Raw genomic sequence first — 57,671 nt, 5'->3', positions numbered from 1 at the left:
ATCGGCGTATCCTTGAGAATGCCGACGAGGTAATTGCCCATGCCCGCCAGTGACGGTGGCATCGCCTGCGGAATGATGACGCGAAAATAGGTGCGTGCGGTCGAGAGGTTCAGGGATGTGGCGGCTTCCCACTGGCCCTTCGGCACACTGTCGAGACCACCGCGATAGACCTCGGAAAGATAGGCCGCGTAGTGCAATCCGATCGCGATCATGCCGGCTGTCCAGGGTGACAGCCTGAGCCCGAATTGCGGCCCGACATAGAAGACGAAGAAGATCTGCAAGACGAGCGGCGTCGAGCGGATGAACTCGACAATCTCGCGCACGAGCACGGTGAGAACGCGCGATGGCGTGCGTTGGGCCAGAGCAAAGACGAGCCCCAGCACCACCGCAATCGCATAGCCGAAACCGGCAGCCATCAGCGTATTGCCGGTGGCAACAAGAAGCCGGGGCAGGATGTCGAAGGTAAAATCCCAGCGCCAGTCAAGCATCGCTACGCCCTCCCCAGCTTGCGCTGCATGACCCGCTCCAACCAGCGCATGAAGGGCGTGATCATGAAGCGGGCGATGATGTAGTAGATGACGAGCGCCGTGCCGAAGGTTTCAGCGGACAGGAAGGTGGTGCCGTTGATCTGCTTGACCTGGAACATGAGATCGGCGACCGCGATCAGCGCAACGAGCGCCGTGCCCTTCAACAGCTCGATCAGGAGGTTGCCCCAGGACGGCAGCATGATCAGCAGGGCTTGCGGCAAGATCACCCGCACCATTCGCTTGGCCGGCGACATGTTGAGAGCGAGTGATGCTTCCCATTGCCCTTTGGGCACGGACAAGATGGCACCGCGCACGAGTTCCGCGCCATAGGCGCCAAGGTTCATGCCGACCGCGACGAAGCCAGCGGTAAACTTCTCAAGCGAAATGCCAAAGAGCGGCAGAACAAAGAAGATCCAGTAGAGCTGGACCAGAAGGGACGTTCCCCGGAAAATCTCGATATAGACGACCGCCACCCCGCGAACGAGGGCATTCGGTGCCATGCGCATTAGCCCGGCGGCAAGCGCGATGGCCATGGCAAGCAGCGCAGCAAGGACGGTCAGGACGATGGTGACCAGCGTGCCGCTGATGATCCGGTCGCCGTACTGGCTGAGGAATTCGAAGTAGGACATGCCGCTCGGCCTTTTCCGACAGCGCCACGAGGGCGGAGGCAGTCACCTGTTGCCAGGTTCAGCAAGGAGCGGCGGGCCGGCGACGCGGCCCGCGCAAGGTCGTGCTGTTATCGGTTGGCGCAGACCCATTCGGTGGTCTGATCGCCCGGCAACGATGCTTCGGCGTAGCCATATTCGGCAACGGCCGACATCATGCCTTCCGACCCGACATATTCCTTCAGCGCCGCGTTGAACTTGTCGAGGAATTCCTGGTCGGACTTGCGGAAACCGATGCCTGCCCAGTTGAAGGATTCTTCCGGCATCGCGGTCGGATCAGTTGCCTCAACTGTTCCGTTGGAACTGTCCGCAAGCTGCTTCATGGTGAAATAGGTGCCGGCTCCAGCGTCAGCGCGTCCTGCCCTGACCGCTGCAAGGATTTCCGTTGGTCCGGGCACCTGCATGATGCTAGCTTCCGGAACGCCAGCACCCTTGGCGGCTTCAATGTTCGAGTAACCCGCTCCGGTGACCATGATGGCGCTGGCTTCGTTCAGGCTCTCGTAATTGCCGATGTTCTTCGGATTTCCAGGTGCCACGATGAAACCGTCGCCCACCGTCGCGATTGGTTCGGAGAAGGCGATGTTCTCACAGCGGCTGGCAAGGATGTTCATGCCGCCGGTAACGATATCGAAGCGGTTGGCGTTGAGCCCGGGGATCAGCCCGCCCCACTCCGTCTGCACAGCCTCGATGTTCTCGTAGCCCATCTGCTTGAGAATGCCGATCGTCATCACGTTGACGAAACCTTTGGGGCTGCCGTCGTCACCCGGATAGGCAAACGGGATCTCGTTCGCGAAGCCGATCCGGATCGCTTCGCCCGCTTCCGCCTTTTCCAGCAAGGACTGCGCAAGGCTCGATCCGGCTGTCGCGCCCACGACCAAGACGGCCATGCTGGCCGCGGCAACGCTTTTGAAAAACTTGCTCTTCATGGCTCTCTCCTGTGTTCCACCGATGTGCTTTCTTCTTATGTTGTGCACAACATCATGTACTGCGCGGCCATGTCAACGGTTTTTCCGGTATTTTTGCTCGTCACGCATCGCGTGTTGCTTTCCTTCTCGCTAGATGTACACATTAGGTGAGTTTGCCTGAGAGCGCTTCCGGGAGGAGCATATGCCGGCCGTTGATCTGCCATTCACCAGAAACGAGTACACTCGCCGCCTGACCAAGGTCCGCAAGGCCATGGAAAAGCAGGGTCTCGACGTTCTTTTCGTCGAGGATCCGTCGAACATGGCGTGGCTGACCGGCTATGATGGCTGGTCGTTTTACGTGCATCAGGGCGTGCTGGTGTTCCATGATGCTGATCCGATCTGGTGGGGCCGCAGCCAGGATGCAAATGGCGCAGTACGCACGGTCTGGATGAGCGATGATCGCGTGTTCGGCTACGCGGACAATTACGTCCAGTCTACCGTACGCCACCCGATGCAAGACCTTGCCTCGATCCTGCGCGAGAAGGGTTACGCCAACAAGCGCATCGGCGTTGAGCTGGAAAATTACTACTTCTCAGCGAAAGCCTACCTCGTCCTGCGCGAAGAGCTTGCCGAGGCCGAACTGGTGGATGCGACGGCGCTCGTCAACTGGCAGCGCGGCGTCAAATCTGACGAAGAAATCGCCTTCATGCGCAAGGCTGCCAGGATTGTGGAGAACATGATCGATGGCGTCATGGAGCGCGTTGAGCCGGGCCGGCCAAAGAACGAGATTGTCGCGGAAATTTATGGCGATGCGATCCGGGGCGTGGATGGTGCGTGGGGAGACTACGCGTCCATCGTTCCGCTGCTGCCTTCCGGCACCGACGCAGCCGCGCCGCACCTGACCTGGGATGGCCGTCCCTTCCAAAAGGGCGAGGCAACCTTCTTCGAAATTGCTGGCTGCTATCGCCGCTATCACGTGCCGTTCTGCCGCACGCTTTTCCTTGGAAAGCCGCCGCAGGAGATGGTCGATGCCGAAAAGGCTCTGGTCGAAGGGCTGGAAGCCGGGCTAGACGCCGCACGGCCTGGGGGTCCTGCCGGTGAAGTCGCCAAGGCTCTGTTCGGCTCGCTCGAGCGCGCCGGCATCAAGAAGGACAGCCGCTGCGGCTATCCGATCGGCATTTCCTACCCGCCAGACTGGGGCGAGCGCACGATCTCGTTCCGCAAGGAAGAGGAGACCATTCTGGAGCCAGGCATGACCTTCCACTTCATGCCGGGGCTGTGGATGGAAGACTGGGGTCTGGAAATCACCGAGAGCATCCTGATCCGTGAAAGCGGCCCCGCAGAGTGCTTCTGCGATCGCCCGCGCAAGCTCTACATCAAGGATTGAGATCCCTTCATGGACATGCTCGCCCGCACCAGCCAGATCCTTGGCGATCTGATCGCCTTTCCGACGGTCTCATCCGACAGCAACCTTGAGCTGATCACCTATGCTGCGGACCTCTTGTCGGATGCAGGGGCAACGATCTCGCTCTCTCGCGACGAAACCGGCACCAAGGCAAATCTGTTCGCCACACTTGGCCCGGCGGGCGATGGCGGGATCGTCCTTTCCGGCCATTCGGATGTCGTGCCGGCAAATCCCGAGGAGTGGTCGAGCGATCCGTTTGAAATGACGCGGCGCGGTGATCGCCTTTATGGACGTGGCACCTGCGACATGAAGGGCTTCATCGCCGCTGCAATCGCGATGGCGCCGCGCTTTGCTGATGTGGATCTTGCCCGACCGCTCCACTTTGCCTTGACCTATGACGAGGAGGTTGGCTGCTTCGGCGCACGCGCCCTCGTCCAGGAACTGGAGCGGGCTGGCATTCGTCCTTCAGTTGCGATCATCGGCGAACCGACCGAGATGAGGGTGATCGAGGGACACAAGGGCTGCTACGAATACACCACCGAATTTTCCGGCATCGAGGGCCATGGCTCGCAGCCCGACAAGGGTGTCAACGCCATCGAATATGCAACGCGTTACATCTCGCGGATGCTCGAACTTGGCGAACAGATGAAGGCGCGCGCGCCGCAGGCAAGCCGTTTCGATCCACCCTGGACGACGCTTCAGGTCGGACGCATCGAAGGTGGCACCGCGCGCAACGTGATTGCCGGGAACTGTTCCGTCGAATGGGAAATGCGCCCCATCAACATCGACGACGCAAATTTCGTCAAACGCGATCTGGGAAATTATGCGGACAGCGTGCTTCTGCCCTTGATGCGCAGAGTCTCGTCGGATTGCGCGATCATCACCCGTACCGTTGGCGAGGTCGAGGGGCTTCAGGTGGTGGAGGCTTCGGAAGCACGTGAAATCGTCTTCGAACTTACAGGCTGTCGCCACGCCGATGTCGTGCCGTTCGGCACCGAAGCGGGCCTTTTTCAGACCGCCGGTATCTCGTCCATAATCTGCGGGCCGGGTTCAATTGCCCAGGCCCACAAACCGGATGAATTCATCGAGATCAGCCAGCTTGCTGCCTGCCTGGAAATGCTCGACAAGCTGGTGCTGAAGCTTGGTGATCAGGGGGCCTCTTTTGCTTGAGGGGGATATTGTGGCGCAGACTGTCGCAGAGGAACAAGCGCCGGCCGATGACAGCGCCCGAGGACGCTTTGCGCGCATCTATCAGGCGCTTCGCTCGCGTATCTGCCTTCTCGACTATCCACCCGGCAAACGTTTGCGAGAGGAGGACCTTGCGGAGGAATTCGGGGTGTCGCGCACGCCGGTGCGCCGGGTTCTCGTCAAGCTGGAAGCCGAGGGGCTGCTGCGTTCCGTCCACGGCGTCGGGACCATCGTTACCGATATCGATGCCGAGGAATTGGCGCAGGTCTACGAAATCCGCGTCGAACTGGCGGAACTGATCGGCAAGCTCTCGCCGGTTGAAGTCAATGAAGAGCTGATCGAGAAATTTCGCGACATACGCGCGCGTTGCGAGCAGCTGACAGAAGGCAGCGATGTCCGGCAATTCGCGTGGCTGAATATGGAGTTCTTCCATCTCTTCACCAGCCTGACGAGGAACGAGCCGCTGCGTGAACTCAGCGAGCGTCTCTACTATCAGACCAGCCGCATCTGGATGAAAACCGCATTGCAGATTCGGGACTATCAGGAGCTTCTCGACAACGAGTTCCGCACCTTTCAACGCGAGGTCGCCGATATTGCCGAGGCGGTGGAGCATGGCGATGTCGCGGCGGCGGCTTATGTCAGGCGCGTGCACATCGCGCTCAGCTATGCCCGCATTCGCCGCGCTTTTGCGGAAAATTCCTGAACAGCGCGAAAGCCCCGGTCACTGAAATGAGGGAAGAAGAAGGATCGAAAACACGCCTCATGAGTTGAGAGACGAATTTGCAGTTTGCCAGTCGGCGGGATTCGTGCGCTAATTTCCGCTCATGTGATCGGAGGATCGTATGTTCGAAGGCTTTGATGCCCTGCTTCTGGCTCGCATCCAGTTCGCATTCACCGTCTCCTTCCACTTCATCTTTCCCGCTCTCACGATCGGCCTGGCAAGTTATCTGGCGGTTCTGGAAGGTCTGTGGCTATGGACCGGAAAATCGGTCTACCTCGATCTCTTCCGCTACTGGATCAAGATATTCGCCATCAATTTTGGCATGGGCGTCGTCTCCGGTATCGTGCTTTCCTACCAGTTCGGCACCAACTGGTCGGTCTTCTCTGATCTTGCAGGGCCCATTGTCGGTCCCTTGATGGCTTATGAGGTGCTCACCGCTTTCTTCCTTGAGGCCGGCTTCCTCGGCATCATGCTTTTCGGGCTCAGCCGGGTCGGCAAGGGGTTGCACTTTGCGGCAACGCTCGCCGTCGCATTCGGTACGCTCCTTTCCTCATTCTGGATCATCGCCGCAAATTCCTGGATGCAGACGCCAGCCGGACATACCTTCAATGAGGTCGGGCAGTTTGTTCCGGAAGACTGGTGGGCGATCATCTTCACACCCTCCTTCCCCTATCGGCTCGTTCACACGGTGCTCGGCTCGTATCTCACCACCGCACTGGTGGTGGGAGCGGTGGCTGCGTGGCACCTCTTGCGCAAGCACAACACGCACGGCACGCGGGTCATGTTTACGATGGCGATGGGGATGATCGTCGTGACCGCGCCGATCCAAATCTTTGTCGGTGATCTGCACGGGCTCAACACGCTTGAGAATCAGCCGGTCAAGATCATGGCTATGGAGGGGCATTTCGACAGCCATCCCGACGGTGCTCCGCTTTACCTGTTCGGAATTCCTGACGAGGAGAACGCCACCCTTCGCTATCCGATTGCGATTCCAAATCTTGGCTCGCTCATTCTCAAGCACAGCCTCACGGCGCCGATGGATGGGCTCGAAACCGTTGCTCGGGAAGAGTGGCCGCCCGTTGCCATCATCTTCTGGTCTTTCCGCATCATGGTCGGGCTTGGAATGCTGATGCTGGCGCTGGGCGGGATTTCGCTGCTGGCCCATCTGCGAGGGCGACTTTACGACTGGCCCCTCCTGCACCGTTTCGCGATTGTGATGGGGCCAGCAGGGTTTGTTGCCGTCATCGCCGGTTGGGTGACGACGGAGGTCGGGCGACAGCCCTACACGATTTACGGCCTGTTGCGGACGGCAGATTCTGTCTCTCCGCTTGATGCGCCCGCTGTCGCTGCCTCGCTCATCGCCTTCATCATTGTCTATTTCGCGGTGTTCTCGGTCGGCATCTGGTACATTTTGCGACTGATGGCGCACGCGCCCATGCCGGCAGAGTCGGGCCTTGAGGGCGGCACGGCACCGATCCGGACGGCGGGCATTACACCCGCTGCAGCAGTCCGGCCTGATCTTGCCATCGGCTCTGATTCCAAGGGAGAATGAGATGGATCTACCAGTCTTGTGGGCCTTCATCCTCGCCTTTGCAGTCTTCGCCTATGTGGTGCTGGACGGGTTTGATCTTGGGGTCGGCATCTTGTTCCCAACCCTGGAGGCAGGCTCTCAGCGCAGCCAGGCGATGAATTCCGTGGCTCCGGTCTGGGACGGAAACGAGACTTGGCTGATCATGGGCGGAGGCGGACTCATGGCCGCCTTCCCGCTCGCCTATGCCATCATCATGCCCGCGCTTTACGCACCGATCATTGCAATGCTTCTGGCTCTGGTCTTTCGCGGGGTCGCGTTCGAATTTCGGTGGCGCGATCCTGCTCACGAATGGTTCTGGGACATGTCATTTGCGGGTGGATCACTGGTCGCCGCCTTCGCGCAAGGGGTGACGCTGGGCGCATTGCTCCAGGGTATCAATGTCGATGGGCGGGCCTATGGCGGCGGATGGTGGGACTGGCTCTCGCCATTCAGCCTTCTGACCGGCGTCAGCCTCGTCATCGGCTATGCGCTACTCGGCTCCACCTGGCTGATCATGAAGACTGAAGGAGCATTGCAGGACAAGGCGTTTTACTACGCGAAGACGTGTGGACTCGCGACGGTTGCGTGCGTGGCCGCGGTAAGCCTTGCAACGCCGTTCCTTGAAGAAGCCTTCTACGAGCGCTGGTTCGCCTGGCCAAACATCCTCTTCACTGCGCAGGTGCCCTTGCTGGTGACGATCGCCGCGGCAGCGTATTTCTACAGCCTCCACCGCCGCTGGGAGATCTTCCCATTCCTCCTGGCTCTCGGGCTGTTCGCGCTCAGCATGCTGGGGCTTGGGATCAGTGTGTTTCCCGACGTCATCCCCGGCCGGATCACCATTCATGAAGCCGCATCACCCGAATCCAGCCTGATATTCATGCTGGTAGGTGCGGGGATCCTTATCCCGATCATCCTTGCCTATACCGCCTACAGCTATTGGGTGTTTCGCGGAAAAGTCGGGCATGAAGGCTACCATTGAGCATGTCTGCACCTGGACCTGTCTGGCAGCGGCTTCTCTGGTTCGTCCTGTTGTGGGCGGGAGGCGTCGCTTGCGTTGCGACGGTCGGTTACATCATTCGCCTCTGGCTGATGTGACCGTTTAACTGCCCCACGCTTTTCAGCCGGCTCGTCCATACACAGCTTTGACGAGCCGCCCCTCTACTATCAATTGACATCCTCGCACCCTGACGCGCAATATCTAGCCGTTACGGTCTCTCGTGCCTTGGTGCGAGAGCTAAGAGGGAAGCCGGTGACCTGAAAGGGAACTCCGGCGCTGCCCCCGCAACTGTAAGCAGCGAGTTTCTGTCGATTTTGCCACTGGTGGGTTCACTGGGAAGGCTGGCAGAAACAATGACCTGTGAGCCAGGAGACCTGCCGTGACGCATTGTTTCGAACCTCGGGCGGGGTGTCCCGGTGGTGCGCAGCGGTTGGACAATTGCGTTCAGCCGGTGTTCCCACCCTTCCCCGTTCGTCAACGACACGGGGATATGATGTCGGCGACTGCAACCCACCGCACGGACGGAGCGAGCTTCGTTCCACTTGGAATTTCGTCAGAAGCAACCGCGGCTCCGGGCTATCAGCTTTTGCGCCGCAATGGTGCCGTCACGCCCTTTGACGCGCGCAAAATCAGCATCGCGCTGACCAAGGCCTTTCTGGCCGTGGAAGGGTCAACTGCCGCCGGTTCCCGCCGGGTACACGAGGCAGTCGAAGAACTGACCGGACAAGTCGTTTCGGCGCTTACCCGCCGCGTTGGCGAAGGCCGCCTGTTCCACATCGAAGACGTGCAGGATCAGGTGGAACTCGCGCTGATGCGCGGCGAACACCACAAGATTGCGCGGGCATACGTGCTTTATCGCGAGGAGCGTGCGCGTGAACGTACGGCGGAGAAGGAATTTGCAACCGCTCCGTCAGCCCCCGCATTGAAAATGACTTCGGAAGACGGAGAGCTTGTTGCGCTCGATGAAACGCGGCTGACGCGTATCGTTGAAGAAGCATGCAATGGGCTGGACGCGGTTTCGGCGTCGCCCATCCTGACAGAGACCCGCAGAAACCTCTACGATGGCATCACGCAGGACGAGCTGTCACTGGCACCGATCATGGCTGCGCGCACGCTGATCGAGCAGGAGCCGAACTATGCGTTCGTTGCCGCTCGTCTCCTGATGGACAAACTGCGCCGTGAGGCACTGAGCCTCGTTTCCGGTCGTGCCGAACAGGCGACGCAGTCGGAGATGGCATCGCGTTACGCCAGCTATTTTCCTCAGTTCATCGCGACCGGCATCAAGGCAGGCCTGATCGATTCGGAGCTGGAGCGCTTCGACCTGCAACGGATAAGCGCGGCTCTCAAGCCGGAGCGCGATCTCAATTTCCAGTATCTCGGCTTGCAGACCCTCTATGATCGCTACTTCCTGCATCGCGACGGCAAGCGGTTCGAGCTGCCGCAGGCATTCTTCATGCGGGTGGCGATGGGACTGGCTCTGCGCGAGATCGACCGCGAGAACCGCGCGATCGAGTTCTACAATCTTTTGTCCTCGTTCGATTTCATGGCCTCCACGCCGACACTGTTCAACTCGGGAACGACCCGGCCGCAGCTGTCATCCTGCTTCCTGACCACCATTGGCGATGATCTCGAGGCGATCTTCAAGGGCATCAAGGACAACGCGCTTCTGGCGAAATACTCCGGCGGCCTTGGCAATGACTGGACGCCGGTTCGCGGTCTTGGTGCGCATATCAAAGGCACCAATGGCGAGAGCCAGGGCGTGGTGCCGTTCCTGAAGGTCGCCAATGACACCGCGATTGCGGTCAATCAGGGTGGCAAGCGCAAGGGTGCGGTGTGCGCCTATCTCGAGACCTGGCACATCGACATCGAGGAATTCCTCGATCTTCGCAAGAACACCGGCGATGACCGGCGCCGCACCCATGACATGAACACGGCCAACTGGGTTCCGGACCTCTTCATGGAGCGGGTTTCAATGGACAGCGACTGGACGCTGTTCTCTCCAGATGAAACGCCTGATCTGCACGACCTCTACGGCGCGAAATTTCGCGCAGCTTACGAGGCCTATGAGGCCAAGGCCGAGCGTGGCGAGATGCGTGTGCACCGCACCGTTCGGGCACTCGATCTGTGGCGCAAGATGCTGACCATGCTGTTCGAGACCGGACATCCGTGGATTACCTTCAAGGATCCGTGCAACATCCGCTCGCCCCAAGGCCATGTCGGCGTCGTCCACTCGTCAAATCTGTGCACCGAGATCACGCTCAACACCTCGAAGGACGAGGTCGCGGTCTGCAATCTCGGTTCCGTCAATCTCGTCAATCATCTGGGCGAGAACGGTCTCGACTTCGACCGGCTTGCCGCGACGGTGAAAACCGCGATGCGGATGCTGGATAATGTCGTTGACATCAATTTCTACACCATCCCGGAAGCACGCGCGTCGAATTTGCGTCATCGCCCGGTCGGCCTTGGGCTCATGGGCTTCCAGGACGCGCTGCAGAAACTGCGGATCCCTTATGCCTCGGCAGCTGCGGTGGAATTTGCCGATCTGTCAATGGAAGCGATCAGCTACCACGCGATTTCAGCATCGGTAGATCTTGCCGCCGAGCGCGGTCGCTATGGCAGCTTTGATGGGTCGCTGTGGTCGCAGGGCATCCTGCCGATCGACTCGATCCGGCTGATGAAAGAGGCACGTCCAAGCGTCGACATGGATGAAAGCATGACGCTCGACTGGGAGGCGTTGCGCAGCCGCGTCATAACCGTTGGCATGCGCAACTCCAACACGATGGCGATTGCCCCAACCGCGACGATTTCCAACATCTGCGGCGTCTCGCAGTCAATCGAGCCCGCCTATCAGAACCTCTTCGTCAAATCGAACATGTCCGGCGACTTCACCGTGGTGAATGCCCAGCTGGTTCACGACCTGAAAGCTCGCGGTCTGTGGGATGAGGTGATGGTCTCGGACCTCAAATATTTTGATGGTTCTGTCGGCCAGATCGATCGCATTCCGGACGATTTGAAAGCGCTCTACGCAACCGCATTCGAACTGGAATCGAGCTGGCTGATCGAGGCCGCATCCCGTCGGCAGAAATGGATCGACCAATCGCAGTCACTCAATCTCTACATCGCCAACCCGAGCGGCAAGAAGCTCGATGAGCTGTACCGGCTGGCGTGGAACAAGGGCCTGAAGACCACCTACTATCTGCGCTCGCGCTCCGCGACGCATGTCGAAAAATCGACACTGAAAGGCACCGATGGCAAGCTGAATGCGGTGTCGGCGTCTGTTGCCGCGTCTTCGATCACGATTGATCAGAACGGCGCCTGGGCAAAGGCCTGTTCCATCGACGATCCGGATTGCGAGGCCTGCCAATAGGCCTGCCAAAAACGCACCTCACATCGAAATCTGGAGTAAGAACATGCTCGATTGGTCAGAAACCAAGCCGTCTTCACTGGCGGCTTCGACCGACAGCGGCGAAGCTGACGCCACCGGACTTGGTGAAATCGAACGCGGCGGTGCCCGCGTTTCGGTTGACGACAAGCGGATGATCAATGCCCGCGCGGACGTGAACCAGCTATTGCCCCTGAAATACCGCTGGGCCTGGGAAAAATATCTCGCCGGTTGCAACAATCACTGGATGCCGACCGAAGTGTCGATGCAGGCCGACATTGCCTTGTGGAAATCAAAGGACGGGCTGACCGAAGATGAACGCCGGATGCTCAAGCGCAATCTCGGCTTCTTCGCCGCTTCGGAATCTTTGGTCGCCAACAACATCGTTCTGGCGATCTATCGCCATCTGACGAACCCGGAATGCCGCCAATATTTGCTGCGCCAGGCATTCGAAGAAGCGATCCACACGCATACCTTCCAATATATCGTCGAAAGCCTCGCTCTGGACGAGGGCGAGTTGTTCAACATGTACCGGGAGGTGCCGTCGATCACCGACAAGGCGGCGTGGGCGTTGAAATACACCCAGAACCTCGACGACCCGGATTTCAAGACAGGCACGCCCGAGGCGGATCAGGCGTTCATGCGCGATCTGGTCGCGTTCTACGTCATCTTTGAAGGGATGTGGTTCTACACCGGCTTCGCTCAGATCCTCTCGCTTGGCCGCCGCAACAAGATGGTCGGCATCGCCGAACAGTACCAGTACATCTTGCGCGATGAATCGATCCACCTCAATTTCGGCATCGATGTCATCAACCAGATCAAGATCGAGAACCCTGACCTCTGGACCCCGGAATTTCAGGATGAAATTCGCGGCATGATCCTCGAAGCGGCGGAGCTTGAGGCGGCTTACGGGCGCGATACGATGCCGCGCGGCTTCCTTGGGCTCAATGCTGCGCTGTGCGAACAATATATGCACTTCATCGCCAATCGCCGCTGCGCGCAGCTTGGCCTGAAGCCGGTATTTGCAGATGTCGAGAACCCGTTCCCGTGGATGTCGGAAGCGATGGATTTGAAGAAGGAAAAGAACTTCTTCGAAACAAGGGTCATCGAATATCAGAGTGGCGGCGCGCTCAGCTGGGATTGAGTGGGCGCGAATTCAAGCAAAATACGGGGCGACCATCGCCGCCCCGTGCCTCGCAGATCAGTTAACGCATTTGAAGCTGGACGCCGCGTTGACGTCGCCCGACTGATATTGCGGCCAGGTCGGGTACTGGCAGAGTGGACGTGTGATCTCACCAGACTTCGACTGGTTGATCAGCTCCCCCGGCGCTTCGCCGGTCTCGACCCATGCTTCCAGCGCGCTGAAAAGGTCGGACTGGTTCGGCATGCCTTCCGGCCCTACCCCGCCATGGTTGATCGACGGAAAGATGTAGAAGCGAGAAAATTCGGCAACCTTATCTTCGCCGACAGTCTCGAGCACCCGCTTCCAATAGGCCGCGACCTCAGCCGGAGGGACTTCCGAAGCGCCGCCCGCGTAGAGGATGAGCTTTCCGTTCCTGGCGTGGAGCGGCGACAGATCAGGGTTGGTGGCGTCGAGGATGCTTGAGACTTCTACAATCCGGTCGCGCACGCTCTCGTCATTGGGGTCAAAGCCAAGCGACACCGCCTCGGCGTCCTGAGCGATCATGAAGCGATGGTAGCCGTCACCCAAACCGTAAACATAGCTGTCATTGCCACCCACATTTGGCGCAGGCGTTGAAGGCTGCGGGCGCGATCCGGCAAAGCTTCCCTGCCAGGCGACGTTACCCCACGGATAGCCGGAATGACCTGTCAGGCCGTTGGCGATCTCATATTCAAGCTCGACAGGGCGAGCGACATTGTTGACCGCATCGATCTGCGCCTGCGTCAGGCAGTTTTCCTGATTGTCCGCTTCGCACAGCAGGCTCGACAGATCCGGACTGCAGCCTTCGAAATTGGCGATCCAGCCATCTTCCACGCCATCCAGCGGGTCGCACTGTGCATAGACCTCCTTGGTAACGATCACGGCAAGCTCGGGCGACACCCAGCCTGCACCACCATCCTTGTAGAAGCCACCGGATGACTGCAGGTGCGCAAGTTTCAGGCCGGTCAGGTTGGAGACCGGATCACCGACCAGGATGCCATCGTAATCTTCAGGATGATCCGTGCCGCGACCATGGCTTCCTTGCCGCCCTGCGAGAAGCCCACAAAATGCCGGAGCTTCGGCGCAGCGCCATAACGCGTCTCAATGATCGACATTGCCGCAACATAGGTCTCGTTGACCGACTTGCGGGCATAGCGTTCGAATGCCTCTTTCTGCAGGGCAAACGAGGCCCGGCGAGGATCATCCTCCGGCCCGAAAGGCAGATCGTTCAGATCATGCCCGGAATCGCCTGAGAAAGTTGCGTAACCCTTGTGCGGGAATTCCTGTGCGGCTGCGTCTGTCTGCCAGCGGCCTCCGATCTGAGGCGGGATCACGCCATTAAAGCCGCCACCGCCGAACTGGATCGAATTGCCGTTCCAGTCTTCAGGCAACACAACGCGCATCTTGATCGGCCAGCCATCTTCCGACTTCTGCGGCACTTCGGCCATGACCTCGCAATGAGCCGGCATTGCTTCGGTGGCATCCACCTTGGCTGCGGAGACGATGCTCAGCCCCTCAATCGACGCGCTTGCCAGTTCATCGCAGGCAATACCAGCGGCAGCGGCAGGAAGGGCCGTAGAGACCAACAGGCCGCCCAATAACGAAATGTACCCAATCTTCATGCTGACTCTCCCAATTTCCGTCAGGCCCAACCTCCTGGAGCGCTGACGAACCCAGCTGATGCCGGATCAAATGGAAGCTATTGACTGGTGCCGCTGGGTCAATCGGCACGAGACGCAGACGCTAAATATTGGAAGTGGTCGCGCCGTAATCTAATGTTTCGCCAGCAGAAAGAAGCTCCGCAAAAGGCGACGGAAAAAGAACCCCAGCATTTCCGCCTGAGCTCTTTCCTCTCTGACTGCGGCGAGCTTGCATGATACCCGCAGTTACAATTTAATTCGTGGCCAGACCTGCTTCACTGCAATCGGCAGCAGTAATCGCGTCGAGGTCCAGTTCGCCACTCGCATTGTCCTGCGCGTTTTCGGCGGTCGCGCCCTCGGCTGCACCCTTATCGTCAGCAGCATCGTCCATCGCCTCGGTGTCAACGTCGGCAGCGTAATCGTCAGCTTCGATATCATCGGTTGCCGGACCGCCAGCATCGGCATCGGCCGCGCCTTCGTCCGCCTTTGACAGTGATGCGCAATGCTCTGTGACGCGTGGCAAATCCTGTTCGCTCACTTCCTGGCTACCGACCATCGTCTGAGCAAAAGCGCTGGAGCCCAGCGCTAGCGCGATGGCTGCAGCCAAGGCTGCAGGTTGAGAAGCATATTTCATGGACATGGCTTCCTCCTGATAGGTTTCTCGTGCTCAAGGCACGCGCCCCAACCTTCAAGACGGGGGCTTGTTCCGCTCAGTCAGGAGGTGATGTCGAGAAGCAAGATGCGCCCCTATTTTCCGCGCATGCGCCGCGACACATCGTCGGCAGCCGAAATCACAGCGGGTAGAAGCTGTTCGCGCAGTTCGTCCGTGAACCGAAAGCGAGGAACGGAGACGCCAAGAACCGCGATGGTCTCACCACGCAGCCCCTTCACCGGCGCGACGATGCCGTAGCCGCTATCGGCATATTGTTCCTGGCTCCCCTCGGAGAAACCGTTCTTGCGGATGTCCTCAATGGAGCTTCGCAACGCTTCAGGTTCCGTGATCGTGTGCGGAGCCAATGGCTCGAGCTGAACCCGCTTCAAATAGCTCTCGAACTCCACGTCCGAAAACCCTGCCAGAAGAAGCCGGCTGGCAGCGCCGGCATAGAGCGGCTTTTCTACGCCAAGCGCAACGACGCGGCGGATCGACTGCCGCCCGACGACCTGCTCCAGATCGACGCGAAAATCGCCGGAGGTGACGCTCAGCACCACGGTCTCATTGAACGCGCGGCACAGGTCGCGCATGACCGGACGGGCGACTTCGACGAGGCCGGCATTGCCGCGCGCATCCTCGGCCAGCGCCACCAGGCGATAGCCGAGACGATAGCGCCCACTGTCTTCGTCCTTGGTGACGAAGCCGTGGTGGCGCAAATTCATCAGAAGGCGCATGCAGGTGCTGACATGCAGACCGGTCAGCTTTGCCAGTTCGGTCTGCGTCAGGCTTGGGCCATAGCGCGAGAGCGCATCGAGGATCGACACGGCGCGGTCAAGCACGTTGACCTTGTACTGGCGCGCACCGCCTTCATCCTCATCAATCTCGCTGGCCATGGTTCCTCCCCAACTCTAATCGAGCGTGAGGATGATTTTACCCATGTGCGAGCCGCTTTCCATCCGCACATGCGCGGCAGTGGCTTCGGCAAGCGGGAAAACCTGATCGATGACCGGCTTGAACGATCCGGATTCAACCAGCGGCCAGACCTTCTCGCGAACTTCCGACACGAGGCGTGCCTTTTCCGCCAACGGACGGCTGCGCAGTGTTGACCCCGTCACCGTCAGCCCATTCATCATGACGCGGGCAATGTCGAGCTGGCCCATGCGTCCCTGATTGAAGGCAATGAAGACCAGCCGGCCCTTGGGTGCCATGGCGCGGATGTTGCCTTCAAGATACGGCCCGCCAATGATGTCGAGCACAACATTTGCGCCACCGTGACGTTCGCGCACGATTGAGGCGAACTCCTCGGTTTTATAGTTGATCGCGGTTTCGGCTCCGATCTGGCGGCAAAGTTCTGCCTTCCCTTCGCTGCCGCTGGTGGCTGCAACGCGCGCACCAAACGCCTTGGCCAGCTGGATCGCCGTGGTGCCGATGCCGCTGGTGCCGCCGTGCACGAGCAGGGTTTCGCCCTCACGCAGTCCCCCAATGTCGAAAACGTTCGCCCAAACCGTGACGATCGTCTCCATCAGGCCTGCGCCCTCAACGAAGCTCAGATGGTCGGGAAGCGGCAGAACCTGGCTTGCGGGGACATTGCAATATTGCGCATAGCCGCCGCCAGCTAGAAGCGCGACGACACGGTCGCCAACGGCGAAACCATCGACGCCTTCGCCGAGCGCTTCGATGGTACCGGACACTTCAAGACCCGGAATGTCCGATGCGCCCTTCGGCGGCGGGTAGACGCCGCGGCGCTGCGCAAGGTCCGCGCCGTTAAGGCCCGCGGCTGCAACTTTGATCAGAACCTCGCCAGCAGCAGCCTGCGGCACCGGGCGCTCGCAAAGGCGCAGAACTTCGGGGCCACCAGCTTCGCTGATCTCGATAGCTTGCATCATCGCCATCTTCATTCTCCTTGCCTGTCAGGTCAGGCCTTTACGCGTTGATCGATGAAGTCGCCAACCCTGGCGATCATCGCGTCATTGTCCCACAATCGGGCATCAACCATGCTGGCGCTGAGTTCAAGCACCGGAAGGCCAGCACGCTCCAGCATGTCGATGCAGGCACGGGTGCCATAGGATGACAGCCGATCGCCGATCGGTGTCAGCATGACGGCCCCAGAAGCGCGGAACTCTTCTGCCTGCTTCAAGATCCAGCCTGCCATCCATGGCGGCAGGTGCAATTGCTCGTTCATCGAGATCGAACGTGCGGCAAGCGCCCGCAGTGGATCGCCGTCAAAATATTTCCGGTAGCCGTCCGAGAAATAGTTCGAATACATTGACCAGACGAAGGTTGCGTTATGGCTCTCTTCAAAGGCTCGGTAGAAGCCGGTGTTGAACCACAGACCGGTGTTGAGCCACAAAAGACGGGTCTTCTCGCCAGGGCAGATGGCCTGCTTGTTGGCGACACGCGCTTCGATCTCGCCGGCATAGGCAGCCGTGTGATCGACCGACCATTGGGAACCACGGTTCCAGGTTGCGGCCATCACATTGGTGAGCTGGTCGGGCAGGCTGACCGGGCACTTTTCAGCCGAAGCAATCGCATCGCGGGCGCGGGCGACATTCTCGCCAGCCTGGTTGATGCGGTGCATCTCGCCTTCAAAATGGTCCATGTCGAAGCGGCGGCCGCAGGTGCGTTCTGCGACCTCGATCAGCGCCTTGATCTGCTCGACCTGATAGTCGAGGCGATGGCTTTCATAGAGCGTTTCCCAGTCGCACTGCGCCAGTTCCCACCAATTCGGGATCAGCTTCTTTTGTGCCGGAACGTCAAGGAAGAAGGTTTCGGTGTCGAAGGCCGCTGCCCATTTCGTCGAGATGCGCTGGGCGTAGTCACCGCGTAGCCGGTCAAGGATCAGCGCTGGCTTCGGCAGCCCGCCATAGGGTGCGCGCTCTGGATCATTGTCGAGCGTCGTCATCATGGGCAGGCTCAGATATCGCGGCAAGTCGCCGTGAAAGCCGAGTTTTTCCATGAGGTCGAAATAGTAGGGCGACTGGCGCTTGGCGGAGATGATCGACGAATACCAGGTGTTGGTCACCACCGGCACGTCCATCGTATGGAAAATCTCGTGTGGGCTGACCGCCGCCGCGATCACATAGGGCTCGCCCTGCTCCATCGAGCGGGTGCGGAAATCCTTGAACCAGTTCTTCTGCTTTTCCTTGGCGAGCGCTGTGGTTGCCAGCGGCTCATCAGCGACCGATTGAAAGACCATGTCAGTCATTGGCCGTTCCCCCTGCTCTGACCGGAAGCTGTGCGGCAAAATCTGAAATCGCCTTTTGGCATGCCTCGCTGCCGACCGGGCCGCGCAATACGATGCTCTTCAAATTGACGCGTTCAAGACGTGTTTTCTCGTCGGGATATTCCCAGCCGAGCGTGTCGTCATTTTCCTCAAAGAAGAAGGCGACGGCGCTGATTTGAGTTGGCTTGCCATCGACGCCAAGCTCAGGCTGCCGGCGCACAAACTGGCGCAAGCTTAATCCGTGAACGCGATAGCGTGCTTCGAGCGCTGCAATCGGGTCATCTTCGAGACTTGCATCGTGCTCGTAAATGGCTGCGCCCCAATCGTGATCTTCGATCGCGATGTCGACGCCATGGGCAGCGAATGCGTCGTAGACGGCTGCATTCTCCTGGGTCGAGCCGGAGAGAGCGATAGCCTTTGAAACGGCCTTCGGCTCGGCCTTCTGAAACTCGCCAATCAGCGCCTTGAACTCGGCGCGTGGCTCGTGCTGGCCAAAGGCGGAAAGCTTCAGGCGCTGGATTCCGGTGAGTTTTCCGGAGGTGCAAAGATCGCGAAATGCCCGGCGCGTTTCATTTGTCGCGGCAATTTCCAGCGTGATCGCTGCCTCATCCGGCAATGTGCCGGTGATTTCGCCAAGTCGCTCCGCGAAATCCGAAAGCACCTTACGGTTATAGCGAATGCTGTAGTCGTGCTGGGTTTGCAGGAGATCGAGAAGATATACCCTCGGCATCCTCTGCCCGATGTCGAGGCTGCGTGCATAGTCGATCAGATAGTAGAGCTGCAGCAGCCCCTCGGAGGTGCGCGGGATGACGAGAAGGTCAATCCACTCCAGATCGCCCTTGAGCATCCGGTCAAAAAGCTGACGCAGATAGGTTTCGCGCACCGGCTCCATCAGCGTGTCGGAAAGATCGGTTGCTCCGTAATCGACGCCGGGTGCGGATCCCTTGAGGCGAAACGGATAGGCACCAGAGGCCGCGATCAATTCGACCGGTACGGTTGCGCCAAGGAAGCCGACGACCTTGCAGCCATCCGCATGCATCTTGCGCGCGGTTCCTTCCGGGTTTTCCCAGGCAGCATCTAGCCGCTGCATTGCAGATTCGAGGCTCATGACAGTTGAGCTCCCGCGATCAGGCTCTCGAGCTTCTCACCTTCGAAGCCGAGCGAGCGCAGGACCTCTTCCGTGTGCTCCCCAAGGTCCGGCGACGTAACGGTCGATTGCGGCGTGTCCTCATTGGCAATGAAGCCGCCGTTCAGGACCTTCATTTCACGGCCCCAAGCCGGAACGTCGATCGACTGGAACGTCGGGCGGCCCTCAAAGTGCGGATGGGCGACGATGCCCTTGAGATCGCGAACGACTGCCGCCGGAACGCTCGCCTTGTTGAGCTCGACCTCCAGAACTTCGGCTTCCCATTCGGCGATCTTGGCCGAAACGACAGGGCGAAGCGTATCGGCATGCTCCCAGCGGCCTGACGCATCCTGATAGCGCGGGTCAGCGACAAGTTCTTCAACGCCCAGCACCTTGCACAGGGCTGCAAATTGCTTGTCGGTGTTGGCACCGATCGAGATCGGACGATCCTTGGTCGGGAACATGTCGGCGGTTGCCGACAGGCTGAACCCCTTGTTGCCAACGCGCTTTGGAACGTCGCCGGTCGCGTTGTATTTCAGGATCATCGCCGACATGAGCACCATCGAGGCATCCAGCATCGACACGTCAAGACGCTGGCCTTCGCCGGTCTGCGCGCGGCGCAGCAGAGCTGAGACGATCGCGAATGCGGCCATGTGACCGGAGAAGGTGTCGACCAGCGGGAAGCCGACCTTCATCGGCGGGTCCTGCTCGGTGCCCTGCAGCGACATCAGCCCGGACATCGCCTGCGCGATGTGATCATAGGCCGGGTTGTCGCGAAGGATGGATTCCTGCCCGTAGCCTGAGATCGAGCAGTAGATGATGTCCGGCTTGATCGCCTTGCAGGCCTCGTAGCCAAAGCCACGCGCCTGGAGAACACCTGGGCGAAAGTTTTCGACAATGACGTCCGCTTCGGCGACAAGCCGGCGCAACGCTTCAGCGCCAAGTTCCGTGGTCCAGTCGAGCGCAACGGATTTCTTGCCAGCATTGTAGCCGACAAAGTTCGGCGAGTTGCGGCCAAAGCGCGGGTCGTGGCCGTAATAGCGCATCACGTCGCCTTCACCCGGCCGCTCGATCTTGATGACATCCGCGCCAAGCAGCACCAGCTGCCGCGTGCAGAATGGCCCCGCCATAACGTGGGTCATATCGAGCACCTTCATGCCCTGCATCGCACCCGCCATGAATTTCCTCCAGCCTTCAATCGCCGATGTTGCAGTCGACGAATTATCACAATGTGATTTTTTATTGCATAACATGATACTTTCTGAGAAACATATGCAAGAGGAATTCGGATGAGCGGGCTCAAGGGCTCGATCGGGAGTGAGGGGCGATGACAGCTGCACCACGCGTATCTGTGCGCAATCTGACGAAGGTCTATCGGACCCGTCGTGGCTCGCACGTGGCGCTGGACAACGTTTCTCTGGATATTGATCCCGCCGAATTTGTCGTTCTTCTGGGGCCAAGCGGCTGCGGAAAGACGACGCTCCTGCGTTGCATCGCGGGTCTGGAAGAGCCTGATTCCGGCGAAATTCTCATCGACGGCAAGGTGGTGTTTTCATCCAGGGACGGCATCTATGTGCCGCCGGAAAAGCGCAACCTGTCGATGGTTTTCCAGTCCTATGCGCTGTGGCCGCACCTCAGCGTTCTGGAAAACGTCATCTATCCGATCCGCAATTCGGGAAAGTCGCAGCGTGAGGCTGCACCGCTCGCACAGGAAGCGCTGGAAAAGGTCGGCCTTGGCAAGTTTTCTGCCGCCTATCCCGGCCAGCTTTCCGGTGGCCAGCAGCAGCGCGTCGCCCTCGCCCGCGCGATTGTTTCCGGCGACGGCCTCGTTCTCTTCGACGAGCCGCTGTCAAACCTTGACGCCAAGGTGCGTGAACGGCTCCGCCTCGAATTGCTGTCGCTGCAGACGCAGATCGGCTTTGCCGCTGTCTACGTGACCCATGATCAGGTCGAAGCACTGGCACTTGCCGACCGCATTGCCGTCATGGATGTCGGCACGGTCGCGCAGATCGGGGCACCTGAACAAATCTATGATCATCCGGCATCGCGCTATGTTGCGGACTTCGTCGGCTCGGCCAATGAGCTTGAGGGCATTGTCCTCTCAGTAGGAGCCAAATTGCTGGTGAAGACTGCCTTTGGCGAGATCGAATCCGCCAACTTCCCCGCATCCATGTCCGTCGGCCAGAAAGTTGCCGTCATGATCCGCCCGGAGCACTGCAACGTTGCCGCTCTCGGCGAGAGCGAAAACCTCATAACGGGCCGCCTCACCCGCTCGCTTTATCTCGGCGCAGTTCGTCAGCACTTCCTTGAAACCGATGGCGGCGAGTTGCTGATTACGACGCAGGCACCCGTGACGGCAGATTCTGATGGCACGCTGACCGTGACCTGCGCCTCGCACCGCGTCCATGTCTTCGCGCAAGGTGCTTGAGATGAGCGTCAACCCGAAAGCCGGGACCGGCTTCAGCTGGTGGACCAGATCAGGTCTGACGCCCTTTTCACTCGCGCTCTGGCTGGTCCTCGCGCTCATCGCGCTCCTGATCATCTATCCGCTCGGTCTCGCGATCGTCTATGAGTACGACAACATCGTCGCGAGTTTCCATTCGCGCCTGGATGGGCCGCTATCGCGCACCGTACCGACTGTCATTCTCAACACGCTGATCGTCGTTTTCGGCGCAACCACGATCGCGCTTTTGATCGGCTCGTTTCTTGCCTGGATCAATGAGCGCAGCGATGCCAGCCTTGGCTTCATGGGGCAGCTTCTGCCGCTTTGCGCACTGATCGTGCCGCCCGTCGCCGGCGTGATTGGCTGGGCGGTTCTGCTCGACCCGCGCGCCGGACTTGCCAATTTCGCGCTGCGCAACGTCCTCGATGTCTTCGGGATCACCATGCGCACGGGGCCGTTCAATATCTATTCGATGTGGGGTCTGGTGATCATCACCAGCCTCTACACCGTGCCTTACGTCTTCCTCGTCGTCTCGGCAGCGCTTCAGCGTGTCGATCCGGCAATGGAAGAAGCCTCGCGCACGGGCGGCGCCGGCCCCCTCAAGACCATGATGCGCATCACCTTGCCGGCGATCCGTCCGGCGCTCGCCGCTTCGGTGCTGCTTGGCGTCATCTCCGGCCTCAGCCTCTTCTCGGTTCCGGCGGTCCTCGGCGCAGGCGCGCGGATTGACGTGATCTCGGTCTATATCTTCCGCCTGCTTCAGGCCTATCCGGCCCAGACTGGACCCGCGATCACCCTGTCGATCGGCCTCCTCGTCCTCGTTCAGGTCCTGCTGGTCGTGCAAAACATGGTCGCCCGCCCCGGCCGCAACGCTGCAATTTCGGGCAAGGGTTTCCGTGCGACGCCCGTGCGTCTCGGCAAATTGCGCTGGTTCGCCTATGCGCTGGCGGTCTTCTATCTGCTCGCGACCGCGGTGCTGCCGATCCTTGGCCTGCTTCTCGTTTCGCTGCAGCCGTTCTGGACGCCAGCTGTCAACTTCTCGACCCTGACGCTCGCGAATTTCAACTTCGTCCTGTTTGAAAACCGCCAGACGGTGAGCGCACTGATCAACAGCGTGACGCTCGGCTTCATTGTCGCCTCCTTCAACATGCTGGTGACCGGCACGTTTGCTCTGCACTTTGCCCGCAATGGCAAGGCGCGCAAGCTGGCCGATATCCTGACGGGATTGCCCGCAACAATCCCGCACACGGTGATTGGCGTTGCGTTTATCCTCGCCTTCAGCCGTGAGCCGCTGCGCATCTACGGTACGACGACGATCCTGCTGCTGGCCTATATCGTCATGACACTCAGCTATGCCGCGCGCGCTGCCGCCTCTGCCGCAGCCTCTATCGGTGGCGAATTGTCGGAAGCATCGCGTGTCGCCAAGGCGTCTGACCTGCGCACCCTGTTCAGGATTTCGCTGCCGCTGGCCATGCCTGGCCTCGTCGCCGGGTGGATCATGGTCTTCGTTCACACCGTTGGCGAAGTGACCGCCTCGGCGTTCCTGTCGGGCACGCACAATCCGGTCATTGGCCGCGTCCTGCTCGATTTGTGGAATTTCGGCAATTTCCCGCAAGTCGCCGCATTGGCGCTCGTGGTCACTGCGATTTCGACGTCGCTGGTCGGCCTCATGCTCTATGTCACCCGCCGCAGCCAGCGCGTGACGACGTCGTGAACCAGATTGGAATACCGCCTGCAAAGTTTAACGGGAGGAATGCAATGACTGAAACTGCAAAGATCAAATCACGCCTGACCATGCTGGTCTCGGCTGCCGCGCTGGCGTTGTCGGCTTCGCTGGTTGGAGCGCAGGCCGAGATACCGGCCGAACTCGTGGAAGCCGCGAAGGCAGACGGTTCGCTGACCGTCTACACCAATATTGACCCGGCGCTGATGGAGAAGCTCTCCTCGGCCTTCACCGCTGCCCACGGCATCAATGTCGACATCCAGCGTCAGTCCTCGTCCGCGCTCGCACAGCGCTTCATGGCCGAGAACGACACGGACAACACCATCGCTGACGTCTATTACTCGACCGACCGCGCCTTCCATGACGACCTCTTCGCCAAAGGTCTGTTCTCAAAGGTGGAAGACGTGCCGGGCTATGCGCAGTGGCCGGAAGAAGCCAAGTCCGAAGGCACAATCACCATCGGTTACAACCCCTACTCGCTGGTCTGGAACACCGATTTGGTGCCGGAAGGCCTGACGAGCTGGGAGCAGCTGAACGATCCGGAATTCGAGGGCCAGGTCATCCTGACCGACCCACGCTCAAGCGTGACCTCGAACCAGTTCTACAAGATGCTGCACGACCTTTACGGTGACGAGTTCCTGGAAAAGCTCGGCACCCACGCGACCTATTCGCCAAGCGCGGTTCCGGGCATTCAGCAGGTTGCTGCTGGCGCACAGGCGATCTACGCACCGGGCATCCACCAGGTCGTCACCGGCCTTGCCGCCAATGGCGCGCCGCTCGGCGAAAGCTTCCCGGAGCCGTCAATCTCCTCCAACAACGTCGCCAGCCTTGTCGCCAAGGCACCGCATGCCGACGCAGCCAAGCTTTTCGTCGCCTTCCTGATGACCAGGGAAGCGCAGACGATCAATAATTTCGATGGCTTCGCGCCGATCGAAGGCATCGAGAACACCCGCGAGATGCCGCAGATCGTCAACATCGAACCAGCTGACGCCATGGCGGCGTCCGAAAAGATCTATCAGTTGATGGGCCTACAGTAAGCTTCTCGCTTACGTACACTGATCGATCGATGCCGTGGCTCGCAAGAGCCGCGGCATTCGTTTTTTGGAGTATGGTTTCAGTTATTCAGACGGCTTGAGCGGACGATCGTAGGAAGGATCCGTGCGGTCGCGCGCTCCTTCGGGATAGCCGTTCGGTGTCAGGAAGATCGTTGCGTCGGCCTCGGCGCGCCAGTCGATATACAGCTTGCGAAGAGAAATGCGCCACACGCCATCGCGCTTTTCCAGCCGGTCCATATATCGCCCGCCGCCAAGAATGACCTGGGCAGGTTCACGACGGCGCAGCACATAGAGGCAGTAGGATTCGGCATGCGCCTCATCACCGTTGATTTCGCAATTATGCGTGGTGATGTTGTGGGTGTGCGCGGCGAAACCCTTGGCATGGAAGTCGTTGGCCCACTCGGCGAACGGGATCGGATTGCCCCGGAAGTGACCGTGCTCGTCGAGCGCATCCTCATGATAGACTTCCATCATCAGATCGACATCATGACGATCGATGGCCCGCGCATATTTGTTGACGCAGTCGAGGATCGCCTGCCTGTCCAGCAAATATTGAATCTCAGGAATGTCCGAACTCATCGGCCGCATTTGCTACTCTCCTCCACAATTATTCATCAGCATTCGTTCCGGCGATCAGCCGATGCAGCAGTCTCAGGAACGTTTCGAGCTCTTCTGCCCCTCCCAGCCGGTGCATCAGATCGCGCTCGTGTTTTGCCTGGATTGAGCCAGCCTTGGCCATCAGCTTCGTGCCGGCTTCGGTCAAAAACAAAGGACGTCCGCGCCTGTCTTTTGCGGAGACACGCCGCTCGGCCAGCCCACGCTGTTCAAGCCCGTCGACCAGCGTGACGAAATTGGTGCGCTTGATCGCGAGCATCTTCGCGGCGCGGGTCTGGTTGATCCCCGGATGGGTTTCCAGGACCTTCAGCACGGCAAATTGCGGCGGCTTCAGATCCAGTTTGTCGAACAGCCTGATCAGTTCGTTGAAAGTTTTCAGCTGCGCGCGGCGAAGCTGAAAACCGACGATACGGTCGAGCGGGTTAACCTCGCCCGCCGCCTTCCTCGACTTCTCGGCCGAAGGAGGGCGTTCATCCGAAGTCGTCATCGGGCACCTCCAATCATCGGATGAACATCAGGCTGAGCTGGGGCACCATGATGGTGATCAACAGCACCATCAACATCAGCGCCACAAAAGGGAGGACAGCGCGGCTGACCGTCAGGAAAGTCTGACGGAACACGCTCGTCGCCACGATGACGCTGAGTGCGACGGGCGGCATCACATAACCGATCTGGAGATTGACAATCACCATGATCGCGAAATGGACCGGGTCGTACCCGTAGGCGAGGCCCAGCGGTGCAAGCAATGGTGCGAGGATGATGATCGCGGACGATTCATCCATCAGCGCGCCTGCCACCAGCAGCATGAGGTTGACCATGATCAACATCTGCCAGTCAGCGGTGAAGGTTTCCTGCGTCCAGGCAACCAATGCCTGAGGAACGCCCTCATATTGGAGGATGACGTTGAGGCTGCCCGCAAACGCAACGAGCGGCATCAGGGTGCCAAGCAGCTTCACAGTATCGAGGCCCAGCCGGAACACATCCTTCGCGCCGAGATTGCGAAAGAGCACCACCTCGATCAGCAGGGCATAGAGGAGCGAGACAGCGGCTGCCTCGGTAACCGTGAAAATACCGGAATAGATACCGCCCATGAGGATGACCGGCATCAAAAGCGCGGTAATTCCATGTTTGAGCGCCGCCCAAACCTCGGCAATGTCGAAGGGGCTGGTTTCGGCACTGCGGTTGCAGATCACCGAATAGACGCAGAGCACCAGCACCATCAGGAGGCCCGGCCCCCAGCCCGCCATGAACATGTTGGTGACCGAAACATCAGTCGACAGTCCATAGAGGATCATCAGGATGCTGGGCGGAATGATAACCCCGAGCGTTCCCCCAGTGCAGAGCAGGCCAAGTGTGAACCGCACGCTGTATCCACTCTGGATGAGGGCAGGATACATCAGCGTGCCCACGGCCATCATCGTCACGATCGCCGAGCCGGAGATTGAAGAGAACACCGCCATGGCGAGGATGGTCGCGATCGCCAGACCACCACGAAATGGAGAGGTGAGCGCTTTCATCAGCCGGACCAGCCGCGCGGAAATCGAACCGCTCGACATGATCACCCCGGCGAAGATGAACATCGGGATCGAGAGCAGAAGTTCGCGATCGAGCGTGAACCACAGGTCCTGGACCAGATATTCGACCGAACTGTTGCGGGCGATATAGCTGTGAACGAGACCGATGATGACCGCCAGGGTCAGGATCACGTTCTGGCGGAAGAAGGTCAGGAGAAGAAAAATCGGGATCAGCAGCATGCCGCTCATTGGACGATCTCCTCGTCTTGAGCCGCAATCATCGGAAACATGAAATAGGCAAAGTAGCGGACGGCACCGGAGATAAACATCCAGGGCATGAACAGCTGCATCGGCCATACAACCACCTGCAGCGACGGATCGGTTTCGCCAAGTTCTGCGGTCTGGCGGACGTAGAAGATCGCCCAATATGCGAAAAACACGCAGATCGAGAACGAGATCAGGTGCCCGATCCGCTGGACGAGAGGGCGGAACGCTGCGGGTGCTGCGTTGTCGAGGAAGCTGATCCGCAGATGCGACCCGTGCGAAATGCACACGCAAAAACCGACCAGAGCGCTGGCAGCTGTTGCGTAGACCGCAACGCGGAAAGATCCGAACAATCCGACCTTGAAGAACTCGCGGGCGAAAATGTCCGCCAGAAGGGCGGCGGCGGAGATGAAAAGTGCCGTGACCGCGACGATGCTCTCAAATTTCGTCAAGCCACGCAAAAATGCGGCGGTGGCGTTCATGCTCAGTGACCTTCTGCAGGCAGCAAAGCGCGGATATTCTTCAGGCGACCGACGGCGCGCCGATATGGCAACGGCCAGCTGTTCTGGGTGGACAGGGTGTCTGCTGCGTGATGCGCCCAGTTGGGATCATCAAGAAGCGCGCGACCCAGAAAAACGAGAGCCGCGTCGCCGGAGCTGATAATGTTCTCGGCTTGGGCAGGATCGACGATCATCCCCACGGCGCCGGTCGGCAAACCGGTTTCAGCGCCGATCCGGCGGGCAAATTCAACCTGATAATTCAGGCCCGTTGTCACCTTTTCCCAATCGACGAGACCGCTGCTCGAGCAATCGATCAGATCTGCACCGTCTTCAGCAAACCACCGCGCGACGGTGATCGCCTCGTCGATCTCGAAGCCGCCATCGGCCCAATCGCTGCAGCTCAGGCGAACAATGATCGGAAGATGATCCGGCCACGCAGATCGGACGGCGCGCACGATCCGGCGCGGAAAGCGGGCTCGGTTTTCGAGGGACCCGCCATATTCATCCCCGCGCTGGTTCGTCAGCGGAGACAAAAATGAATGGAGAAGGTACCCGTGGGCGAAATGCAGGTTGATCGCGTCGAACCCGGCGCGCAGCGCAAGGCGAGCCGCATTGGCAAACGCTGCCTCAACCGCCTCAAGGTCTTCCGCGTTCATCTCCCTCGGCATGGCGTAATCGCCGAAGGGAATTGCACTTGGCGCCAGTAGCTCCCATCCGCCTTCGTCGGAGCGCAATGCACGACCTCCCTCTTCCCAAGGGCGCGTGCGGGCTCCCTTTCGACCGGAGTGTGCAAGCTGGACGGCAGAGACTGAGCCCTGACTGCGGATGAAATCGGTTACCGGGCGCAAGGCATCCGCCTGCGCATCATTCCATAGACCGACGCAGCCGAGGGTCAGGCGCCCAGCCGGCTCGACCGCCGTTGCCTCTACAGTAATGAGCCCGGTGCCCCCGATTGCCCGCGCGCCGAGATGCGCCATGTGCCACGCGCTCGCGACACCATCAAGCGCCATGTACTGGCACATCGGCGACATGGCGATGCGGTTCGGCAAGACAACCGACCGCAGGGTGAGCGGCGAGAAAAGGGAATTGGCCACCCAGATGCTCCTGGTTTGATGTATCTTAAGAGAAGGCGGAGGCGCAGAGGCCTCCGCAGGAACAGCTGCGTCAGCGCGCAGCGTATTCCTTCTTTCCGGCTTCGATAGCTTCGTAGAGCTTACGCGCGCCGGGCGACATTTCTTCTACGAGCTTGCCGATATTCGGGACCACAAGATCAGCCCAGGCCTTACGCTGTGCATCATCCAGCTTGTAGAGAGTACCGCCATTGTCGGTGAAGCTGGTTGCACGGGCGTCATTGTCCGCAAAGAAGCGTTCCGAGGTCGAGAATGCTCCCGGCATTGCCTCGAGAACCGCCTTCTGATCCTCTTCGCTCAGCTTGCTCCAGCTACGCTTGTTGACGAAGTAGATCCACGGGCTGTGGGTGTGGTCGGTGTAAACGAAATGCTTTGCGGTTGCTGCAGCCGGTGTGGTCGCAAAATAGGCGATCGGCAATTCGCCCGCGACAACGAGGCCCTGCTCCAACGCCGACCAGGTGTCCGGAAGCGGAAGCTGGATTGCCATTGACCCGAGCGAATCCCAAAACAGGCGACTGCTGGCGCTGGCCGAAACGCGAATGCGCTTTTCCTTCAGCGTCGCCGGATCGGAGCAGTCAAAGGTGCAGAACACGCCATTGAAGCCCGCCTCCTGAACGCTCAGCACGACCAGGCCGCTGGAAGCGAACGTCTCATTCAGCTGCGGGATGACGTGGTTCTCGTAAACGTACTGACGCTGCTCGGCGTCGTCCCACAGATAGGGAACGTTGAGAACCGAGATATCAGGGAATGCCGCCGCGAGGCCGAGCGGGGTCGATCCGCCCATGTTCAACCGGCCGCGGATGACCTGCTGGATCATCTCCTGCTCGTTGCCGATGAACTGGATCTCAACATTTTCGACGGCGTCGGTCGCGCCGAGAAGCGCCGCAACGGTCTCCTCATCAAAGGTTGCGCCGATATCGGGTGCACGCTTGGCCGATCCCATGGACCACACTTCCTGCGCAAAGGCAGGCACGGTCAAAGTTGAGGCCAGTGCGACACCAAATGCCAGCTTTTGGAGCTGCTTCAGAAAATTCATAAATCCCTCCCACGCACAATATGCGTATGGTTCATAATAATCCGGCGATGACATATTGTGTCAAGCGCGGCCGTGCGTCAGCCGAGGGCTGATACGCTGCAATTCTGCCGGGTGCACCAGACGCGAATCGATACAACCTGCTGAAACAGCACGAATTTTCGGCAGTAGCAGAAGCAGCTAGAATCAACACCAAACAGATTTTCCCCGCGTACCGCACAGCGGTACGCTCTCCATTTCCGGGTTGGTGAACATGTTTATCGATGTCAGTTAGATGCCGCGCCTTGCGCAAGTGAGAGGAGAAAACACAATGAGAATGCGGCTTACGACATTCTTTGCAGCTGCTTTGGCTACTGCCAGCAGCGTGGCTATGGTGAGCGCCCAGGAAGCGCAACGCCCCAACGTTTTGCTGATCCTGGCTGACGACCTTGGCTATTCGGATATCGGCGCTTATGGCGGCGAGATCAGCACCCCGAACATGGATGCCCTGGCCGCCGACGGCATGATGTTTACCAACTTCTACACCCAGGCTTCATGTGCACCGACGCGCGCGATGCTGATGTCGGGCCTGGACAACCATCTGGTGGGGGTAGGTCAGCAGTCCCCGATTCCGATCCACGTCGAGATGCGGCCTGGCTACGAAGCCAAGCTCAATCATCGCATCGCGACGATGCCGGAACTTCTGCAGGACGCCGGCTATCGGACCATCATGGCAGGCAAATGGCATCTGGGATCGGAGCCATCGCGCCAGCCGCACAAACGCGGCTTTGACGAATCTTTGGCAATCCTTGAAGCTGGTTCCGCGCACTTCAACCAGAAGCAGATGGGCGTCCTTCAGGGCTACGGCTTCACCTTCCTCGAGAATGGCAAGCCTGTCGAACTCCCAGAAGATTTCTATACGACCACCTATTTCACTGATTATCTGATCAACACCATCGGCGAAGGTGGTGAAGAGCCTTTCTTCGCCTATGCCGCGTATACGTCGCCACACTGGCCGGTCCAGGCACCGGACAGCTTCCTTGAAGCCCAGCGCGGCAATTATGATGCAGGCTATGACGTCATCGCCAATCAAAGGCTTGATCGCCAGCGCGAACTGGGGCTCGCCCCGCAGTCAGATGAGCCCCGGCGCTTCATGGATGGCCATCGCCCATGGGACACGCTGACGGATGAAAAAAAGGCATTCTCCGCAAGGAAGATGGAAGCCTATGCGGCGATGGTTGCCAATCTCGACCATGAGATCGGCAGGCTCATCGACCATCTGAAGTCGACCGACCAGTATGACAACACCTTCATCATGGTCCTGTCGGACAATGGCGCCGAAGGTGTTGCTCGAGGCCGCCCCGATTGGATCGCCGCTCAGAATTTCGACAACAGCCTCGAGAATGTCGGACGCAAGAACTCCTTCATCGAGATGGGACCGGAATGGGCGCAGGTCAGCTCCACTCCGTTCCGGTCGGTGAAGTACACCGCATTCGAGGGCGGCAATCACGTGCCAGCCATCGCCCATTTCCCGAAGAACATTGCGCCAGGCCGTACTGACGCCATTGCAACGGTCCGGGATCTTCTGCCGACCTTCCTGGAACTTGCCGGCACCGGACATCCTGGCATCAAGTTCAAGGAGCGGGACATTTTCCCGATCTCCGGAAGCTCGATGGTGCCGCATCTCTTCGGGGAAGATGACACCATCCATGATGATGACGCTGCATTTGGCTGGGAGCTGAACCTTTTCTCTTCGTTGCGCAAGGGCGACTGGAAGCTGGCATTTGTGCCGGCAGTCTCCGATCAGTTCCAACTCTTCGACCTCAGCAGCCCCGAGGGCGAGTGGAAGGACAGGATGGAGGAAAACCCTGACAAGGCGCGCGAGATGATGCGTCTGTGGAAGGCATTCGTTAAGAGCAACAACGTCGAAGTCGACGACCAGCTGCGACCTGCCTCGGCAAGACGATAGGAGAAACGGGGCGGGCTTTTGCTCGCCCCCTAATTCATCATGCTCATAAGACCACAACCCTTCACTGATCGACGCCAAGAATATTTGGACCAATCCGCGCCGATTGGAGAGGCCCTCGCCGGGATGGTCTGGATCCCCGGCGGCGAGTTCAATATGGGGTGTGAACACTTTTATCCCGAAGAAAAGCCGGTCCGCACCGCGTCGGTCAAAGGCTTCTGGATGGACGAGACGCCGGTAACAAACCGGCAATTTGCCCAGTTCGTCAAGGAAACCGGCTATGTCACGGCAGCCGAGGCTGCTGAAGTACCCACCACGGCTGTGTTTCGGAAGCTGCGCGGCGAAGTCTCGCTCGATGATCCCCGCGCATGGTGGAGCCTCGAAAAAGCCAGCTGGCGTCATCCTCGCGGGATCAAAAGCGACATTACTCGCCTGGCGCTGCATCCGGTCGTGCAAATCACCTATGAAGATGCACTTGCATTCTGTGCATGGTCGAACACGCAGCTGCCAACCGAAGAAGAGTGGGAGTTTGCCGCTCGCGGCGGCCTTGATGGTGCGATCTTTGCATGGGGGAACCGCGAACGCGATGCAAAGAACCGTCCGCTGGCAAACACATGGCAAGGACACTTCCCGACGCTCAATAGCCGGGAAGACGGGTATGAATACACATCGCCCGTCAAAGCATTCCCCGCCAACGGCTACGGACTTTTCGACATTGTTGGCAATGTGTGGGAGCTGACCTCAACCATTGAGGGTGGCGCTGGTTGCTGCGGTCTTTCCAACTCAACCGAAACGAAGGTGGTGCTCAAGGGCGGATCTCATCTCTGCGCCCCCAATTATTGCTTTCGCTATCGCCCGGCAGCGCGCTCGTCCCAGACCATTGATTTTGCCACATCGCATATCGGATTTCGGCGGATATTCCGGCCAAAATGATGGCCTAGACGTCGTCGGCAATTCGCTGTCCCAACCGGGACGCGGCATCTTGCAGGGTCGAGAGCCATTTTTCTGCAAAGTCGGGGATTGCAGCAAACCGCGTATCCCAGACCACGTTGAGGCAGGCCGCAATGCCGGCCGACGTAAGGACGGGTACGGCCATCGCCATATTCGAGTTACCGGGCCGGGTAATCGCGCTGTGGTAACCACGAATCCTGGTCGCGTGGCCCTCGGCGCGGACGGTCTCGACGAGTTCCCGGCAATAGTCCTCATTATGCGCGGGCCTGTCATATCCCGATGCCGAGCGACGCAACCGCTCGATCATCTGCGCACGCTCCTCATCGGAACAGAGCCCGAGCCAGCATCGCCCGACCGCCGATGCGAGCACCGGCACTCTATGTCCGACAGAGACGACTTCGAAATTCAGATTATCCCGCGTGGTCTCGATCAGTTCCATCATGCCGCGGTCATAGACGAAAACATCGATTGGCCAGCCGATCAGCTTCGTCAGAGCAGGCAGCAATTCGAGAGCGCGATCCGCAAGCAGCATCTTGCGCTGAGCGGCCGCATTACGCCCGGCGCGCCAGCACAACCACCAGGTCCCATCGCCGCGCCGCCGGATGAACCCATGTTCGGCCAGCGTGTTTAGAATGCGCACCAGGCTCGATTTTGAAAAGCCCGTCGCTCGATGAAGATTTGCGAGACTAACTCCACCGCCCTTTTCCAGTAGTGACAGTACTTCGAGCCCCCGTCCAAGACTCGAAATCGTTTCTGACGCTTTCTGAGGCTGCAATTTGAGACTCTTCCTGCCGCGGGAATCCTATAGCGGGCCCATAGCTGGGCACATCGACCCTTCCCTTAAGGCATGCCATGTCAGTGAGCAAATTCTGACGGTTAGCGGCTGAGCAATGAGATGATGACCCGGTACGGAAGAAAAGCCCCGCCTCTGTTTGCGACAGACCTTACGTCACATCGAGCGGTTCAACAGTCTTTAGGAATGATACGACCACTGAAGGTACGTCAGCGGAATCCAGGCGGTAAATTCCGCAGTTCCGGATCAGGGCGCGCTTGTCGGTATCCCTTCCCCGGTAGCGCCACATGGTGCGGGTCGCATAAGGGCGGTTATCGCAGCGCCATGACAGTCCCATGGTGAGCCCACGCAGATATTCGCGTTGGTGCACTTCAAACGGCAACAGTACCGTCTGGCCGAATGTAGGCATCTGACCGCTCGTCAACTCCGTTATGAAGATGCGCTGACGCTGGATCCCCGCCAGCCCCACATATCGCGAACGCTGGCGAACACCGCTCTCGCCATCAATTATGCGCTCTCGCGAGGTGGCGATGACCTGATCGCCTTGCACCCGCAGATGCGCACATGAGCATACCACCCATCCCGGCCACGAAAGGGACATGTGCCAGGTCTGGTAAAAGCCCAGATACGGCGTGAGAGCATGCAGATCGCCCGGAAACGCGCCCTCAAGCGGTGTGCTGACGATCCGCGACTGTTTTCTTCCCTCCAGCTTGCGCCGGAACACTGTTGCCGGAAGATCGAAGTCCGCAGGTGCCAGGTCGAAACCGTTGGCTATCCTCAACCGGTTGTTTGCCGAGGGCTGCGTCTCGCCATTGATGTAGCGATTGAACTGCTGCCGGTTAATGCCGATCTCGCGGCAAAGCTGGGATATTGATCGGCGCGTGGCGCAGGCGAGCTTCAGATTTTCCTGGAAACTGGATCTGTCGTGTTTCATCCGCCATAGCGTAAAGATGCTTAAATTCGCGTCAAGAAGCGAAATTGCGCCAATATCGGATAAGGTCCTTACTACCTCGCAAAACAATCCGAGGAGGCAAATCCGATGAGCAGATTTTCTGATCCATTTTCCGTAACCAGGCGTGGCTTCCTGTATGGCAGCGCCCTAGTTGGAGCAACGGCTGCGACTGGCCTCCTCAGCGCATCACCAGCACGCGCGCAGACACCGGTGCATGGTGGAACATTGCGAATGGGACTTGCGGGCGGCGCTTCGGCGGACACGCTGGACCCGGCGCTCGCCTCGGCCAGCGTCATGTTCACGATTTGCCATTGCTGGGGCGATACGCTTGTCGAATCCGATCCCGAAACGGGCGAACCACTGCCATCCCTTGCGGAATCGTGGACACCTTCGGCGGACGCGACCGAATGGACTTTCAAGATTCGCCAGGACGTCAGTTTCCATAATGGCAAGCCGATGACGATCGCCGACGTGGTCGCCACTTTGCGCCGCCATGCCGACGAAGGCTCTCAGTCGGGTGCTCTCGGGCTCTTTTCGGGTGTCTCCGCGATTGAAGATCGAGGCGGCGACCTTGTGATTACGCTGAAGGAGGCCAATGCCGACCTTCCGCTGGTCCTCACCGACTACCACCTCCAGATCCAGCCCGATGGCGGCACCGGCGACCCCAATGCCGCGATTGGCACTGGCCCCTACAAGCTGGTGGCGTTCGAGCCAGGCATTCGCGCGGCATTTGAACGGAATGCGGATGACTGGCGCGACGACCGTGGTTTCGTCGACAGCGTCGAGATCATCGTCATGAATGACACGACAGCGCGCATGAGTGCCCTCAGCGCGGGTCAGGTCGATTTTATCAATCTGGTGGATCCCAAGGTTGTCCCGCTTCTGTCGCGCGGCAATGTCGAGATCCTGCAAACTTCGGGCAAGGGCTTCTACTCCTTCCTGATGCACTGCGACACGGCGCCATTCGACAACAACGACCTGCGTATGGCCCTGAAATACGCGATCGATCGCGAGGCCATCCTCACACAGGTGCTCGGCGGTTTCGGCACCATCGGCAACGACTATCCGGTCAACGCCAACTACGCACTTGCTCCCACCGAGATCGAGCAGCGCGTCTTTGATCCGGACAAGGCTGCATTCCACTTCAAGAAATCGGGACATGACGGACCGATCCTCCTTCGAACGTCGGACGCAGCCTTCCCGGGCGCGGTAGATGCAGCACAATTGTTCCAGCAGAGCGCGGCCCAGGCTGGCATTCAGCTCGAGGTGCGGCGCGAGCCTGCAGATGGCTACTGGTCCGAAGTGTGGAACAAGCAGCCATTTTGCGCATCTTACTGGGGCGGACGTCCAACCCAGGATTCCCGCTATTCGACGTCCTACGTCTCCAACGCGGAATGGAACGACACGAGGTTCATGCGGCCCGATTTCGACCGGATGGCGGTCGAGGCGCGCGGAGAACTTGATGAGGAAAAGCGCCGCGCCCTTTATCGCGACATGGCGCTGATGATCCACAATGAAGGTGGGCTGATCCTGCCGGTGTTCAACGACTATGTGAACGCCGGTTCGCGCAGGCTCAAGGGCTACGTGCACGACATCGGCAACGACATCTCCAACGGACGTATCGCCAGCAGGGTGTGGCTCGAAGGCTGATCCGGTCGCCAGATACCCCCTCATTTTCAGGGCAAGGCGTTCCCCTTGCCCTGACCAATCATCAGGCTTTCGACGGATTCCATGACAAGCACAACCTTCCACGTCATCGAGAACGAATGGATCACCCTCAAGGATGGAACGCGCCTGGCCGCGCGTATCTGGATGCCGGACAATGCGCCCGCCGTTCCTGCTCCTGCCGTTCTGGAGATACTCCCCTATCGCAAGCGAAACGGAACCGCGCCGCGCGATGAATCCACCTATCCAATATTCGCGGCAGCAGGAATCGTCGGCGTGCGCGTCGATATTCGTGGCTGCGGCGAGTCGGAGGGAGTTATCGACGGGGAGTACACCCCGCGCGAGCTTTCCGACGCGGTTGAGGTCATCGAATGGATCGCCGCCCAGCCATGGTCGAATGGCAGCGTCGGCATGATGGGAATTTCCTGGGGCGGGTTCAATTCTCTGCAGGTCGCTGCACTCAAGCCTCCCGCCCTCAAGGCGGTCATTTCCATCGCCTCGACGGTCGATCGCTACAATGACGACATCCACTACAAGAATGGGGCGCATCTATCGGCGCAGTTTACCTGGGCTGCCACGATGAGCATCTACCAGACCCGTGCCCCGGACCCGGAAATTGTCGGGGACCGCTGGAAAAGCATGTGGCTGGAGCGACTGGAACAAGAGCCCTTCTTCCTCGAGGATTGGCTCAGGCACCAACGCCGCGACGAGTTTTGGCAGCACGGTTCGATCTGCGAGGATTTCGAGGGCTTTCCGATCCCTGCCCTGGTCATTGCAGGCTGGGCGGACGGCTATCGCAACACACCGCTGAAAGCGGTTGAAGGCATGCCGGGCAAGGCCAGGGCGCTGATTGGCCCCTGGATCCACAAATATCCGCATTTCGCCTATCCGAAACCTCGCGCTGATTTCCATCAGGAAGCAATTGCCTGGTGGAAGCAATGGCTGTGCGGCGAAGAAACCGGCGCAAAGGATGTGCCGGAAATGCGCGCCTTCATCCTTGATGGACCGCGTCCGTCACGCTGGCGCGAGACCGATCCGGGTTTCTGGGTAGCCAAGGAACGCTGGACATCTCCTGAAACGCAAAACCTTCGCCTCAGCGCCTCCGGCCATCTTGAGACCGCGCCCGGCCAAAAGGCGTCCGGCACCGCGATATTGCGCTCGCCACTCGACACGGGAACCGCTGCCGGAGAGTGGTTTACGCTCAAGCCTGACACGGAGATGCCGGGCGATCAGAGACTGGATGATGCCGGATCCGTGACCTTCGACAGCGAGATTTTGTCCGAAGAATGCACGTTGCTCGGCCAGCCACGGCTGAAGCTGCGCCTTTCCAGCGATGCACCGGTCGCGAACCTGATCGCGCGTCTGGTGGACGTCCATCCGGACGGCTGCGGAACCCGCGTCAGCCTCGGTGTCCTCAACCTGGCCCACAGGGCGGGAAATGCAGATCCTGTCCCCATGGAAACCGGCAAGATGACCGAGGTGGAACTCGATCTGGACGCCTGCGGCTATCGCTTCAATCCCGGTCACCGCATCCGCCTGTCTCTGTCGAACGCCTATTGGCCGACAATCGTGCCGCCGCCCGCCGACGCCACATTCGCAATCGACACGGGCTCAATCGAAATTGCGTTGCCGCTTCTTGGCGACCATCAGAAAATCGATATCCCGGAGCCAAGCAATCCAGATCCTCTGCCGCACTATGACGTGCTGGAAGAAGGAACGGCCGCGCGCAGCCTCGAGCGGGATCTTCAGAACGGCGTAACCCGCTATCGCGTCAGCGACGATACCGGCCTGAGCCGTCACCCGGAAAATGGACTGATCTCTCGCGATACGACCGAAATCGAGTGGTCCATCGACGCAGATGATCCATTGTCCGTGAAAGGGCAGATCATCTCGACATGCCTCACCGCCCGCGAAGGCTGGGAGACCCTGACGCGCAGCACGATGACGCTCTCATGCACCGCCGATGACTGGCTGATGTCCGAGCGTATAGAGGCCTTCCACGACGGAGACCCGGTGTTCGACCGCACCCGTACCGCCCAGATTGCGCGGGATCACACCTAGCAGGACGCGTCGTGCGGCCCTGCCCTGCGGGGCCGCACGACCCTTCACTTTCAAGCGTCATTTACCGCTGACGGGCAGACCTTTTTCAGGCCGCCGAATAATGTTTATCCACCGTTCCTTTTCGGACATTCTAGCACTCGTTGACGGGCCATGGGGCGGCGGATAGTTTGCCGGCGAATTTACGCCCGGCCGCCTGACATCGGCTCGAACCTTGGGAGGTAAGATTGAAGTTTCCCTTTACCCAGATTATCGCCGCATCTTTTGCAACCCTGATGGCCGCAAGTTCGGCTCACGCGCTGGTCGTCTACACCAGCGTGGACGAGGAGAACGCGACCAAGATCCTTGACGCGTTCAAGGCCGATACCGGCGTTGATGTGCAGATGGTTTTCCTGTCGTCCGGCCCGGCGCTGTCGCGCATCGAGGCAGAGGCGAACCGCCCGCAGGCCGACGTCTGGTTCGGTGCGCCGAGCGAAAACCACATCCTCGCCAAGGAACGTAACCTGACGCAGCCTTACGTTTCGGCAAGCGCGGGTGACCTCGCCGACAATATGAAGGACGCGGACGGCTATTGGCACGCCATCTACACCAACCCGCTGGCAGTCGGCGTTCGCACCGACATCCTCGAGAGCCGCGGCGCGCCGATCCCGTCTTCCTGGGAAGATCTGACCAACGAGGCCTATCGCGGCCTGATCCAGATGCCGTCGCCGCAATCGTCGGGCACCGCCTATGCCGTCATCCTGACGCTCAACGAGCTTTGGGGTGAAGACAAGGCGTACGAGTACATGAAGGCGCTCAACCCGAACGTCCAGACCTACACCCAGAGCGGCACCGCGCCGTCGGGAGCACTCGGCGTTGGCGAAACGCCGATCGCGCTGCAGTTCTCGCCGGGCTTCCTCAAGCTTGTCGATGAAGGCTTCCCTGTTCAGGTGATGTTCCCGAGCGAGGGCGTCGGCTACGAAGTTGCGGCCATGTCGATCCTGAAGGATGCGGCAAATCTCGACGACGCCAAGAAGCTGGTCGACTGGATGACTTCGGCCTCCGGCCAGGCCAAGCTTTCCGAGAACAAGACCTACTTCCTGCCGATCCGTTCGGACGTGTCGGCTGGCGAGGGCATTCCGACGCTCGCCGACATCAAGCTCGTGCCGTACGACGCCAGTTTCGCGTCGGAAAACCGTCAGCGTCTCGTCGACCGTTGGGTCGATGAAGTGCTTGGCCAGTAAACAAGGCGAGTATTGATCGTGCTGACGAACGCCAGGTCGCAGCTCCGGATTCTGGCGCGGGATCCTATTCTTCTCGCGCTGGTCGGGGTCATCTTCGCAGCAATCCTCGTGTTCGTCGTCTATCCGCTGGCGATGGTGTTCATCACCAGCTTCCAGGACCGCGGCCAGTGGACACTGGACCATTACGGATTGCTGGCGGAGCGCCGCCTTTACAAGAACGCTCTGGCCAACAGCTTGTCCGTTGGCGCGATGGTCGGATTTCTCGGCGTCGTGATCGGCTATATTGCGGCATTCGTCCTGACGCGGCTCGACGTGCCGTTCAAGAAACTGCTGCATCTAATCACGATCCTGCCGATCATCTCCCCGCCCTTTGTCTCTGCGGTGTCGATCCTTTTCCTGTTCGGCTTCAACGGGCTGATCACCAAGCAGATGCTGGGCCTGCAGGATTTCAGCATTTACGGCTTCCATGGCGTAGTGTGGTCGCAGGTCTTTACCTTCGCGCCAATCGCCTACCTTTCCCTGCGCGGTGTCCTTGCTTCAATCTCTCCGACGCTTGAGGACGCGGCGCTCAATATTGGCGCGACAAGGTGGCAGACGTTCTGGAAGGTGACCTTCCCGCTCACCCTGCCCGGCATTGCCAGCGCTTTCCTTATCGTCTTCATCGAGTCGCTCGCCGATTTCGGCAACCCGCTTGTCCTTGCAGGCGCTGCATTCCCGATGCTTGCGCCGCAGGCCTATCTGGAAATCACAGGCTCGTTCAATCTTCCGCGCGGCGCGATGCTCGCGGTCATCCTGATCATCCCCTCGATCACCGCATTTGCGATCCAACGCTACTGGCTGGCCAAGCGCCAATATGTGACCGTCACCGGCAAACCGACCGCTTCGACCTCGAAGATCGTCAGCGATCCGGTCAAATGGCTGCTCTATGCCTTTGTGCTGCTTTTCGCCCTGATCGTCGTGATGTTCTACGCTGTCATCATCGTCGGCGCATTCACCCAAGTCTGGGGCTTCGACTATACGCCGACGCTGGCGCACTTCGCCTATGTCTTCAATGTCGGCTTCAAGACGGTCATCGACACGCTGATCATCGCGATCATCACCACCCCGATCAGCGGCATTCTCGGCATGCTCATCGCGTATCTGGTGGTGCGCAAGACATTCCCGGGCAAAAGCGCGATGGAGTTCGGCTCGATCCTGTCTTACGCGGTGCCGGGTACGGTCGTCGGTATCGGCTACATTCTCGCCTTCAACGATTACCCAATCGTCCTGACGGGCACGCTGACGATCCTCGTCCTCTGCTTCGTCTTCCGCTATGTCCCGGTTGGCATCCAGTCGGGCATCGCGGTGCTGCGACAGATCGATCCCTCGATTGAGGAAGCGGCGCAAAATCTTGGTGCAAGCTCGCTGACGACGTTCCGGAAGGTGACGCTGCCGCTTATTGCACCTGCGTTCTTCTCCGGCCTCGTCTACGCGTTTGTGCGGGCAATGACCGCAATCAGCGCAGCGATCTTCCTCGTCTCGGCCAACTGGAACCTGATGACGGTGCAGATTCTGAACCAGGTCGGATCGGGACGTCTTGGTGTGGCCGCCGCATATTCGATCCTCGTGATCCTGATCGTCCTCGTGGCAATCGGCGTCATCAACGCCTTCGTCAATCGAATGACGCGACATACAAACATGGTGAGGTTCTGATGGCTGAGGCTGTCGTCATCCGGGGATTGAACAAGCAGTTCTCAAGCCCTGATTCACCGGACCGGACCGTCCATGCGGTGCGCGACGTCAATCTGACGGTGGAACCGGGTCAGCTGGTAACGCTGCTTGGGCCATCGGGCTGCGGCAAGACCACGTTGCTGCGCATGATCGCAGGCTTTGAAGAACCGACCTCGGGCGACATCATGTTCGGCGATCGCCGGATGAACGATGTAGCGCCGAACCGGCGTGATGCTGCGATGGTGTTCCAGTCCTACGCCATTTTCCCGCACCTTTCCGTCTACGAAAACGTCGTCTTCGGGCTGCGCTTGAAGTCGCTGCCGGCAGCCGACCTTAAGGCGAAGGCGGATCGCATTCTGGAAATCACCGGGCTGACCGCGATGCAGAACCGCTCGCCGAACCAGCTTTCGGGCGGCCAGCAGCAGCGCGTCGCGCTTGCCCGCGCAATCGTCATGGAGCCGAAGGTGCTTCTGTTCGACGAGCCGCTTTCGAACCTCGACGCCAAGCTGCGCGAGACAATGCGCGTCGAGATCCGCGAATTGCAGCAGCGTCTCGGCATCACTGCGCTTTACGTGACCCACGATCAGATCGAGGCCATGAGCATCTCCGACCGCATCGTCGTGATGAACGGTGGCGTCGTTGAGCAGGTCGGCGCGCCGTGGGAAGTCTATGCTCGGCCCGCAACCCGGTTCGTTGCAGATTTCATCGGCAAGGCAAATTTCGTTCCCGGCAAGGTGGTCGATGGCGGCGTCGAGATTGCGGGGCAGAAATTCTCGCTCGCCCACCCGACCGATCAGCCGAACGGCTCTGATGTCGAACTCGTATTGCGCCCTGAGGCCGTAGCCTTGTCTGCGGATAGCGGTGTGTTCGCCGCGACCGTCAAGCGAGCGATGTTCCTCGGCAATGTGGCGGAATATCTGCTTGAGGTGGATGGCATTGGCGAATGGCTCGTCGATGTCTCCAACCCCGGCGAGGTCGGCCTGCACGAGCGCGGCTCGCGCATATTCGTTTCGCCCTCACAAGCCTCGCTTCACGTCCTTCCGTAAAGCGGCAGTCCGAACATTTCTCCTCTTTCCGCGTTCGGTGGTTGCGGCTGAAAGAGGAGAAGTCCGATGCCTGCAAAATCCAAGGCACAGCAGAAGGCGGAAGGTGCCGCCCTCGCGGCCAAACGTGGCGACGCCAAAAAGAGCGACCTCAAGGGCGCATCACGCGAAATGTACGAGTCGATGAGCGAAAAGCAGCTCGACGAATTCGCCTCGACCAAACGCAAGGGCAAGCCGGAGCACGTCTCAAAAGACAAGTGATGTCGGTCATCAGGCATGATGGGCGACCCAGAGGATCGCCCATCGAATACGCTACTTCTTCTTCAACGCGGCAGCGAGAGCCGCACCAAGCGCGCCCTGGCTTCCTCCGCTGTCACGGTCTCGGCTGCCTTTGCCCCCCTTGCCCTGAGACGAGAAGTTCTGGCGCGAATTAGCCGGTCCACGGTCATTTGATCGCGCAGGCGTGCCTGCACCGCCATCCTTTCGCATCGTAAGGCCGATGCGTTTGCGCTTGATATCGACCTCGGTGACGGTGACCTTGACGACATCGCCTGCCTTCACGACTTCATGCGGATCCTTGATGAAGCGGTCCGCCAGCTGGGAGACGTGGACGAGGCCGTCCTGATGGACGCCGACATCAACGAATGCGCCGAAGGCTGCGACGTTGGTGACCGTCCCTTCAAGCACCATTCCAGGCTTCAGATCCTTGATGTCGTCAATACCGTCGGCGAAGGTTGCGGTCTTGAACGCAGGGCGCGGGTCGCGGCCCGGCTTTTCAAGCTCCGAAATGATGTCCTTCACCGTCGGCAGACCGAAACGGTCATCGACGAAGATTCGAGGGTCTAGCGCCTTGATCGCGGCGGGATCGTTCATCAGCGCCCGGACATCGCGGCCACATGCGCTGACGATCTTGCGAGCAACGCCATAGGCTTCCGGGTGAACTGCCGAAGCATCGAGCGGCTCATCGCCATCACGAATGCGCAGGAAGCCCGCGCTTTGCTCAAAGGTCCTCTGGCCAAGCCGTGTCACCTTGAGCAACTCCTTGCGGCTCTTGAAAGGACCGTTCGCGTTGCGGTGTGCCACGATGGCCTCGGCAAGCGACGCGCCGAGTCCCGAAACGCGCGCCAGAAGCGACGCGGAGGCGGTGTTGAGATCAACTCCAACCGCGTTCACCGCATCTTCAACCACCGCATCGAGCGAGCGCGCCAGTCGATACTGGTCGACATCGTGCTGGTACTGGCCAACACCGATCGACTTCGGTTCGATCTTGACGAGTTCCGCCAGTGGGTCCTGCAGACGGCGCGCGATCGAGACGGCACCGCGGAGCGACACGTCGAGGTCAGGGAATTCCGCAGCCGCCGTTTCCGACGCCGAATAGACTGATGCGCCAGCCTCGGAGACGATGACCTTCAAAGGCTTGGGTGCAGGCATGTCCGAAAGCATGTCGGCGACAAGCTTTTCCGTCTCGCGGCTGCCAGTGCCGTTGCCAATCGCGATCAATTCGACGTCGTGCTTCCTGATCAGCGAAGCAAGCTCCGCCTGGGTTCCGCGAAGATCATTTCTTGGCGGGAACGGGTAGACCGTCGTCGTCGCAAGCACTTTGCCGGTGCCGTCGACCACCGCGACCTTGACGCCCGTGCGGATGCCGGGATCAAGCCCCATGGTGGGCCGCGAACCTGCGGGTGCCGCGAGGAGCAGATCCTTCAAATTGCGGGCAAAGACGTTGATCGCTTCCTCATCCGCCCGCTCTCTCATGTCGCGCATGAGGTCGAGGGAGAGAGAAAGCGAAAGCTTGACGCGCCAGGTCCAGCCCGCGACCTCCAGAAGCCAGGCATCGCCGGGCAGCGAAGATCCGATCTGGTAAGCGTCGGCAATCAGGCGAACAACGGGCTTGATTGGACCGATATCAGCGGCGTCGATCTCGATGTCCAACGCCAGAATGTCTTCGTTGCGCCCGCGTAGCATTGCCAGGGCACGATGGCTCGGCACGTTTGCCCAGCGCTCGACATGATCGAAATAATCGGAGAACTTGGCGCCCGCCTCCTGCTTGCCGTCAATGACGCGCGAGCGAAGATAAGCGTGTTCCTTCATATAGTTGCGAAGCTTGCCTATCAGCTCCGCATTTTCCGAAATGCGCTCGGCGATAATATCGCGTGCGCCTTCAAGGGCGCTCTTGATGTCGGCAACTTCATCCGTGACGTAAGCGGCCGCAAGCTCGCCAGGCAGGGATGCGCGATCAGCGAGGATTGCTTCAGCCAGCGGCAGAAGTCCGCGCTCAATGGCGATCTGCGCCTTGGTGCGCCGCTTCGGTTTATAGGGAAGGTAGATGTCCTCAAGGTCAGCCTTGGTCTCAGCGGCGGCAATCGTCGCTTCCAGTTCGGGGGTCAGCTTTCCCTGTTCGCGGATCGAATTGACGATGGTGGTGCGGCGAGCTTCCAGTTCACGAAGATAGATCAGCCGTTCGGACAGAAGCCGCAGCTGGGTATCATCGAGACCGCCGGTGACTTCCTTGCGGTAGCGCGCGATGAAGGGAACCGTTGCGCCTTCATCCAGCAGCCCGATTGCGGCCTCAGCCTGTTGAGGACGGGACCCGATCTCTTGCGAGATGCGGGCGGCGAGCTGTTTGATGTCTGTAGCCATAACTCACACGGAATCAAAAGAACGGGGCACCATAACGGCAGCGAATGCAGATTTCTAACGATTGTCGGCTGTGGCAGCGAGCGCCAAAGGTCGCAATCAACAGGCCTGTTTAACCCCTTGAAAGTGCGGAAAAAATCTCCACATTAGAGACATGTGCATGAAAACGTTCATCAGGATCTCGAGGCTCGCAGGCGAAGCACGTTCTTCAGCCCGGGGCGTCGTTTCCGAACCTGAACGCCGCACATAGTCCGAACGCTCCGGGCACAGCTTCATAAAAATGCGGTTCAACAATGCGATGCTTCTCGGCATCCGAAGATTGGAGCGTGCCCATGTATTTTCATCGCCATCGTGCGGTGTGTCCTTCTTGCAATCGAACCCTGCCCAGGGCGGCTGCGCGTTGCCCCTGGTGTAAGCTGCCGGGCGTTGTCCCTTCCCGCGATGGCGAAGGAGAACAGCGATGACTCACTTTAGCAATCTGGCTGAGGATTGGGATCGTGAACCGGTCTCCGGCGAGGTCGCGCGCCAGTATGGCGTGCTTCCCTGGCGCATTTCCAATGAAGGGCATCTGCAGATCCTGCTCATCACCTCGATGACCAGCAGGCGCTGGATCGTCCCGAAGGGCTGGCCTGAAAAGGGCCAGGCGCCGTTCATGTCAGCCGCCATCGAAGCATTCGAGGAAGCTGGCGTCATCGGGGATATCGGCCCGCAGATCCTGACCGAGTACCGATATTTCAAGGAACTGAAGGACGGTTCGGATCTGCCATGCCTCGTTTCCCTGTTCGGATTCCAGGTTCGCGGAACCCTGACCCATTGGAAGGATGCCGGCAAACGCAAGCGCCGCTGGTTCAACGTCAGTGAAGCGGCAAAAATGGTTTCCGAGCCGGAACTTGCTGAATATTTTGAAGCTCTGGTCGATGATCCCGAGCGCCTGACGAAACATCCAAGGGAACGGATCCTGCCGGTATCCTGACGAATGACGATGACATTTCGGTGTGGCGATCAAGAAAACATTGATCGCTGCTTCGATGGTGCTATAAGGCGCGCCTGCTGATGATGCACCTTCATCTACTGGTTGGAGAGGACGCCATGATGTGCGACGCCCTCTTCCAATTGGGGATGGGTCCAGTCGTTCTGGAAGCCACCCAAACGGAAGAACCTATGAGCATGCCGCTCCGTCGAGCGTGCGATGCCAGTCTCCGTGATACCGATGCCGGTATAACGCTGCCTTTGCGCGCGTCTTTTCCGCAAAAATCAACTTACCGTCCAAGAGGTAACAGCGCGAAAGCGCTCCTTACTTCGGCATAGACGATGCAGGTCAACCTCCTGAGGGGTTGGCTTTCCCGCATTTCGCACCATGTCAGCGGTGGAACGAACCGCCTGACGCCCCTTTTTTCTCCGCCCTTCGGCTACTGCCGCGCAAAAACCAGCAGGTTACTCATGTCCGCCACACGCGAACCGCGCACGCCCTATTATCTGATCGACAAGTCCAGACTTCTGGCCAACATGCAGAAGATTGATCGCGTCCGCGAACAGTCCGGCGCAAAGGCCTTGCTGGCGCTGAAGTGCTTTGCAACCTGGTCCGTGTTCGACCTGATGCGCGAGCATATGGACGGAACCACCTCATCCTCGCTCAACGAGGTTCGGCTTGGCCGGCAGCGCTTTGGCGGCGAGACGCATGCTTATTCAGTGGCATGGGCCGACCACGAGATCGATGAGGCGGTTTCCTATGCCGACAAGATCATCTTCAACTCGATCCAGCAGCTTGAGCGCTTTTCCGGCAATGCGTCGGGTATCGTTCGCGGCCTGCGCCTGAACCCTGGGATATCCTCATCTTCGTTCGACCTTGCCGACCCGGCGCGCCCCTTCTCGCGTCTTGGTGAGTGGGATCAGGAGAAAGTTCTGCCGGTGATGGACAAGATCACGGGCTTCATGATCCATAACAATTGCGAAAACAGCGACTTCGGCCTGTTTGATCGCATGCTTGCGCAGATCGAGGAGCGGTTCGGCGAATTGCTCAAGCGCGCCGAGTGGGTCAGCCTTGGCGGCGGCATCCATTTCACCGGCGACGACTATCCGATCGACGAGTTCTGCGCCCGCCTCAAGGCGTTTTCGAACAAGTTCGACGTACAGGTCTATCTGGAACCGGGCGAAGCCTCGATCACCAAGTCGACCACACTGGAAGTGACGGTCCTCGACACGCTCTTCAACGGCAAGCATCTGGCCGTGGTCGATTCATCGATCGAGGCGCATATGCTCGACCTTCTGATCTACCGCGAAGACGCGAAGATCGAGCCGGATCAGGGCGATCACGAAATCATGGTCTGCGGCAAGTCGTGCCTTGCCGGCGACGTCTTCGGCACCTTCCGCTTCCCGCAGCCGCTGAAGGTGGGCGACCGCATCTCCGTTCAGGATGCGGCCGGTTACACGATGGTCAAGAAGAACTGGTTCAATGGCGTGGCAATGCCCGCAATCGCTATTCGCGAGCTGGACGGATCGATCCGCACCGTTCGTGAATTTGGCTACGACGATTACGAGTCGAGCCTCTCCTGAGAGTTACCTATCCCCTCCCCCTCTTGCATGGAGACTACCCACGGAATGAAAAAGAACGTCCTCATCATCGGCGCCGGAGGCGTGGCGCAGGTCGTCGCGCATAAATGTGCGCAAAACAACGATGTGCTTGGCGATATCCATATCGCTTCGCGCACGCTGGCCAAGTGCGAGGCCATCATCGCTTCCGTCAAAGAGAAAAACGCTCTGAAGACTGACGGCAAGCTGGAAGCCCATGCGCTCGACGCGATGGATGTGGACGCGACAAAGGCGCTGATCGAAAAGACCGGCGCTCAGATCGTCATCAATGTCGGTTCTGCATTCCTGAACATGTCGGTCATGTCGGCTTGCATCGAAACCGGCGCAGCCTACATCGACACCGCGATCCACGAAGATCCGATGAAGATCTGCGAGACGCCGCCATGGTACGCGAACTACGAGTGGAAGCGCCGCGAAGAGGCCGAGAAGGCTGGCGCGACCGTGATCCTCGGTGCGGGCTTCGACCCCGGCGTCGTCAATGCCTATGCCAAGCTCGCCTATGACGAGTATTTCGACAAGATCGATTCCATCGACATCGTCGATATCAATGCTGGCAACCACGGCCGCTACTTTGCGACCAATTTCGACCCGGAGATCAACTTCCGCGAGTTCACCGGCCAGGTCTGGTCATGGCAGAACAATGAGTGGATCTCGAACAAGATGTTCGAGATCGGCAAGGAGTGGGACCTGCCTGTCGTCGGCAAGCAGAAAGCCTACATGACCGGCCACGACGAGGTTCATTCGCTGTCGCAGATCCTCGGCGTTCCGAACGTCCGCTTCTGGATGGGTTTTGGCGACCACTACATCAACGTCTTCACCGTTCTGAAGAACCTTGGCCTGCTTTCCGAGCAGCCGGTGAAGACCGCAGAAGGCGTGGAAGTGGTGCCGCTCAAGGTCGTCAAGGCAGTGCTCCCGGATCCGGGCTCGCTCGCACCGAACTACACCGGCAAGACCTGCATCGGTGACTTCGTCAAAGGCACCAAGGATGGCAAGGAGCGCGAAGTCTTCATCTACAACGTGGCCGACCACAAGGAAGCCTACGAAGAAGTCGGCTCGCAGGGCATTTCCTACACCGCCGGCGTACCGGCCGTGGCTGCAGCCATGCTGGTCGCGACGGGCGAGTGGGATGTGAAGAAGATGGCAAACGTCGAAGAGCTGCCGGCGCAGCCATTCCTCGGCCTTCTCAACAAGATCGGTCTTCCGACCCGGATCAAGGACGAGAACGGCGACCGCGCCCTCGAGTTCTGATTGCAGAACGGCCCGGTGAATTTCACCGGGCCGTTTCTTTGTGGGATCGGGTAACTCGCGAAATCAGTCGTCCCGTTCGCGGGAAAGAATCTCGCCGGATGTGCGATCGACCTTGGCTTCATAGCGCACGCCATCCTGGCCCAGAAGCTCCACCTCATAGCGGCCGTCGTCACGCTCGACCTCCAGCACGGTGTAGCCCTGTGCTTCAAGGCGGTTGTTGAGTTCACCGATGTTGAGCCAGTTCCCGGCCTTCGCGCTGTCTGCAAATGCTGCCCCTGCTGCCAGACCGAGGAAGATTGCAGCGGACGATGCGATTGCGGCGATTTTCATGACGTGTTCCTTTCAGTTCATGGCGGCGGGCTGTCCTCGCTGCCTGAAACCGGTTTTGGCACATCGCCTCTGACAGCATCCTGACGCCGTCTGTCAGCTTCCTGTCAGCTTCGATCTGCTATGGAGAGGGGATGATCAGGAGTTCGCTCATAGCATTCGCGCTTCTTGCGGCGCTCGCACCCGCCATGGCCGATGATGACCATGACCGCGCACGCAGAGCGCTGGAACGTGGCCAGATATTGCCGCTCAGCCGGATCATCGAGATTGCGAGAAAAGACACGCCCGGCAAGATCATCGACGTCGAACTTGATGATGACGATGATCGATTTGTCTATGAAATAGAGCTGCTGGATTCGCGCGGTCGCGTTATCGAGATGAAGCTCGACGCCGCGAATGGCCGGGTTCTGGAGCGTGAGATCGACGACTGATGCGTATACTTGCAGTTGAGGACGATCCGCGGCTCCTCGCGGATCTGGTGGCGGCGCTGAGTTCCGCCGGTTTTCTCGTTGAAGAAGCGCGAGATGGGGAAGAAGCCTGGTTTCTTGGCGATACCGAAGATTACGCACTGATCATGCTCGACCTCGGGCTTCCGAAGATGGATGGGCTGTCGGTCCTCAAGCGCTGGCGCGCTGCTGGCCGCGAAATGCCGGTCATCGTCCTTTCCGCCCGTGGCACCTGGCAGGAACGTGTCGAGGGCATCGATGCGGGCGCAGACGACTATCTGCCAAAGCCCTTCCGGATGGAGGAAGTCGTCGCGCGGGTGCGCGCACTCGTTCGGCGTTCTGCAGGCAAGAGCGGATCGATCCATGAAATCGGATCGCTGTCCATCGACATGAACCGCATGAGCGTTTCGCTGAACGGAGTGCCGGTGACGCTGACCGGGCTGGAATATCGCGCCCTTGCCTATCTGGCGCTCAATCAGGAACGCGCCGTCTCCACCAGCGAACTGCGCGAGCACCTTTACGGCGACGATGATGCGAGGGAAGCCAATGCCGTCGAGGCTTTGATCGCACGGCTGCGCCGCAAGATCGGTTCGGAGAAGATCACCACGCGGCGCGGCTTTGGCTACGCGATCAATTGTGGCGCAGAGCGGTGAGGGGTTCCTCGCTTCGCTTCCGGCTCGCAGCGCTTGGCGCGCTGGCCGTCATCCTCTCGCTTACGGCTGCAGGCTACGTCCTCGTTCATCTGTTCTCCATCCATGTCGAGCGCCAGGCACTGGCGGAGATGGAGTTTCAGCTTGAGCAGGTCATTGCTGCAATACAGGAACAAGAGGACGGTTTTCACTTTGCCGCCCAACCGCTGAATGATCCGCGTTTCGCCAGACCCTATGGCGGCCGATACTGGCAGGTGGATGCGAACAACCAGACATTGAGGTCGCGCTCGCTGTGGGACTACGAGCTGCCCCGCACCGATCTGCAGCCGGGATCGATCCAGACCACAAATTTGCCGGGGCCTGACGGAGAGCAGCTGCTCGCCCTTCGCCGTCATGTGCAGTTTCCATCTGGCGCGAAGGCCGTCGTCAGCACGGCGATGAACGCCACAGAACTTTCGCAGGCCCGACGCGAGTTCAGCCAGGATCTTTATCCCTACATCATCCTTCTCGGCGCGTTTTTGATCGTCGGGCAGCTCTTCCAGCTGACATACGGGCTGCGACCCCTTCGCCGCATCGGCTCCCACATTGCCGCGCTTCGATCTGGTGATGAGAAGCGGATGGGCGACGACTGGCCGCAAGAGATGAAACCGCTTGCACGCGAGATTGACGGGCTGCTCGAGGCGCGCGAAGCAGCAATCGAAAAGGCGCGCTTTCGCGCCGCCGACCTCGCCCATGGCTTGAAAACACCGCTTCAGGCGCTGATGGGCGAGGCAAGCCGTTTGCGCCAGCGCGGTGAAGACGATCCCGCCAATGCAATCGAAGGCGTGACCGAGGCGATGCAGGCGCATGTCGAACGTGAGCTTGCGCGGGCTCGCGCCGCCCTGTCGCCGGGACACGCAAGGGCTGAAATCGCTGACGTTGTCGACCGGGTTCTCGGGGTGCTGAAGCGCACGCCGCGCGGCAAAGAGATCGATTGGCATCTGGATGTTCCCGATCACCTGTCCGCAGCGCTCGACCCTGCCGACCTTGCCGAGGCGGTCGGTGCCCTTGCCGAGAACGCCATGCGCCATGCGGTCTCTGCTGTCACCATTCGCGCGGGCGACGCGGATGAGTTCGTTGAACTCCACATCATCGATGATGGCGAGGGCCCGGCGAACAAGGATCTCGTTGATCTTGCCCAGCGCGGCATGCGCCTTGATCAGAGCAGCAACGGCACCGGATTTGGCTTGTCCATCGCAAAGGACATTGCCGAGGCAGCGGGAGGTTGGCTGACCATGTCACCGCGAGATCCAGGCGTTTGCTTCACCCTTTCGCTGCCAACAAAACTCATCTGAGCAAGCCGGGAACGAAGTCCGGCCCACACGCATTTGGTTGGAAATGACCAATCAAACAGTGTTACCCGCACCGCCTGTGTTGTCTCCAACCGGAACGGCTTTTTTTCTGGACCTCGATGGAACACTGGCGGAAATTGTTGCCGATCCGCTTGAAGCTCGTGTCGCACCAGAGACGCTAGAGGCTCTTGCGCGTCTACAGGAAGCGACGCAGGGCGCACTCGCCGTTGTTTCCGGCCGCAGCCTCGTGCAGTTGGAAACGATGCTCCATCCTCTTCACCTTCCGCTTGCAGGTGTCCATGGGTTCGAGCGCCGGGAAAGCGACGGCTATGTTCGCAGGGCCGAGGTGGATTCCGACCTGCTTGCCGATCTTGTCACTGACGTCGTCGATTTCACCTCCCGGCAGCGCGGCCTGCTTACCGAAGCGAAGTCCGGCTCTGTCGCGCTTCATTATCGCAAGCGGCCCGAGCTTGAAACAACATGCCGAGCCTTCGCCGCCACGCTCGCCAATCGGGATCGCCGCATCCGGCTCATGCCCGGCAAGATGGTGATCGAGCTTACCCTTGGCAGTCTGACCAAGGGCGATGCAATTGCCGAGTTCATGACGCTGCGGCCTTTTGCAGGACGGGTGCCACTCTTTATCGGCGACGATGTGACCGATGAGGCGGGCTTCGACGTCGTCAACAGCATGCTTGGCGTTTCGGTGAAGGTCGGCCCCGGCCTCACGCACGCGAATTATCGCCTGGAGGGGGTTCGCGACGTCACCCGATATATCCAGATGGTCCTCAAAAGCTGAGCGGGGGAACAGGCACGCTTCGAGTTGGTTGGCATGCTGTTGGGCGCACTGCGCAAGGAAGCATTCTTCTCGAGAGCCGAAAAACCATGAGCAGACTTGTTATCGTTTCAAATCGCGTTGCTGACCTCAAGACGGGTACGCAGTCGGGCGGATTGGCAGTGGCACTTGCCGATGCGCTGAAAGAAAGAGGCGGTATCTGGTTCGGTTGGGATGGTGCCGATGACGGCGTCACCGGCGCGGCCCCGCAGGTCGAGACAATCGGCAACGTCGTCAGGATCGCCGCTCCCCTTTCCGCCGAAGACCTTGCCAATTACTATCTCGGCTACGCCAACAGCGTTCTATGGCCGATGTTTCACTATCGGCTGGATCTCGTTGATTATCGCCCTGAATTCTCCGAAAGCTATTGGCGCGTCAACGAAACCTTCGCGCGCCAGCTCAACGGCTTCTTGCGGCCCGACGATATTGTCTGGATCCATGATTACCATCTCATCCCGCTTGCGAGCTGCCTGAGAACAATGGGCTGTAAGCAGAAGATCGGCTTCTTTCTGCACATCCCCTTTCCGCCCAGCGATCTGTTCTCGGCCGCGCCCGAACATACGCGTCTGGTCGAGGCCTTGCTGCAGTTCGACCTCATCGGGTTCCAGACCCAGACCGACGTAAACAATCTCAAGCACTACCTCACTGAAAGCACCGGCGCCGTGCAGCACGGTGACAATGAGTTTGTTGTCGACGGCCGCTCAGTCCTGATCGATCGATTCCCGATCGGCATAGACGCGGCTTCCTTCGCCGAGATGGCGACGGACTCGAATGATGAAGTCGAGATGGATCTCATGCGGCTCAAGGTTCTGGGGCGGCGGCAGATCATTGGCGTTGATCGGCTTGATTATTCCAAAGGGCTGCCAGAGCGGTTCAAGGCCTTTGGCCGCCTGGTCGAACAGCATCCGGAACTGTCGAAAAAGGTCAGTTTCCTTCAGGTCGCGTCGCCTACCCGAGAAGCGGTCGATGCCTATGCAGACATTCGCACCGAACTTGAAACCCTTGCCGGCTCCATCAATGGCAAGTTCGCCGATTTCAACTGGACACCGTTGCGCTACATCAACCGCGCCGTTGCGCGCGAAATTCTCGCACCGCTGTTTCGCGGCAGCCAGGTCGGCTTCGTAACGCCGTTGCGCGATGGAATGAACCTTGTCGCCAAGGAGTACATCGCTGCGCAAAGGCCGAACGATCCAGGCGTCCTCGTCCTGTCGCAATTTGCCGGAGCCGCCGAGGAACTGACTGAAGCGCTGATCGTCAATCCCTACGACATCGATGAAATGGCGAGGCAGCTGCATCGTGCACTGGTGATGCCGCTGGAGGAACGGCGCGAGCGACATTCAGCGCTGCGCCGGAAGGTTTTCCAGGACGATGCCAGATCATGGCTGAACAATTTCATGGCGGTCCTTGAGCAAGCAGGAGGCGGATCGAACGACGAGCCGGCACGCTCTTCGGATGAGATCGCCCCTCGATCTCAACGGGCCGGGACGCCCTAAAGCACGTCTTCCCAACGTCGCGACAGATGCATGGCGGCGTAGATGAGCCCCACCATCGAATAGGTCTGCGGGAAATTTCCCCACAATTCGCCGCTCTCCACATGCAGCCCTTCTGAAAGCAGGCCCAGGTGATTGCGGTGGGCGAGAACGTCTTCAAAGACGACACGGGCGTCGTCATAGCGTCCTGCACGCGAAAGCGCGTCGATCAGCCAGAAGGTGCACGCGGTGAAGGCCGTTTCCGGTTCGCCGAAATCGTCTGCGGTTCGGTAGCGGTAGAGGTGATTGCCGAACCGAAGATGGTTCTCGCAGGCAGACAAGGTGCTGAGGAAGCGCTTGTCATCGGCGGGGAGGAAGCCAAGTTCAGCGATCATCAGCAGGCTAGCATCAAGATCTGAGCCGCCAAAGGCGGACACAAAGCTCTTCAGTTCCTCATTCCATGCGCTACTCACGATGCCGGCGTGAATGTGATCTGCGTGCGTTCGCCAGAATGCGGCGCGCTCGGGCAACCCAAGTCTGGCACCGATCTTCGCCAGCCGGTCGCAAGCCGCCCAGCACATCAGCGCCGAGTGGGTGTGTATTGCTCCTCGCGTGCGAAACTCCCAGATCCCGGCATCGGGCTGGTCCCAGCGTTCCACCGCCTGCCTGCCCAGCAATTCCAGTCGTTCATAGAGCGCAGGGCCACCCATGGTAGGCAGGCGTTCATCGAAGAAGCACTGGGTGATGGCCAGGATGACGGAGCCGTAGCCGTCATTTTGCACCTGCGTATATGCCGCATTGCCGCGACGCACCGGCCCGAAACCGCGATAGCCTGCAAGCGAGCCAACGATCACCTCATCAACTCGCCGCTCAAGCCCGAGACCGAACAAGGGCTGCAAGTACCCATCCTGTGAACTTGCCGCGATGTTTGAGACATAGGAGAGGTAATCCTCCATCGTCTTGGTTGCGCCCAACAGATTGAGCGCCTTCACGGTGAAATAGGAATCTCTGAGCCAGCAGAAGCGATAATCCCAGGTGCGCCCGCTCGAGCCATATTCGGGAATCGACGTCGTCAGCGCCGCAACAATACCGCCCGTCTCCTCATGTGAGCACAGCTTGAGGGTTATTGCCGAGCGGATCACCACCTCCTGATAATCGATCGGGACGGAGAGGTAGCGGACCCATTCGGACCAATAATCCCGCGTCTGCTCAAGGAAATCGCGTGCCAGCGAAACCGGCCCCTGCGCCAGTCGTTCATCGGGTCCGAGGATGAAGGCGTAGGCGCGGTCGACAAGAAACGGCCTTCCCCGCTCGATGAACTCCACCGGCGCATTGGTGGTCAAGCGCAGGACCTGCTCGCCCAGCAGGTAGCGTATATGGCTGGACCCTCTGGTGGTTTGTGGAATTGATGCGCCGTAATCGTAAAGCGGCTGAAGACCCATCCGCATCCGTGGGGAACCTTCCACAGGCTCAACCAGCCGCACGATCATCTGCGGTCGAAAAATCCGGCCTGCGGATTTGAAACGCGGCGCAAAATCGGTGATCCGGAGACGGTTGCCGTCGCTGTCGGTCAGGATCGTCTCGATGATTGCCGTGTTGCGCAAATAGGTCTGCTGACTGCTGACCGCATCTTCAAGCGCCACCGACCAGGCTCCTTCGCCGGTCTGCTCACCGCGCAAGAGGCTGCAGAACACGGGATCTCCATCCATGCGCGGCGCGCACATCCAGACGATATTCGCATTCCGGTCAACGAGCGCCGCGGCGGCGGCATTGCCGACAACCCCAAGATCAAGGCTCGAGCTTCCAACGCCTGCGGTCATGCAATGTCCTTTCGGTTGATGGAGACGGTCGAGGTAGCCCCTTGTCAGGCAATGATCAGGTCGGATCCGGCCTGCACGGGCGAAGAAGGTGGCGGGAATGATCTGGACAGGAAAGCCGAGCCGGCAAGGCCGTAGCGCCAGGGTCGCTCTGTCGCTTTGCTGATGCCAATGCGCGGTCCGCAAATCAGCGGAACTTCACCTTCCGCAAAATTGAGGGCGAATGGCTCCTCATAGATCGGGATGCCGTTCAGCGTGTGGTCAACCCCGAGTGCCTGGCTCATTCGGCCCGGACCGGCGGCAAGCAGACGGACCGCATCCAGGCCGCGGCGCTCGCGCATCTTCGCAATCCCGCGCGTCGGCTCAAGTGCCCGGATGAGGACTGCGCTGCCCGGCTTGCAAACGATATTGAGGCACCAATGCAGCCCGTATGAGCGGTAGATATAGGCCGTGCCCGGTTCGCCGAACATCGCGGCGTTGCGCGGGGTCTTGCCACGAAAGCTGTGAGAGGCGGGATCGTCTTGCGTGTAGGCTTCCGTCTCGACGATGATCCCGGCGGCCTCGCCCAACTCAATCTCTGCGCCGATGAGATCCTGTGCGACATTGGTCGCGTGTCGTTGGAAGAAGGAATGGAACGGGAAGGCGCGAAGCATTTGCAGTGACCATGGCAGGAGCAACGCCTGTCAATGCGGGAGGATGGTCCATCGTTCCACCCTTCGCCCTGCACCTTCCCTAAGCGGACGGCGTCAGCCCTCGCGATAGTAATAGCTATAGCCGTTGAGCGCGGGTGCGCCGCCGAGATGGGCGTAAAGGACGCGCGACCCCTTGGGGAAAAAACCCTTGCGCGTCAGGTCGATCATACCCTGCATCGATTTGCCCTCATAGACAGGGTCGGTGATCATCGCTTCGGTGCGCGCGGCAAGGCGGATCGCTTCGTTCGTCTCCTCTGACGGAACGCCATAGGCAGGATAGGCATAATCATTGTTGATGACGATCTCGTCCTCGCGAATTGCGCGGCCAAGGCCAACCAGTTCTGCCGTGTTGTCGACGATGCCGCGAACCTGCGCTCGGGTCTGCTCCGGAGTGCCTGACGCATCGATGCCGATGACGCGATCCGCTCGGTCCTGCGCGGCAAAGCCGACGATCATGCCGCCCTGTGTGGACCCGGTCACAACACAAACGACGATGTAGTCAAAGCGGAAACCGAGTTCTTTTTCCTGTTCGGCGACTTCCTCGGCAAAGCCGATATAGCCAAGCGCACCGTATTTATGGACGGAGGCACCTGCCGGAATAGCGTATGGCTTGCCCCCGGCCTCTTCCACCGATCGAATGGCATCTTCCCAGCTCTTGCGGATACCGATGTCGAAGCCGTCATCAACCAGCCGGCTGTCCGCGCCCATCAAACGGGTCATCATGATGTTGCCGACCCGATCATAGACAGCGTCATAATGGGGAACCCACTTTTCCTGGATGACGACGCATTTCATGCCGATCTTGGCCGCCGTCGCCGCCACCATGCGGGTGTGGTTGGACTGGACACCGCCAATGGACACCAGCGTGTCCGCCCCGGAAGCAATCGCGTCCGGGACAATATATTCAAGCTTGCGCAGCTTGTTGCCGCCCATGGCGAGGCCCGAATTGCAGTCGTCGCGCTTGGCGTAGATTTCGACGTCACCGCCCAGGGCTTCCGTCAGGCGCGGCAGATGCTCGATCGGCGTTGGGCCGAAAGTAAGAGGATAGCGTTCGAATTTCGTAAGCAAAGACATGGATGCCTCCCGTTTCTTCGCAAAGATCCTAGCGAAATGCAGATGGAAGGTGCTTTCAATTATCACGGCTTGAAATAATCTCTGAAGCACAGCATCCAGACTTAACTCGCGCTTCCGCAGCAAAGGAGCGAATAAAATGAAAGTTTCTTCCGGACCGGTTCTGGATCGTATCGACGTGAAGATCATGCGCGCGTTGCAGGCTGACGGACGGCTGACAAATGCGGAACTCGCCAATCGGGTGAACGTCAGCGCTGCCACCTGTCATCGCCGGACGCAGCGCCTGTTCGATGAAGGCCATATCCTTGGTGTGCGGGCAGAGATCGCACCGGCCTCGGTCGGTTTGGGCGCTCTGGTGATGGTCGGCGTGGTGCTGGATCGTTCGACGCCGGAAAGTTTCACCGAATTCGAAGCGGCGGTGCTCGAAATCAAGGAGGTCCTCGATTGCAACCTCGTCGCTGGCGATTTTGACTATCTGCTGAAAATACGGGTCCGGGACATCGCTGATTTCAACAAGTTGCACGGGCAGTTGCTGATTGCATTGCCGGGCGTGCGACAGACGCGAACCTTCTTCGTCATGAAGGAAGTGAAGGAAAGCGCGCGGCTGTCGTTTTAGGAAGCAGGCGCTACATAAACAAAAGCACCGCGCGGGATAGGCGCGGTGCTGGTTGGTTGGTCGGGCTGCTGCCTCAGGCGCTCTTGTTCTGGCGGTTGTCGATGAGGTCGGTGACAACCGCCGGATCGGCAAGCGTTGAGGTGTCGCCGAGCGAGGCGAAATCGTC

General features: G+C 59.6%; 52 protein-coding genes and 1 riboswitch (1 of these 53 running past the window's edge). Of the genes, 28 read left to right on the top strand and 24 right to left on the bottom strand.

Annotation, left to right across the window (positions count from 1 at the left end; translation table 11 throughout):
* The 3 genes from ehuD to ehuB all read right to left on the bottom strand — a co-directional run.
* Positions 1–488, bottom strand: the 5' portion of a protein-coding gene (gene ehuD, locus IOD40_RS11300; protein WP_198476644.1) for an ectoine/hydroxyectoine ABC transporter permease subunit EhuD. 181 nt of this gene lie to the left of the window's left edge; 488 of the gene's 669 nt are visible here — the first part of the coding sequence; the start codon lies at positions 486–488; the stop codon falls past the left edge of the window.
* Positions 489–490: 2 nt separating this feature from the next.
* On the bottom strand, positions 491–1,156 hold the full coding sequence (ehuC, locus tag IOD40_RS11295) for an ectoine/hydroxyectoine ABC transporter permease subunit EhuC (RefSeq protein ID WP_198476643.1): 666 nt from the start codon (positions 1,154–1,156) through the stop codon (positions 491–493).
* A gap of 107 nt (positions 1,157–1,263) precedes the next feature.
* Positions 1,264–2,118, bottom strand: coding sequence for an ectoine/hydroxyectoine ABC transporter substrate-binding protein EhuB (gene ehuB / locus IOD40_RS11290; RefSeq protein ID WP_198476642.1), 855 nt, complete (start codon positions 2,116–2,118; stop codon positions 1,264–1,266).
* 181 nt (positions 2,119–2,299) lie between these two features.
* Here ehuB and doeA point away from each other — a divergent pair, with 181 nt between their 5' ends.
* The 8 genes from doeA to IOD40_RS11250 all read left to right on the top strand — a co-directional run bounded on the left by doeA (position 2,300) and on the right by IOD40_RS11250 (position 12,504).
* The gene (gene doeA / locus IOD40_RS11285; protein WP_198476641.1) at positions 2,300–3,484 is read left to right on the top strand and encodes an ectoine hydrolase DoeA; all 1,185 of its coding nucleotides are present in this window, start codon (positions 2,300–2,302) and stop codon (positions 3,482–3,484) included.
* Positions 3,485–3,493: 9 nt separating this feature from the next.
* Entirely contained in the window at positions 3,494–4,672 is a 1,179-nt protein-coding gene (gene argE, locus IOD40_RS11280) for an acetylornithine deacetylase (protein ID WP_325099717.1), read from the top strand.
* 10 nt (positions 4,673–4,682) lie between these two features.
* Entirely contained in the window at positions 4,683–5,393 is a 711-nt protein-coding gene (locus tag IOD40_RS11275; protein WP_198476640.1) for a GntR family transcriptional regulator, read from the top strand.
* 139 nt (positions 5,394–5,532) lie between these two features.
* The gene (locus IOD40_RS11270) at positions 5,533–6,963 is read left to right on the top strand and encodes a cytochrome ubiquinol oxidase subunit I (protein WP_198476639.1); all 1,431 of its coding nucleotides are present in this window, start codon (positions 5,533–5,535) and stop codon (positions 6,961–6,963) included.
* A gap of 1 nt (position 6,964) precedes the next feature.
* Entirely contained in the window at positions 6,965–7,960 is a 996-nt protein-coding gene (gene cydB / locus IOD40_RS11265; RefSeq protein ID WP_198476638.1) for a cytochrome d ubiquinol oxidase subunit II, read from the top strand.
* A 2-nt stretch (positions 7,961–7,962) separates the two neighbouring features.
* Complete coding sequence (locus tag IOD40_RS11260; RefSeq protein WP_198476637.1) at positions 7,963–8,076, top strand: DUF2474 domain-containing protein; 114 nt, start codon at positions 7,963–7,965, stop codon at positions 8,074–8,076.
* Between the two features lie 96 nt (positions 8,077–8,172).
* Positions 8,173–8,374: riboswitch (cobalamin riboswitch) on the top strand.
* 97 nt (positions 8,375–8,471) lie between these two features.
* A complete protein-coding gene (locus IOD40_RS11255; RefSeq protein ID WP_198476636.1) occupies positions 8,472–11,345 on the top strand; it encodes a ribonucleoside-diphosphate reductase subunit alpha in 2,874 nt (957 codons plus the stop codon).
* A 43-nt stretch (positions 11,346–11,388) separates the two neighbouring features.
* Positions 11,389–12,504: a ribonucleotide-diphosphate reductase subunit beta gene (locus IOD40_RS11250; protein ID WP_198476635.1), complete on the top strand. Its 1,116-nt coding sequence runs from the start codon at positions 11,389–11,391 to the stop codon at positions 12,502–12,504.
* Between the two features lie 57 nt (positions 12,505–12,561).
* On the opposite strand, the gene IOD40_RS11245 is transcribed toward IOD40_RS11250, so the two are convergent.
* The 8 genes from IOD40_RS11245 to IOD40_RS11210 all read right to left on the bottom strand — a co-directional run bounded on the left by IOD40_RS11245 (position 12,562) and on the right by IOD40_RS11210 (position 20,341).
* A complete protein-coding gene (locus IOD40_RS11245; protein WP_407649197.1) occupies positions 12,562–13,482 on the bottom strand; it encodes a tannase/feruloyl esterase family alpha/beta hydrolase in 921 nt (306 codons plus the stop codon).
* Between the two features lie 5 nt (positions 13,483–13,487).
* The gene (locus IOD40_RS20355) at positions 13,488–14,144 is read right to left on the bottom strand and encodes a tannase/feruloyl esterase family alpha/beta hydrolase (RefSeq protein ID WP_198476634.1); all 657 of its coding nucleotides are present in this window, start codon (positions 14,142–14,144) and stop codon (positions 13,488–13,490) included.
* A gap of 271 nt (positions 14,145–14,415) precedes the next feature.
* Positions 14,416–14,802, bottom strand: coding sequence for a hypothetical protein (locus IOD40_RS11235; protein WP_198476633.1), 387 nt, complete (start codon positions 14,800–14,802; stop codon positions 14,416–14,418).
* Between the two features lie 107 nt (positions 14,803–14,909).
* Positions 14,910–15,707, bottom strand: a complete 798-nt coding sequence (locus tag IOD40_RS11230) for an IclR family transcriptional regulator (RefSeq protein WP_198476632.1) — start codon at positions 15,705–15,707, stop codon at positions 14,910–14,912.
* A 15-nt stretch (positions 15,708–15,722) separates the two neighbouring features.
* Positions 15,723–16,706 (bottom strand): NAD(P)H-quinone oxidoreductase, encoded by a 984-nt coding sequence (locus tag IOD40_RS11225; protein ID WP_233713948.1) that lies wholly within the window; start codon positions 16,704–16,706, stop codon positions 15,723–15,725.
* A gap of 23 nt (positions 16,707–16,729) precedes the next feature.
* Positions 16,730–18,019 (bottom strand): 2-hydroxyacyl-CoA dehydratase family protein, encoded by a 1,290-nt coding sequence (locus IOD40_RS11220; RefSeq protein WP_198476631.1) that lies wholly within the window; start codon positions 18,017–18,019, stop codon positions 16,730–16,732.
* On the bottom strand, positions 18,012–19,145 hold the full coding sequence (locus IOD40_RS11215) for a 2-hydroxyacyl-CoA dehydratase family protein (RefSeq protein ID WP_198476630.1): 1,134 nt from the start codon (positions 19,143–19,145) through the stop codon (positions 18,012–18,014). Before IOD40_RS11215 ends, IOD40_RS11220 begins: the two co-directional genes overlap by 8 nt.
* A complete protein-coding gene (locus IOD40_RS11210; RefSeq protein WP_198476629.1) occupies positions 19,142–20,341 on the bottom strand; it encodes a CaiB/BaiF CoA transferase family protein in 1,200 nt (399 codons plus the stop codon). The genes IOD40_RS11215 and IOD40_RS11210 overlap by 4 nt, the downstream gene beginning before the upstream one ends.
* A gap of 149 nt (positions 20,342–20,490) precedes the next feature.
* Here IOD40_RS11210 and IOD40_RS11205 point away from each other — a divergent pair, with 149 nt between their 5' ends.
* From IOD40_RS11205 to IOD40_RS11195, 3 genes are read left to right on the top strand one after another with little or no spacing between them, the layout of a single operon-like run.
* Positions 20,491–21,591 (top strand): ABC transporter ATP-binding protein, encoded by a 1,101-nt coding sequence (locus IOD40_RS11205; protein ID WP_198476628.1) that lies wholly within the window; start codon positions 20,491–20,493, stop codon positions 21,589–21,591.
* Positions 21,569–23,320, top strand: a complete 1,752-nt coding sequence (locus IOD40_RS11200) for an ABC transporter permease (protein WP_210336870.1) — start codon at positions 21,569–21,571, stop codon at positions 23,318–23,320. Before IOD40_RS11205 ends, IOD40_RS11200 begins: the two co-directional genes overlap by 23 nt.
* Before the next feature lie 44 nt (positions 23,321–23,364).
* Positions 23,365–24,366 (top strand): ABC transporter substrate-binding protein, encoded by a 1,002-nt coding sequence (locus IOD40_RS11195; RefSeq protein WP_198476626.1) that lies wholly within the window; start codon positions 23,365–23,367, stop codon positions 24,364–24,366.
* Between the two features lie 81 nt (positions 24,367–24,447).
* Here the strand turns inward: IOD40_RS11195 and IOD40_RS11190 are convergent, their stop codons facing one another.
* From IOD40_RS11190 to IOD40_RS11165, 6 genes are all read right to left on the bottom strand, one after another.
* Complete coding sequence (locus IOD40_RS11190; protein WP_198476625.1) at positions 24,448–24,972, bottom strand: nuclear transport factor 2 family protein; 525 nt, start codon at positions 24,970–24,972, stop codon at positions 24,448–24,450.
* Between the two features lie 19 nt (positions 24,973–24,991).
* Positions 24,992–25,486, bottom strand: coding sequence for a MarR family winged helix-turn-helix transcriptional regulator (locus IOD40_RS11185; RefSeq protein WP_198476624.1), 495 nt, complete (start codon positions 25,484–25,486; stop codon positions 24,992–24,994).
* Positions 25,487–25,499: 13 nt separating this feature from the next.
* Positions 25,500–26,762 (bottom strand): TRAP transporter large permease, encoded by a 1,263-nt coding sequence (locus IOD40_RS11180; protein WP_198476623.1) that lies wholly within the window; start codon positions 26,760–26,762, stop codon positions 25,500–25,502.
* Positions 26,759–27,259: a TRAP transporter small permease gene (locus IOD40_RS11175; protein ID WP_198476622.1), complete on the bottom strand. Its 501-nt coding sequence runs from the start codon at positions 27,257–27,259 to the stop codon at positions 26,759–26,761. Before IOD40_RS11175 ends, IOD40_RS11180 begins: the two co-directional genes overlap by 4 nt.
* A 2-nt stretch (positions 27,260–27,261) precedes the next feature.
* Complete coding sequence (locus IOD40_RS11170; protein ID WP_198476621.1) at positions 27,262–28,371, bottom strand: NADH:flavin oxidoreductase/NADH oxidase; 1,110 nt, start codon at positions 28,369–28,371, stop codon at positions 27,262–27,264.
* Between the two features lie 70 nt (positions 28,372–28,441).
* Entirely contained in the window at positions 28,442–29,443 is a 1,002-nt protein-coding gene (locus IOD40_RS11165; RefSeq protein ID WP_198476620.1) for a TRAP transporter substrate-binding protein, read from the bottom strand.
* Between the two features lie 307 nt (positions 29,444–29,750).
* On the opposite strand from IOD40_RS11165, the gene IOD40_RS11160 reads away from it, so the two are divergent.
* A complete protein-coding gene (locus IOD40_RS11160; RefSeq protein ID WP_198476619.1) occupies positions 29,751–31,388 on the top strand; it encodes an arylsulfatase in 1,638 nt (545 codons plus the stop codon).
* Positions 31,389–31,472: 84 nt separating this feature from the next.
* Positions 31,473–32,318: a formylglycine-generating enzyme family protein gene (locus IOD40_RS11155; protein ID WP_233713947.1), complete on the top strand. Its 846-nt coding sequence runs from the start codon at positions 31,473–31,475 to the stop codon at positions 32,316–32,318.
* Between the two features lie 4 nt (positions 32,319–32,322).
* Here IOD40_RS11155 and IOD40_RS11150 read toward each other — a convergent pair whose 3' ends face one another.
* Together IOD40_RS11150 and IOD40_RS11145 are read right to left on the bottom strand one after the other, a co-directional pair.
* Positions 32,323–33,111: a helix-turn-helix domain-containing protein gene (locus IOD40_RS11150; RefSeq protein ID WP_198476617.1), complete on the bottom strand. Its 789-nt coding sequence runs from the start codon at positions 33,109–33,111 to the stop codon at positions 32,323–32,325.
* 169 nt (positions 33,112–33,280) lie between these two features.
* On the bottom strand, positions 33,281–34,063 hold the full coding sequence (locus IOD40_RS11145) for a helix-turn-helix domain-containing protein (RefSeq protein ID WP_198476616.1): 783 nt from the start codon (positions 34,061–34,063) through the stop codon (positions 33,281–33,283).
* Between the two features lie 105 nt (positions 34,064–34,168).
* On the opposite strand from IOD40_RS11145, the gene IOD40_RS11140 reads away from it, so the two are divergent.
* The 6 genes from IOD40_RS11140 to IOD40_RS11115 all read left to right on the top strand — a co-directional run bounded on the left by IOD40_RS11140 (position 34,169) and on the right by IOD40_RS11115 (position 42,041).
* A complete protein-coding gene (locus IOD40_RS11140) occupies positions 34,169–35,731 on the top strand; it encodes an ABC transporter substrate-binding protein (RefSeq protein ID WP_198476615.1) in 1,563 nt (520 codons plus the stop codon).
* Between the two features lie 81 nt (positions 35,732–35,812).
* Positions 35,813–37,807, top strand: a complete 1,995-nt coding sequence (locus tag IOD40_RS11135; protein WP_198476614.1) for a CocE/NonD family hydrolase — start codon at positions 35,813–35,815, stop codon at positions 37,805–37,807.
* 224 nt (positions 37,808–38,031) lie between these two features.
* Positions 38,032–39,027 carry an ABC transporter substrate-binding protein gene (locus IOD40_RS11130; protein WP_233713945.1) on the top strand — a complete coding sequence of 332 codons (996 nt, stop codon included), beginning with the start codon at positions 38,032–38,034 and terminating at the stop codon, positions 39,025–39,027.
* A gap of 18 nt (positions 39,028–39,045) precedes the next feature.
* Positions 39,046–40,719, top strand: a complete 1,674-nt coding sequence (locus IOD40_RS11125) for an ABC transporter permease (protein WP_198476613.1) — start codon at positions 39,046–39,048, stop codon at positions 40,717–40,719.
* The gene (locus tag IOD40_RS11120; protein WP_198476612.1) at positions 40,719–41,783 is read left to right on the top strand and encodes an ABC transporter ATP-binding protein; all 1,065 of its coding nucleotides are present in this window, start codon (positions 40,719–40,721) and stop codon (positions 41,781–41,783) included. Before IOD40_RS11125 ends, IOD40_RS11120 begins: the two co-directional genes overlap by 1 nt.
* A gap of 66 nt (positions 41,784–41,849) precedes the next feature.
* Entirely contained in the window at positions 41,850–42,041 is a 192-nt protein-coding gene (locus IOD40_RS11115) for a DUF3008 family protein (RefSeq protein WP_198476611.1), read from the top strand.
* Positions 42,042–42,092: 51 nt separating this feature from the next.
* Here the strand turns inward: IOD40_RS11115 and IOD40_RS11110 are convergent, their stop codons facing one another.
* Complete coding sequence (locus tag IOD40_RS11110; protein ID WP_198476610.1) at positions 42,093–44,420, bottom strand: Tex family protein; 2,328 nt, start codon at positions 44,418–44,420, stop codon at positions 42,093–42,095.
* Positions 44,421–44,877: 457 nt separating this feature from the next.
* On the opposite strand from IOD40_RS11110, the gene IOD40_RS11105 reads away from it, so the two are divergent.
* The 3 genes from IOD40_RS11105 to IOD40_RS11095 all read left to right on the top strand — a co-directional run bounded on the left by IOD40_RS11105 (position 44,878) and on the right by IOD40_RS11095 (position 48,254).
* Positions 44,878–45,390 (top strand): NUDIX hydrolase, encoded by a 513-nt coding sequence (locus tag IOD40_RS11105; protein WP_198476609.1) that lies wholly within the window; start codon positions 44,878–44,880, stop codon positions 45,388–45,390.
* Between the two features lie 467 nt (positions 45,391–45,857).
* The gene (locus IOD40_RS11100) at positions 45,858–46,970 is read left to right on the top strand and encodes a carboxynorspermidine decarboxylase (protein WP_198476608.1); all 1,113 of its coding nucleotides are present in this window, start codon (positions 45,858–45,860) and stop codon (positions 46,968–46,970) included.
* Positions 46,971–47,015: 45 nt separating this feature from the next.
* A complete protein-coding gene (locus IOD40_RS11095) occupies positions 47,016–48,254 on the top strand; it encodes a saccharopine dehydrogenase family protein (protein WP_198476607.1) in 1,239 nt (412 codons plus the stop codon).
* A gap of 63 nt (positions 48,255–48,317) precedes the next feature.
* On the opposite strand, the gene IOD40_RS11090 is transcribed toward IOD40_RS11095, so the two are convergent.
* Positions 48,318–48,584, bottom strand: coding sequence for a PepSY domain-containing protein (locus tag IOD40_RS11090; RefSeq protein WP_198476606.1), 267 nt, complete (start codon positions 48,582–48,584; stop codon positions 48,318–48,320).
* Between the two features lie 131 nt (positions 48,585–48,715).
* Here IOD40_RS11090 and IOD40_RS11085 point away from each other — a divergent pair, with 131 nt between their 5' ends.
* The 5 genes from IOD40_RS11085 to IOD40_RS11065 all read left to right on the top strand — a co-directional run bounded on the left by IOD40_RS11085 (position 48,716) and on the right by IOD40_RS11065 (position 53,333).
* Positions 48,716–49,012 carry a PepSY domain-containing protein gene (locus IOD40_RS11085; RefSeq protein ID WP_198476605.1) on the top strand — a complete coding sequence of 99 codons (297 nt, stop codon included), beginning with the start codon at positions 48,716–48,718 and terminating at the stop codon, positions 49,010–49,012.
* The gene (locus IOD40_RS11080; protein ID WP_198476604.1) at positions 49,012–49,680 is read left to right on the top strand and encodes a response regulator transcription factor; all 669 of its coding nucleotides are present in this window, start codon (positions 49,012–49,014) and stop codon (positions 49,678–49,680) included. Before IOD40_RS11085 ends, IOD40_RS11080 begins: the two co-directional genes overlap by 1 nt.
* A complete protein-coding gene (locus IOD40_RS20320) occupies positions 49,677–51,011 on the top strand; it encodes a sensor histidine kinase (protein WP_198476603.1) in 1,335 nt (444 codons plus the stop codon). Before IOD40_RS11080 ends, IOD40_RS20320 begins: the two co-directional genes overlap by 4 nt.
* Before the next feature lie 43 nt (positions 51,012–51,054).
* Positions 51,055–51,804 (top strand): trehalose-phosphatase, encoded by a 750-nt coding sequence (gene otsB, locus IOD40_RS11070; protein WP_198476602.1) that lies wholly within the window; start codon positions 51,055–51,057, stop codon positions 51,802–51,804.
* A gap of 86 nt (positions 51,805–51,890) precedes the next feature.
* The gene (locus tag IOD40_RS11065; RefSeq protein WP_198476601.1) at positions 51,891–53,333 is read left to right on the top strand and encodes an alpha,alpha-trehalose-phosphate synthase (UDP-forming); all 1,443 of its coding nucleotides are present in this window, start codon (positions 51,891–51,893) and stop codon (positions 53,331–53,333) included.
* On the opposite strand, the gene IOD40_RS11060 is transcribed toward IOD40_RS11065, so the two are convergent.
* From IOD40_RS11060 to IOD40_RS11050, 3 genes are all read right to left on the bottom strand, one after another.
* Positions 53,330–55,129 (bottom strand): glycoside hydrolase family 15 protein, encoded by a 1,800-nt coding sequence (locus IOD40_RS11060; protein WP_198476600.1) that lies wholly within the window; start codon positions 55,127–55,129, stop codon positions 53,330–53,332. The two genes, IOD40_RS11065 and IOD40_RS11060, sit on opposite strands and share 4 nt — an antisense overlap.
* Positions 55,130–55,173: 44 nt before the next feature.
* Complete coding sequence (locus tag IOD40_RS11055) at positions 55,174–55,779, bottom strand: DNA-3-methyladenine glycosylase (RefSeq protein WP_198476599.1); 606 nt, start codon at positions 55,777–55,779, stop codon at positions 55,174–55,176.
* Between the two features lie 93 nt (positions 55,780–55,872).
* Positions 55,873–56,892 carry a 1-aminocyclopropane-1-carboxylate deaminase gene (locus IOD40_RS11050; protein ID WP_198476598.1) on the bottom strand — a complete coding sequence of 340 codons (1,020 nt, stop codon included), beginning with the start codon at positions 56,890–56,892 and terminating at the stop codon, positions 55,873–55,875.
* A gap of 136 nt (positions 56,893–57,028) precedes the next feature.
* Between IOD40_RS11050 and IOD40_RS11045 the strand changes: the two genes are divergently transcribed.
* Positions 57,029–57,505, top strand: coding sequence for an Lrp/AsnC family transcriptional regulator (locus tag IOD40_RS11045; protein WP_198476597.1), 477 nt, complete (start codon positions 57,029–57,031; stop codon positions 57,503–57,505).
* Positions 57,506–57,671 lie beyond the last annotated feature (166 nt).

Source organism: Aquamicrobium zhengzhouense, assembly GCF_016124105.1.
Lineage (GTDB): Bacteria > Pseudomonadota > Alphaproteobacteria > Rhizobiales > Rhizobiaceae > Aerobium > Aerobium zhengzhouense.
Note: the sequence above shows the minus strand (reverse complement) of the source record. Positions and strands in the feature narration are given on the sequence as shown.

Coding starts and splice junctions, on each gene's coding strand:
- ehuC (WP_198476643.1), bottom strand. CDS start 1,156: ATGTCCTACTTCGAATTCCTCAGCCAGTACGGCGACCGGATCATCAGC.
- ehuB (WP_198476642.1), bottom strand. CDS start 2,118: ATGAAGAGCAAGTTTTTCAAAAGCGTTGCCGCGGCCAGCATGGCCGTC.
- doeA (WP_198476641.1), top strand. CDS start 2,300: ATGCCGGCCGTTGATCTGCCATTCACCAGAAACGAGTACACTCGCCGC.
- argE (WP_325099717.1), top strand. CDS start 3,494: ATGGACATGCTCGCCCGCACCAGCCAGATCCTTGGCGATCTGATCGCC.
- IOD40_RS11270 (WP_198476639.1), top strand. CDS start 5,533: ATGTTCGAAGGCTTTGATGCCCTGCTTCTGGCTCGCATCCAGTTCGCA.
- cydB (WP_198476638.1), top strand. CDS start 6,965: ATGGATCTACCAGTCTTGTGGGCCTTCATCCTCGCCTTTGCAGTCTTC.
- IOD40_RS11260 (WP_198476637.1), top strand. CDS start 7,963: ATGTCTGCACCTGGACCTGTCTGGCAGCGGCTTCTCTGGTTCGTCCTG.
- IOD40_RS11255 (WP_198476636.1), top strand. CDS start 8,472: ATGTCGGCGACTGCAACCCACCGCACGGACGGAGCGAGCTTCGTTCCA.
- IOD40_RS11250 (WP_198476635.1), top strand. CDS start 11,389: ATGCTCGATTGGTCAGAAACCAAGCCGTCTTCACTGGCGGCTTCGACC.
- IOD40_RS20355 (WP_198476634.1), bottom strand. CDS start 14,144: ATGAAGATTGGGTACATTTCGTTATTGGGCGGCCTGTTGGTCTCTACG.
- IOD40_RS11235 (WP_198476633.1), bottom strand. CDS start 14,802: ATGTCCATGAAATATGCTTCTCAACCTGCAGCCTTGGCTGCAGCCATC.
- IOD40_RS11230 (WP_198476632.1), bottom strand. CDS start 15,707: ATGGCCAGCGAGATTGATGAGGATGAAGGCGGTGCGCGCCAGTACAAG.
- IOD40_RS11225 (WP_233713948.1), bottom strand. CDS start 16,706: ATGGCGATGATGCAAGCTATCGAGATCAGCGAAGCTGGTGGCCCCGAA.
- IOD40_RS11220 (WP_198476631.1), bottom strand. CDS start 18,019: ATGACTGACATGGTCTTTCAATCGGTCGCTGATGAGCCGCTGGCAACC.
- IOD40_RS11215 (WP_198476630.1), bottom strand. CDS start 19,145: ATGAGCCTCGAATCTGCAATGCAGCGGCTAGATGCTGCCTGGGAAAAC.
- IOD40_RS11210 (WP_198476629.1), bottom strand. CDS start 20,341: ATGGCGGGTGCGATGCAGGGCATGAAGGTGCTCGATATGACCCACGTT.
- IOD40_RS11205 (WP_198476628.1), top strand. CDS start 20,491: ATGACAGCTGCACCACGCGTATCTGTGCGCAATCTGACGAAGGTCTAT.
- IOD40_RS11200 (WP_210336870.1), top strand. CDS start 21,569: ATGTCTTCGCGCAAGGTGCTTGAGATGAGCGTCAACCCGAAAGCCGGG.
- IOD40_RS11195 (WP_198476626.1), top strand. CDS start 23,365: ATGACTGAAACTGCAAAGATCAAATCACGCCTGACCATGCTGGTCTCG.
- IOD40_RS11190 (WP_198476625.1), bottom strand. CDS start 24,972: ATGCGGCCGATGAGTTCGGACATTCCTGAGATTCAATATTTGCTGGAC.
- IOD40_RS11185 (WP_198476624.1), bottom strand. CDS start 25,486: ATGACGACTTCGGATGAACGCCCTCCTTCGGCCGAGAAGTCGAGGAAG.
- IOD40_RS11180 (WP_198476623.1), bottom strand. CDS start 26,762: ATGAGCGGCATGCTGCTGATCCCGATTTTTCTTCTCCTGACCTTCTTC.
- IOD40_RS11175 (WP_198476622.1), bottom strand. CDS start 27,259: ATGAACGCCACCGCCGCATTTTTGCGTGGCTTGACGAAATTTGAGAGC.
- IOD40_RS11165 (WP_198476620.1), bottom strand. CDS start 29,443: ATGAATTTTCTGAAGCAGCTCCAAAAGCTGGCATTTGGTGTCGCACTG.
- IOD40_RS11160 (WP_198476619.1), top strand. CDS start 29,751: ATGAGAATGCGGCTTACGACATTCTTTGCAGCTGCTTTGGCTACTGCC.
- IOD40_RS11145 (WP_198476616.1), bottom strand. CDS start 34,063: ATGAAACACGACAGATCCAGTTTCCAGGAAAATCTGAAGCTCGCCTGC.
- IOD40_RS11140 (WP_198476615.1), top strand. CDS start 34,169: ATGAGCAGATTTTCTGATCCATTTTCCGTAACCAGGCGTGGCTTCCTG.
- IOD40_RS11135 (WP_198476614.1), top strand. CDS start 35,813: ATGACAAGCACAACCTTCCACGTCATCGAGAACGAATGGATCACCCTC.
- IOD40_RS11120 (WP_198476612.1), top strand. CDS start 40,719: ATGGCTGAGGCTGTCGTCATCCGGGGATTGAACAAGCAGTTCTCAAGC.
- IOD40_RS11115 (WP_198476611.1), top strand. CDS start 41,850: ATGCCTGCAAAATCCAAGGCACAGCAGAAGGCGGAAGGTGCCGCCCTC.
- IOD40_RS11110 (WP_198476610.1), bottom strand. CDS start 44,420: ATGGCTACAGACATCAAACAGCTCGCCGCCCGCATCTCGCAAGAGATC.
- IOD40_RS11105 (WP_198476609.1), top strand. CDS start 44,878: ATGACTCACTTTAGCAATCTGGCTGAGGATTGGGATCGTGAACCGGTC.
- IOD40_RS11100 (WP_198476608.1), top strand. CDS start 45,858: ATGTCCGCCACACGCGAACCGCGCACGCCCTATTATCTGATCGACAAG.
- IOD40_RS11095 (WP_198476607.1), top strand. CDS start 47,016: ATGAAAAAGAACGTCCTCATCATCGGCGCCGGAGGCGTGGCGCAGGTC.
- IOD40_RS11090 (WP_198476606.1), bottom strand. CDS start 48,584: ATGAAAATCGCCGCAATCGCATCGTCCGCTGCAATCTTCCTCGGTCTG.
- IOD40_RS11085 (WP_198476605.1), top strand. CDS start 48,716: ATGATCAGGAGTTCGCTCATAGCATTCGCGCTTCTTGCGGCGCTCGCA.
- IOD40_RS11080 (WP_198476604.1), top strand. CDS start 49,012: ATGCGTATACTTGCAGTTGAGGACGATCCGCGGCTCCTCGCGGATCTG.
- otsB (WP_198476602.1), top strand. CDS start 51,055: ATGACCAATCAAACAGTGTTACCCGCACCGCCTGTGTTGTCTCCAACC.
- IOD40_RS11065 (WP_198476601.1), top strand. CDS start 51,891: ATGAGCAGACTTGTTATCGTTTCAAATCGCGTTGCTGACCTCAAGACG.
- IOD40_RS11060 (WP_198476600.1), bottom strand. CDS start 55,129: ATGACCGCAGGCGTTGGAAGCTCGAGCCTTGATCTTGGGGTTGTCGGC.
- IOD40_RS11055 (WP_198476599.1), bottom strand. CDS start 55,779: ATGCTTCGCGCCTTCCCGTTCCATTCCTTCTTCCAACGACACGCGACC.
- IOD40_RS11050 (WP_198476598.1), bottom strand. CDS start 56,892: ATGTCTTTGCTTACGAAATTCGAACGCTATCCTCTTACTTTCGGCCCA.
- IOD40_RS11045 (WP_198476597.1), top strand. CDS start 57,029: ATGAAAGTTTCTTCCGGACCGGTTCTGGATCGTATCGACGTGAAGATC.